This window comes from Synechococcus sp. CS-1329, assembly GCF_025128055.1.
In the GTDB taxonomy this organism is placed as follows: domain Bacteria; phylum Cyanobacteriota; class Cyanobacteriia; order PCC-6307; family Cyanobiaceae; genus Regnicoccus_A.
On record NZ_JAHLYS010000015.1, the window covers coordinates 1 to 55,461 of the forward strand.

Below are 55,461 nucleotides of genomic sequence, written 5' to 3' on the forward strand. Positions count from 1 at the left end.
ATCGCTCTCGCTTGGTGCGCTTTTTGGCCGTCGACTGCTCGTAATCACCAAAACCGAGCTGCTTGCTGCCCATGACCCCAGTCCGCAACTGCGATTACACGGATATTTTCGCGTGGCTGCCCTGGGTTTTCCAGAGTCTCCCTAGATCATATTCGTTGTCTTCAAGGCTATCAATTGTTGTGGTATAGTCATAGGTTTGAGTAATTTCAATAGCTTCCGGAGACATTTTTTCTTCCACTGTAAAAAAAAGAGTTAACAAGTGCTTCCAGTTGTCTGAAGTTGATCGCTGGTCTTCGGCAATCAGAATTCTTAGCATGATGAAGAAGGGTAAACTCTTTTAAATTGAAGTACGATTCTAGTTCCTGAGACCGGTTCAGAAGGACCTGAAAGGTTCGCGACAAAAGGCTTTGCTTCGTTAAGCATAAGATAAGTGCCAACTATATCGCTTCCGTATCCACTCAATTTATTGACTTTAAGATTGGCGGAAGCGCTAGGGGTCCACTTGTATAAAGTATTTATTCTGTTCGCAGGTATTCCAGGGCCGTTGTCTTCAATAATAAGATTTACATATTCATCAGATATTGTCGAATAGATTAAAATTTCTGGATTAAATAAATTGCGCTTTGACCTAGGCAAGCTTGTTTTTTTCATTTTTAATGCACTTAATGAATTATATAAGATATTGCGCAGAATGCCAAATAGTTGCCATTCATTGCCTTTGATATATGCGCTTGTATTGGGGATTTTAATTTCTAATTTAGTTGTCCGATTTGACGTAGTAGCCGGAAGACGCTCTGTTAGTGATTGTAGAATTGAATTCACACTTAAGACTGAAGTTTCCGCAACCGTGCTTGCCAGACGCATATCTCTGACTACAAATCCGATTTGCTCATGAGTGTCTTTCAGTTCATTGATAATGTTCTCAAATTCTTGTGTTTTGGAGTTCTGCGGCAAAGGATTGTGATTAATTAAATTATTGGTGATGCTGCCGGGCTGAATCAGAGGGGCTTTCACAATGTCGTGAAATATCGTGCAAATTTCAGCACGCGTACTTATAGTCAGCTCATTCATAGCATCTAGAACTTTTTGATTTGCAGTTGAAAGATCATGAGAAAAGTTAGCTATATCAGTACTAAGTAAATCCGAAGCATACATGGTCTTAAAAAATGAAATCTTGTCATCATCAAGCTTGCGCTGTTGCGCAAGTTTCGACTGTGATGATCTCAGCTCAACAAGCTCAAAAATCAGAAGCAATAAGACCGGAAGTCCAATATAGGTGAGAAAAACTATGCCTTGGCGTGATGAAAAGAAGCTTGGCAAATTAAGCCATGCACTATTTAAGCGCGGAAAAATATCAATCGTGTCATCAAGAAATGGAGGACCAGGATTTCTAATTAAATAGATATTACCAATTTTTGTGGATTGGTTGGTACTGCTTGGGGTATTGACTTCTGGATCTCGACGGCCAGGATGTTTAAAGCTAAAATATGGTAAATTGGATTTAGCGTAAACACCTTGATTGTAAATTCCTTGGGATTTGAGATAAGAAACTAGTGATGATCTCGTTTTAGCTTGATTTATAAGTTGTTTTGTCCATTCTCTTGAAATTGGAAAGTTAACGGGTTCATTCTTGATTAATTGAATAGTTTTCCCATTGTCATTAATTTGGAAGCCGCTTACTGCAACGAAGCGCTCTGCATTGCAGCCTGTACTGTCAATACATCGTGAAACTAAAATTCCAAAGACATTATAATGGGAATTGAGTAATTGTGAAAGCTGTGCCTGGTTATCAGATTGCAAAGGTTCCTTGATAGCATCTGGGAGGACATTAGCAAGAAGATTAAAATCAATTGTTTGCGTATTGTAAATAGTAGACTTCCAGTATGAACGATAATTGAAGTAGTTGAGTAGCACGCTTACCCCTAGCCCTAGAGAAGCAATAAGCAATTGATTTCTGAGCTTTGTTTGCCGGTGAATGTGATCAGAAGCATTGCCCCGGCTCTTGAGTCTTTGAAGAATTGCTGAGGAGCGAATAAAATCTGGAATTTTCGGCATTAACATGAGGATGTGACTGTACAGAATTCGTCAATATAAAGACAATAGCTGTTTATTGCTTGATCTTATCAGCTCTGAAGCTTGGCCGCCTTGAGCTTGTGGAGCAGGGCCTGCAGTGCCTGGCGGCGGGCTCGCAGGGCACCTTTGCAGCAGCCACGTCCCTTGAGGGACTTACGGGAATGGTGCTGCCAATTGGGGGTGTGGGCCATCGAATCGACTCGGTTCTGGGCTCAGTGTGGGCGGGATTTTTCGCTCCTCCCAATTTTCCGTGCGAAGGACGGATCAAAGCTTGATGGTGTCCTCTGTTCAACGCTTCATCCCTGTTCTAGGGCTGGATTTGGCCGTTGTCGGTCCTTCGCAGCGCCCTTCGGGCTGAAACAGCCCACTGACCCCAGCATGACGTCAGTTGAACCCCTGGCTGATGACCTTCATTCTTCCTCTCCATGTTCTGCATCGCGAAGTGCACCGATTCCGTGGGGTGGTGGATCGCTTCGGCAGTTTCCGCTGTGACGAAGAATCAATTCAGACTCTCTGCATCCGTCAGCTTCACCATGCTCGCAGCAATCGTCCTGTGCTACCTGCCCATTGGTGGTTCCGGCTGAGGGAGGGCTGGACCATGGCGGGAATCCAGACTGGTGATGAGGTGATCTTCACTGCCAAGGTTCAGCGCTGCACCAAGGGACTGGATCAGTACGGCGAGCCCAGTGCCAATGATCCCCGTGGACGCCGCCAGGTGATTGGCCTCGGCAACAGGGTTCGCGATGTGGTGGTTAGCCGCCGAGGGCTGATCCCATCGAGCCGCCCGCAACGGTTGAAGGCCCTGGAGGAGGAGATTGAAGGGTTGCGCCTGCAGCTCAGCCAGGCTCGATCCGCCCGGGCGTTCGGGCTGTTACAAGCTCACGCTGCGATGAATCGCCCCCATCTGCTCAGTCCACCGCTCGATGGCTGGGATCGGTGCCAGCCCTTGGGTCAGCCCGAGGAACTGCGGACCGCACACTGACCCCCCCCCCTTTCGTCCTTCGCAGCACGACAATTGCCGTGGGCCCAGCCCCGCGGGACGCTGAACCCCTGCACACCTCACCATGCCTGAACCGCTCCGCTGCCATCTGCTGATCGGCCCGCCCGCCAGCGGCAAGACCACCCTCGCCGCCGTGATGGCCGAGCGCTTGGCCGCCCGTGGGGAGGTCGTGGAGGTGTTCTCCACTGACCGGATCCGCGAGGAGCTCTACGGCGATGCCACGATCCAGGGCTTCTGGTCGGCGATCGAAGCGCGCCTGCATGGGCGGATCGTTGCGTGCATCGAGCGCGGCGTTGGCGTGATCGTGGATGCCACCCACGCCAGGCGTCCCTGGCGCCTGGCGATCACCCAGCGGCTCCCGCTGCCCCGGCCGGTGCAGTGGATCGGCTGGCAGCTCACCACTCCGCTGGAAACCTGCAAGCAGTGGAATCGCCGGCGGGAGCGGCGGGTGCCCGATGCGGTGATCCATTCCTTCGCCGCCTCCCTGGCTGATGCGATTTTCCAGCCCGCCCGAGCCGAGGGCCTGGCCGTGCTCGTGGACCTCGACCCTTCCGCCCACACCGACGTGGCTGCCGCCGTGGAGCAGGAGCTAAGCCGCCTCGATCGGCGCATCGCCGCGTCGCGCAACCGCGAACTGGGTCACCAGTTGCATGGCTATTCGCGCCTGCTCGATTACGAGCGGCTGCTGCATCTGCTGCAGCTGCTGATGCGCTTCCCCGATCTCGAGGCCCGTGATGGCGCCACCCGCTCCGCCCTCGAGCAGATCTGCAATCCCCTCCCCCAGGGTGAGCTGGCCGAGCGGGCGGCCGCATACCTCGCTGCCCTGCATGGCGATTGCTACGCCGATCCCACAGCCCTGGCCGCCGATCTGGACTGGCTGGAGCGGGAGGGCTTCTTTTCGGTGCTGCCCGCCCAGGCGCCGATCAGCCCGCCGCTGGCCGCTGGCCGGGTGGAGGCCAACGGCGGCGGCTGGCCCCAGGAGGGCGACGCCAAGGTGTTCGTGCGTGTGCTCACGCTGATCCGCCACATCCTTCAGCACCCCTTTGATCGGGCGGACGGCAAGCCGGTGCAACAGCACCTGATGGAGCAGCTGCACGAGCTCGACGCCTCCACCTACACCCCCCAGAGCGGCGCCACCCTGCGGCGTGACATCCAGAAGGTGCTGACCCCCTACGGCTTCCGGCCCCCGGGTGAAACCGTGCGCCAGGGCTATGCGCTCGGCACGGCCCTGCTCTCGGCGTCGCAGTTGCGGGATGCCGTGGCCCTGCTGCGCAGCACGGCAGCGCAGCTGGGTGATCCGGTGCAGCAGCAGTTGCTCGGGGATCTCGAGCGCCGGCTGCAACAGGGGGGGCTGGAGCTGGAGGGTTCCGCCAGCGTGCGCCGCATCGCCAACCGTTCGATCGTCGATCCGGCCCTGGTGCGCAGCACGTCCCTGGCCTGCGCCGACCAGGCCCGGCGCTTGGAGGAGGCGATCCTCAAGGGCAACCGTGTGGTGCTCGGGCGCCTGGCCTCCGCCGCCCGCTTCAACGACAGCGACGTCAGCAAGGGAGAACGGATGTGGCCGCTGCAGCTGGTGTTCCACAACATCGGCTGGTATCTGGCCTATGAACTCGAAAGCGCCGGCCGGCCCGAGGGCCTGATCCGCACCGAACGGGTTGATCGGCTGGAGCTCCGCGAGGTTCACAGCGGCTTCCGCCAGGCGCCGGCCCAACGCCAGCGCAGCCTGCAGCGCCTTGATCGGCTGCTGCGCCACACCAGTGGCATCTACTGCGGCGACGACCTCGACGCCCAGCTGGCGATCGGCGGCACCGACCCGCTGGCCCGCCAGCGAACCCTGCAGACCCTGCGCTTTCGCTGCACCCCCTATGTGTTCTCGTTTCTGCGCGAAGGCCTGCAGCGCTTCCCGCTGGAGTGCATCCGCCTCTCGAAGCCCCGGCCCGGTGAGCAGTGGTGGCGCCACCGCGACGCCCCCCATGAGCTGGAGCCCGGCGACGGCAGCCATCCCTATCCGATCGAGATCGACCTGCCCCCCTGGACCCTCGCCGGCGACATCGACCTGCGCCGCTGGCTGTTCGGCTTCGGCCACGGCGTGATCATCGACGGCCCTGAGATCCTGCGCCGGGATCACCGGCAGCGGGCCGAAGAAGTGGCGGAGCTGTATGCGCAGACTGCTTGAGGAAACCGTCCGTCGTCCGGCGCGCCTCTCACTTCCGCTGGCAGACAGGCTTTTGTTGATCACGGGTGACGCCACTCAGCGCGATCGGCTGTTTCAGCACGGGAATCACTGGGGAATGGCTGGGGCGGGATCAAGCTGAACGGCCAGTTCCACACCCTCTGGCCAGCGACCAGCCGCTTTCGCCGCTGTCAGCATGGCCCCAAGCGTTGGTTGAGGCCTCGAATGCTCAGCAGTTCCTCCAGGGCGCTTGAGATTGTGCGGGTGGTGTCGCAGCACCAGTGGGACTATCTGCTGGGTCTGCTGAGCGCCCAGCTTGGTTCCGTGCCCGCCGCTCAGCCCAGCCTGCCGGCACCGGAGGTGCTCTGCCGCATGCTCACTGAGCTGGGGCCGGTGTTCGTGAAGGTGGGCCAGCTGCTCAGCACCCGCCCCGATCTCCTTCCTGATCGCTACATCCGCGCCCTGGGCACGCTTCAGAGCGCCGTGCCACCAGCCCCGTGGAGCGAGGTGGAGACCCGTCTGCTGGAGCAGTGGCAGCGGCCGGCTGATCAGGTGTTCGCCCGATTTGACACCACGCCGGTGGCCGTGCCGTGGCCGTGAAGGTGCTGCGCCCGGGCATCGAGCGCCAGGTGGAGGAGGACGGCCAGCTGCTGCGCCAGATCGCGGCCCTCGCCGCCCAGACGCCGCTGGGATCCAGCTACGACCTGCCCGGTCTGGCTGAGCAGATGGTGACGTCCCTTGAGGGTGAGATTGACTTCCGCCGCGAGGCCGGCAACACCGAGCGGCTGGCGCAGGTGCTCAAGCGCTCCAGCTTCGTGGGCGATGGCCGCCTGCGGGTGCCGCAGCTGTACCAGGAGCTCAGCGGGCCGGCGGTGCTGGTGCTGGAGTGGCTGGAGGGTGATCCGATCCTCAGTGATGGGGCCAGGGTGGCCCTGGAGCAGCGCTCCGGTGGGGTGGAGGCCGCCACCGATGCCCTGCTCGGTGCCTTCGTGGAGCAGTTCTTCGTGGAGGGCTTCTTCGATGCCGATCCCCATCCCGGCAACCTGATGGTGGCGGCCGACGGCACGATCACGCTGCTGGATCTGGGCATGGTGGGCAGCTTTGATCCCCGCACCCGCACCCTGGTGCTGGATCTGGTGCTGGCCCTCATCAATGAAGATCCCGCCCGCGCGACGGATCTGCTGGTGCAGCTGGCGCCGCCGCAGGCCAGCAGCGTCGATCGCCGTGGGCTGCGCCGGCAGCTCGATCAGCTGATCCGCGCCAACTTCGCCAAGCCACTGCAGCAGCTCAACTTCGCCCTTTTCCTGGGGGATCTGCTCCAGATCGCCAGCCGCACCGGCCTGCAGGTGCCCGGCAATCTCGGCCTGTTCGTCAAGGCGATCACCAACCTGGAGGGGGTGGGCCGGGCCCTGGCGCCGGAGTTCAGCTTCACGGAGGCGATGAAGCCCCTGGTGGGTTGGCTGATGGCCCGCGCCCTGCTGCTGCCCCAGCAGCGGGTGATGCAGTTCGGCCTCGATCTGCGCGCTCTGCTGCTCGACTCCCCGCGCCAGCTCAGTGGGCTGCTGCAGCGCTTCAGTGGTGATGAGCTGGTGTTCTCCTTTCAGCTGCAGGGTCTGGAGCGGCTGCTGGCCAACCTCGATGTGCTCTCGCGCCGCATCGCCCTCTCGATCCTGGTGGCGGCCCTCCTGCTCAGTGCCACGGTGATGGCCACCCAGTCGGAATTGCAGCTGCTGCGCCAGGTGAGCCAGGGCCTGTTCGTGGCCGCCAACGTGCTGGGGGTGTGGCTGGTGGTGTCGCTGATGCGCTCCGGCCGCCGCTGAGGTCCGATGGCTGTGGATGGCCATCGCTGGGATCGCTGGTGTCGCCAGGGCCCATGATCACCCCAGCCGCTCCCCCACCGCCACCCCCAGCTGCTGGATCAGGGCCTCGCCCGCCGCGGCACGCTTGCCCTCCAGCTGGGCCGCGCTGATCAGCACGGGGCAGCCGCCCGTGGCCACCACCAGGCCCACGCCGCGCACCAGCTCCAGCACCTCGCCGGGCTCAGCCGCGTGGGCTGCCGCCAGATCTGCCGACTCAGGCTCGCCCCGGCGCTGCGCCAGCTGGGCGGCGGCGGGCGTGAGCTGATCGCTCAGGCGTTGCACCAGGGGTTCGCTGGCCAGCAGCTTCAGCCGCCGTTGGCCCCAGGTGCTCTGGGCTCCGGGATGCAGACCCATCACGCGGCGGTGAATCGCCAGCGCCGAAGCGCTCCAGTCGATCTGGGCATCCTGCTTCTGCAGCAGCCGGGCGTGGCAGAGGCCGTCTTCGGCCTGGGGTGTGAGGCCCAGCCGCCGCCAGCGCTCGGCCTCGGGGCCCGGCCCTGCGGCGGCAATCCGTGGCATCGCCTCCACCAGCAGCTCGGCGCTGAGCTGGCTCAGACGCGCCCCCAGCTGGCTGGCGTTCTCCAGCAGGCCGATCGCGAGGCGCCGCTCCAGCAGCACCGGCCCCGTGTCGAGGCCCTCCTCCATGGCCATGATCCCCACGCCGGTTTCTGCGTCGCCTTCGATCAGGCACCACTGGATCGGGGCGGCACCACGCCAGCGGGGCAGCAGCGAACCGTGGCCGTTCCAGCAGCCCAGCGGCGGCTGGGCCAGCACCTCCGGCGGCAGCAGCTGCCCGAAGGCCACCACCACCGAGGCCTCCGCCCCCAACGCCGCCAGCTGCGCCTGCAGTTCCGGTTCACGGCGGATGCGGCTGGGGGTGAACACCGGCAGCTCCAGCTCCAGCGCCTTGGCTTTCACCGCTGAGGGCACCAGGGCCGAACCCCGTCCGCGGCGGCGATCGGGTTGGCTCACCACCCCCACCAGCTCATGGCCCGCCGCCACCAGCGCCTCAAGGCTGGGCACCGCGTAGGCCGGGGTGCCCCAGAACAGGATCTTCATCGCCGGCTCCTCGTCTGGCGGGCCTCAGGCGTCGCCGGTGATCGAGAGCCCATCCACCCACACCAGCGGGCAGACGCCATCGGGGGTGACCTTGGCCTCGCCCTCGAAGCCCAGCAGACCCTTGAGCACGGCGCGGATGTCGCCGGCCACGGTGGCGGCTTCGATCGAGCGGGCTTCACCGCCCTGGATCAACCAGCCATCGAAGGGAAGGGAGAAGGATCCCTGGCTGGCCTTCACGCCGGCATGGAGCGCCGAGAGGGAATCGATCCAGACGATCCCCTCCTGGCTGAAGCGATCGAGACCCTGGGCACCGGCCTGCTCGCCGCTGGGGCCGGCGGGGCCGATCTCGAACCAGTGCGGTCCCACCGACACCTTCGCCCCCAGGCCGGCATGGCCGGTGGGCGCCACGCCGAAGGCGCGGGCCGTGGCCTCCGAATGCAGGAAGTGGCGCAGAATGCCGCCCTCCAGCAGCGGCAGCCGCGCCACCGGTGTGCCCTCGCCATCAAAGCTGGCGGCACCGATGTTGCCGGGGTGCAGGCCGTTGTCGTGGATCGAGAGGAAAGGCACCGCCAGCTGGCTGCCCAGCGACTCGCGCTGGCTGAGGCTGACGCCATCGAGCACCGCCCGGGCATTGAACAGGCCGCTGAAGGCGCCGATCAGATCGAGGAACGCCTCGGGGCTGAACACGCAGGTGTAGCGACCGGTGCTGATCGGTGCGTAGTCGAGGTGCTGGATCGTGCGCTCCGCCGCCTCCTCGATGCAGCCGGCCACATCCAGCTGTTCGGCGCCGTAGGCCAGGCGCACGGCACCGCTGCTGCGGGGCTTGCGGCCAGCCTCCTCGGCGCGGGCGTAGAGGTAAAGGCTGGCGGTGCTCAGCTGCTGCTCGCGGCAGGCCCCCTCGCTGTTGAGGTAGAGGCGCTGGCTGTTGCGCTGCGCCAGACCGTTGTAAGGAACGGTGCTGATGGCCGGGTGGCGGCCCAGCAGCTCGGCCTCAGCCAGCTTGAGGGTGTCCAGCAGCTCGAGGATGCCCCTGGGTTCACTGATCGGTTGCTCCAGCTGGGCCAGCGGCGCCGTGGCCAGGGGCGAGAAGCCGGGGGTGTCATCGGGATTGCCGTAGCGGCTGGCCTCACTGGCGCCGGCCAGAGCGCGGGCCAGGCCCGCAGGGGAGAGATCGGAGGTGCTGGTGATGCCCACCAGGCCGTCGCTGTTCCAGGCCCGCACGGTGATCGAGCTGCGCTGGGCGCCCTTGAGCTGCTTGGCCTCACCCCGGTCCACCTGCACGGAGGTGTCGGTGCTGCAGGAGGCGCCCAGGTCCCAGCGGCTGACGCCCAGTTGCGTGGCCAGTGCTTGCAGCTGATCGGCCAGCTCACTGGCGTGCAGGGCGCTGGGGCTGACGCTGCTGGTGCTGGCGGTGATGGTGTCGGTTCCCATGATCAGCGGCCTCCCACGGTGATGCTGTCGACCTTGATGTGGGGCTGGCCCACGGTTACGAAGATGCTGCCGCTCACCGAGCCGCAGAAGCCGGCGGCCAGCTCCAGATCGTTGGCGCACATCGAGATGCGTGGCATCACTTCTTTGGCCTCACCGATCAGCGTGGCCCCCTTCACGGGTTTGCCCAGCTGGCCGTCTTCGATCAGATACCCCTCCTCCACAGCGAAGTTGAACTGACCGGTGGGTCCCACACTGCCTCCCCCCATCGACTTGCAGTAGAGGCCCCGATCCACCGAGCCGATCAGCTGCTCGGGGCTGTGGGGACCGGCGGCGATGAAGGTGTTGCGCATGCGGCTGGCGGCGGCGAAGTTGTGGCTCTGGCGGCGGCCGCTGCCGGTGCGGGCATGGCCGGTGCGCAGTTCGCCGGCGCGGTCGGAGAGGAAGCGCTGCAGCACGCCGTTCTCGATCAGCACCGTGCGCTGGGGCTCCATGCCCTCGTCATCCATCGAGAGGCTGCCGAAGGCCCCGTCACTGAGCCCTTCATCCACGGCGGTGACCGCCTCATGGGCGATGGTCTTGCCCACCTGATCGGCGAAGGGGGTGGTGCCGCGCTCCACCTGGGTGGTTTCCAGCAGGTGGCCGCAGGCTTCATGGAAGATCACGCCCCCGAAGCGATTGGCCAGCACCACCGGGTAATTGCCGGCCTCCACATACTCGGCGTAGAGCATCGAGCGGGCACTGGCGCAGAGATCGATCGCCGAGGCCTCCGCATCCCACTGGCGCAGGTCATCGGGGCGGCCGGAGCTGCCGTAGCGGCGCCCAAGGCTGGCGCGGTGGTCGCCGTCGGCCGCCAGGGCGTTGATCCCCACCGACTGGTGCAGGCGGATGTCGCGGGCGAAGGTGCCATCGCTGGCGGCCACCAGCACCTCCTGCCAGTCGCGGGCGTAGCTGCCGCGGCGGGCCTGGAGATGATCTCCGTGGCGGTTCAGCAGGGCGGTGGCCTCCAGCAGCCGAGCCGTGGATTCATCCAGGCCAGGGCAGTGCTGCAGCCAGCTCTCCTTGCTGGTCCCGTGGTCGCGCAGCGGGGCCAGGCCGGCGAAGGCGTGGCTGCCGAGGCTGCTGCGGCTGAGGCCCAGCATCCCCAGGGCCTGATCCAGGGCCTGCAGCAGGCCCGCTTCACTCAGGTCGTTGGTGGAGACAAAGCCGTCGCGGTCGCCGAGGAACACCCGCAGGCCCGCCCCTCGCCCGAAGGCCGGGCTGACATTGGTGATCCTCTCCTGCTCGGCCAGCAGCCCGATGTGATCGGTGCTCTCAAGGAACACCTCCACCAGGCCGGCACCGGCTGCGGCACCCGCAGCCAGGACGGTTTCAAGCCGCTCACGCCAGCGCAGATCAAGGCTGTCGCCCGCGAGGGCACCCGTGAGTGAAGGAGAGGGAGTGGCTAGCAAGACGGTTCAGAGAGGGCCGCCAGGCTAACCAGACCAGACCTCAACGCACGGCGGGCTGGAACTCCTCGCTGCGGATCGGTGCCATCAGGAACAGCTTGGCCATCTCCAGACCATTGGCCATCCAATGGGGCAGCTTGCGCAGAGCCCTGATCGGAGCCGGGCCACCCTTGGCGTCAGCCTCGCTGAGGGCGGCGTTGTTGGTGACGATCCGCTCCAGGCGCGTGTAGAACTTGGGATGCTCCACATTGAGCACCACGGGGAACACCCGAGCCGACGTTTCGTTGGTTTTGGCGATCACCATCTTGTCGTACTCGCGAGCATCGAGGCCCAGTGCTTCGTAGAACTCCTTGCGGGCCACATCGCGCACATACATGGTGGCGAACACCGCCAGCAGGAAGAAGCGGCACCACAGCCTCGACTGCAGACCGCGAACGGTGTCGGGCTGGGCCTTCATCAGGGCATCGAAGAAGTCGCCGTGGCGGTTCTCGTCTTGGCACCAGTTCTCGAAGAAGTTGAAGATCGGGAAGATCTTGCTCTCGGGATGCTTCTGCAGGTGACGGTAGATGGCGATATAGCGCCAGTAGCCAATCTTCTCGGAGAGGTAGGTGGCGTAGAAGATGAACTTCGGCTTGAAGAACGTGTACGACTTATTGGCCGTCAGGAAGCCCAGATCCAGCTGCAGGCCGAAATCACCCATCGACTTGTTCAGGAAGCCGGCATGGCGGGCCTCATCGCGGGCCATGTGGGCAAAGCACTCGGCCAGCAGCGGGTTCTTGTCCTTGATCCGGCGGCTGAGTTCCTTGTAGAGCAGGAAGCCGGAGAACTCGGAGGTGCAGCTCTGCTCGAGGAATTCCACGAACACCTTGCGGGTTTCGGGATCGAGCTTGTCGGCAGCACCTTCGAATTCCTCGTTGCGCACGAAGTGATGACGGTTGTAGTCCTTGCGGAACTCCTCGCAGATCGCTTCGAGCTCCTGCTCGTTGGGCCGCAGATCCATGGCGGCCATCGCCTCGAAATCCGTGGTGTAAAAGCGCGGGGTGAGGATCGTGTCCTTCACCGGCTGCTTGAAGGCCGTGGACTCAGCGGCGTTGGTGCCACGGGTGGCGGAGGGCGCAGCGACGGGGGGCACCATGCGGGCAGAACAGTGGAGTGTGCCGCCCATCGTAGGCGGGCTTTCCGCTCAGCTGGCCCGGATGTGAAGCGCTCAGTTGGGGCCCAGCCACTTCTGGCTGTTGAGCCGGGACACCACCCGTGAAATCAGCAGGGCCAAGGTGGTTTTCTTCTCGTCGCTCAGGAACGGCTCCAGCAGGCTGGGTTCGCTGCCCGTCTCCGCCAGGGCGATGGTCTTGGAGCAGCTGATGCTGGCCTCGGTGAAGCAGAGCCAGAAGCGCCTCTCGCCGGGAAAGCTGCCCATCACCTGCCAGCAGGGGCTGCCCACCACCGGCATCGCCCCCTGCTCGAAGCTCAGCTGCGGGGCCGCTCCGCCGAAGGCCTCGATTTCCTTGAGCAGGGCCGGCAGGAACAGCTCGGGAATGAATTCCGCGAAGGGCTTGTCTTCCGGAGCCGGTGGCTTGACCTTGGCGGGTGTCGGTGCGGGGCTGGCGGAATCGCTCACGGGCTGGAGCCTCAGCTCAAAACACTCCCACAACTTTAGTCATCCCTGGCGGTCCGATTTGTTGCTGGACGCCGGCTCCCCTGGGCAGCTCCGCTTCACCAGTCGTCGCTGGGGGGCGTGTCCCAGCCCTCGGCGTCGCCATGGCCGGCGCCGGCTGTGGTGGTGGTGGCTGCGGCTGGCGCTGCTGCCGGTTGGGCGCTGACGCCTGGGCCGCTGCCCTTGCGCAGGATGCGGAACGGCACCGAGAGGGTGGGGGGCGGATCCTGCGGGCCTCGCTCGGGGCCGGCGTAGGCGGCGGGCGGGTCTTGCCGCTCCTGCCGCTCCTGTCGCCCTGGCCTGACCCGTGGTTCCGGCTGCTCATCCCAGGGCTCCGGCTGCTGGCGCCGCTCGACCGGTTGCTGCAGGGCCAGGGCCGTGAGGCCGGCGCTGAGGGCGGCGCCGCCGCTGGCTGCCAGGGCCATCCAGACCCCGATCGGCAGGGCCGGGGAGGTCCAGATCAGCAGGCGCAGGCGGTTGGAGGGACTGGGATTCAGGGCCGCCACCAGCAGCACCGCCAGCAGTGGGGCCAGCAGAGGCAGGAGCAGGAGGCGGTAGAGCACGGAGGGAACAGTCCGGAGATCAGACCGGCGGGCAGGACTCAGAGACTGGCGGCGGCGGTCACCGGACCATCCCAGCGGCGCAGGGAGCCGAGGTCGTAGCCCAGGCCATCGAACACCCGGATCACCAGAAAATCGACCATCTCCTCCAGGCTGGTGGGACGGTGATACCAGGCGGGAATCGGTGGGGCGATGCGCGCACCCGCCTCCGCCAGGGTCGTGAGGTTGCGCAGATGCACCAGGCTCCAGGGCATTTCGCGGGGGGCGATCACCAGGGGCCGCCCCTCCTTGAGGTGCACATCGGCCACCCGCTCCACCAGGTCGAGGGCCACGCCGCTGGCGATCCGCCCCACCGTGCCCATGCTCGCCGGCAGGATCACCATGCCGCGCGTGCGGAAACTGCCACTGGCGATCGCCGCCGCCTGATCGTTCCAGCGGTGACAGCGCAACTGGCCCGTGGAGATGCCCGTGCGCTCCCGCCAGAAGCGGGTCTGCAGGTCGGGTTCGGAGGGAATGCGCACCCCCTGCTCCGCCAGCCAGACCCCGATGGCCCCGCGGCTGGCCACCAGTTCCACCGTTTCACCGGCCTCCAGCAGCAACTGCAGACCCCGCTCCGCCAACGGCATGGCGGAGGCACCCGTGACCGCCAGCACCACCGGATCCATGGCTCAGTCCTCCCCGTCGTCGCTGGTTGGATCAGCCTCTGCGCCGCTCTCGTCGTCGCCCTCCGGCAGCAGCACGGCCAGATCGATCTGATGGCGCAGGGCATCCACGTTCTGGATCTGCACCTCCACCTGATCGCCGAGCATGTAAGTGCGGCGGTTCTTGCGGCCCACCAGACGGTTCTGGCGGGAGCGGTATTCGTACCAGTCGTCCTTGAGGGAACTGACGTGCACCAGCCCCTCCACCTGGGAGGGGGGGATTTCGACGAAAAAGCCGTAGCTCTGCACGCCGCTGATCACACCGGTGAGGGTCTGACCCACCAGGGGTTCCGCCGCCCGGGCCTGGGCCATGGCCAGCAGATCGGCCTCCACGTCGGCGGTGAAGCGCCCCCGGCCGTTCAACCGCTGCAGCATCGACTCGCTGCGCCCCTGCTGCAGCTCGCTCAGCTGGGTGGGGGTGAGCAGGGGCCAGTCGATCGTGCCGTGGCAGCTGGCGCTGGCCAGATCCACCCGGGTCTTGTGGCGGACGCTGGGGCGGTCCTTGCCCTCGGTGAGCAACAGCACCAGCAGCTGCTGGTTCCAGAGATCGGCGTAGTGCAGTGCGGGCAGGCACCAGGGGGCGTAGGCCGCCGGTTCAGCGGCGAGGCCATGGGCGCCTGGGCTGGCGCTGAGCTGAATCGGTGGGATCACCTCACTGAGCTGACGCTGCAGCACCCGGCTGCGATCGGTGGCCGCGAAGGTGGCCGCCAGGTCCCGCGGGGCGGGGGCATTGCCGTCTTCGCTGAGTTCCACGGGGATGTCGAGGCCGAGGGCCGCCTTGGCCACCTCGTTGATCTCACTGCCGTCGGCTGGCGGGTTGACCGCATAGAGGGCCGGCAGCCCCAGGGCACAGAGGTGGCTGCCGAGGGCGCGGCTGGCCAGGATCAGCAGTTCCCGCAGCAGGGCGGTGGGCTGGTGCTCGGGCAGCTGCACCATCCAGCCCGAACGGCGCTCCTCAGGCGAGGGAACGCAGAGATCGCCGAGGGATTCGAGGCTGGGGCGGGGCAGACCCAGCTCCAGGGAGCCGCTCTCCAGCCGCCGCTGACGCAGCAGGGCGGTGATCTCCAGCAGCCGCTCGAGCTGCGGCAGCTGCTCCTTGATCGGCTTGAGCGCCGCCGGGATCGTGCGGGCCTTGGGCTTGCGCTCCGCCAGGGCCTGCAGGGCGGTAGCCTCCACCACCGCGTCCACCTGGATGGTGATGAGGGCAAAGCGGTAGTCGCTCAGTTCCCCCTGCTCGTTGCAGCTCAGAGCCACCGAAACGGCGGCATTGGTTTCACCGGGCTTGAACGCAGCGGCCTTGCTCAGGGCCGGGCTGAGCAGCGGCAGCCAGCGACGACCCAGGCAGATCGATTCCCCCTGCTCCCGCAGCCAGAGATCGAGGCTGCCGCCGGGGCTGAAGCGTTCCGCCAGTGCCGGCACGTGGATCCACAGGCGCAGGCCGCCATCGCCCTCCTCCAGGGAGATGGCGGGCAGGATCGGGGCGTCGCTGCCACTCCAGCCATTGAGCACCAGGGTGGGCAGGGCCGTCAGGTCAGCGCGCTCTTTGTCGCTGGGGGCCTTGAGGCTGGAGCGTGGCGCCGCTGGCCGCTGGCGCAGGCCGTGCTTGGTGAGCAGCAGATCCAGATCGGCCTCCTCGCCGCCGTTGATCGGCAGACGCCGCTCCACGTGGCCCAGGGGCGGGAACTGCGCCACCGGATAGCGGTCCAGCAGCACTTCCACCACCGACTGCTTCTCGGCGTCGAGGTAGCTGGCGTCGGAGCCCGGCAGCTCCACCGAGGTCAGCAGCCGGTCGTCGAGGGGCACCGCCAGCAGCCGGTCGTCCTGTTGTTCCACCTGGGCCAGCAGGTGGGTGGTGGCCCGCTCGAGGATGCACTGAACCCCCCCCTCCGGTGAGCGGCGGCGGCCGCCCTCACGGGTGATGCGCACCAGCACCCGATCGCCGTTCCAGGCGTGGTTGAGCTGGTGGTCGCGGATGTAGATGTCCTCACCGCCGTCCTCGCGCAGGGCGAAGCAGAAGCCCTTGCTGGAGCAGCGCAGGCGTGCCTCGATCAGGGTGTCGTCCTGGCGGCGCTGGATGCCGTCTTCTGTTTCCACCAGCACCCCCAGCCGGCTCAGGCCCTCCAGGGCGATGCGCAGCTGAGATTGATCCGGCTTGAGGCTCAGGCCCAGCGCTTTCTCCAGCTTGGCCACCGGCAGGGCGTCGGCGGCGGGGAGCTGCTCGAGCAGGTGGGCGACCGTGAACTTCATCAAAACGACAGGGCGGAGTTGGAGGTGAGGCGCGCGGCATGATGCCGGCAGGGGCGTGCAGCGAAGCCCCGGGGCATCGATGTCTCCGGGCACAACTTTACGGAGCGTCGGTTCCCGAACGCAGGATCAGCCGCAGGCCGATCACCAGGAAGCCCAGGGAGGCCGCCAGCTGCAGGGCATCGGCGGGGATGACGCTCGAGAGTGAGCCGCCCGCCAGGGCCCCCAGCAGGCTGGCGAGCACCAGGGCGCCGGCGCTGCCGAGGAACACCGCCAGGGTGTTGCTGGAGGTGCCGCTGATGGTCACGATCGTGAGCTGGGTCTTGTCGCCCAGCTCGGCCACGAACACGGTCAGGAAGGTGGAGGCCAGGAGGGGGAGCTGCATCGCGGCGCCGGGGGCTCAGGGGTTGGGGAGATCGATGACGGGCCGGAGCAGGCCGAGGCTGGCCTGACCTCCCAGAAAGAGGCCCAGGGACACCATCAGGACGCCGGAGATGCGCTCCAGGCGCTGGGCCGGCAGCACCGCCGCCAGCCAGCGCCCCAGCAGCACGCCCACCAGGCTGGAGCAGATCAGGGCCAGGGCGGCGCCGGCGAAGACCACTCCGGGCCGTCCGGATTCAGCGGAGAGCAGCAGCGCCGCCAGCTGGGTCTTGTCGCCCAGCTCAGCGAGAAACACCGTGGTGAAGGTGGTGGCGGCCACCGATACAAAATCCGATGGGTCGGCGCTGCCGGTGCTGGCGTCAGGGTCAGCGCAGGCCTCAGGGCTGGCGCTGAGATCGGAATCGACGGGCTCGCTCATGGCTGGGTCTGGTGCTTGTTGGGGCCAGGGGACTGAGGGTGGCCACCAGGCTGACGGGTGGCCCGCTCGAAGCGGCGCATCACCACCGAGCGCCCCCCATATTCCTCGCGGATCTGCTGGCGGCAGCAGCCGATCGCAAAGGCTTCCCCCTGATCGTCCGGGACGGCGAACAGCTGGGCAAGGGCACCGACCCGGCAGAACTCGGGGCGATCGGCATAGATGCGGCAGCTTCTGGAGCCCGTGTTGAAGTGACGGCACCAGCCGTCGGCTCCCACCATCGAGAGGTAGAGCTGGCGCTGCTCCTCGCTGAGGGCCTCGAGGGCTTCACTGCGCTGCTCCGGGTCCAGGCGGCAGCAGGCGCCGCAGCCGCTGATGCAGCTCCAGTGGGGTCCGGCGCCCATCCGATCGCCTCCAACGGCTGTGACAAGGCGTCACAGTGGCATGGGAGCACCGGCGCCTGCGAGCCAGGTGAGGCCTACGCTGAGCGCTGGACAGTCTTTATCTGAGCGCCGCATCCATGGGAATCGATTTCCATCTGATCGCCAACTTCATGGCGCTGGCCCTGATCACCCTGGCGGGCCCAGCCGTGATCTTCATCCTCTTCTACAGGCGCGGCGCCCTCTGAACCGGCCTCAGGCCTGAAGGCCCAGGGCCAGGGCCGCCTGGTCGATCAGGCCGAGCAGGTAAGCCGGCTGATCAAGCGCCGGGAGCTCCACATGGAGTTCCCGGCCTTCTTCGTTGCGGATCAGCACTCCATCCCCCTGGCGCCGGCACCAGTAGGAGCGCTGGCGCTGCTTGAGCAGCACCGTGCCGCCGCCACTGCCGCGCAGGCCCAACAGCTCCAGTTGCAGGCGCTCCTCCCCCTGCCAGTTGTCGCTGCGCAGGCGGTAGGCCACATCCACCAGTTCCGGCACCGTGCCCTCCCCCTGCCAGCGCCAGGCGATCGCCCGCAGCCGGCAGTCCCCCTGCTCCAGCTCCAGCTGCAGGTGGCCGCCGCGCAGCAGCCGCTGGCTGATCACCCGGCAGGCCTTGCTCCAGAACACCGGCGCCGGCAGTCCTGCCCCCAGGGGTTCAAGCCGCTGCAGCTCGCGCCAGAAGCCCCGGCCGATGCGCTCCAGCTCCAGGCAGGCCTCCGGCTCCACCGGTGAGCCGCTGCCGCGATCGCCCAGCCAGCTGGCGGCCAGCTCGTTGAGCTGCTGATGCAGCTCCGCCAGCCGCTCCGCCCTCACGCTGAAGCCGCCGGCGGCGGGATGGCCGCCGTAGCGCTCCAGCAGGGCGCCGCAGTGGTTGAGGGCCTGATCCACCGCAAATCCCTTCGGGGCCCGCACCGACGCCCGCAGCCGGCCGCCCCCCTCTCCGGCCAGCAGGGCCACGGGCAGGCCATAGCGCTCCACCAGCCTGGCGGCCACGATGCCGATCACACCGTGATGCCAGTGGGTCTGGGCGAGCAGCACAAAGGGGCTGGGCTCGGGGCCATCGGCCTCCACCAGGGCCACCGCCTCCGCCTCGATCGCCTCACAGAGCTCCCGCCGCTGCCGGTTGAGGGCCTCGCAGTCCTGGGCCAGGGCCATGGCGCGCTCGCGGTCGTCGGTGGTGAGCAGATCCACCACCAGGGCCGGATCGCCCAGCCGCCCCACGGCGTTGATGCGCGGTGCCAGCTTGAAGGCCACCGCCGTGGCATCGAGGGGCTCCTCCCCCAGCCCCGCCAGCCGCTGCAGGGCCTGCAGGCCCGGCAGGGGTGAGGCGTGCAGCCGCTTGAGGCCATCGCGCAACCAGCGCCGGTTCACCCCCAGCAGGGGAGCCATGTCGGCCACGGTGCCGATGCAGAACAGATCCAGGGCCATGGCGGTGGCATCGGCTCGGCCCAGCTGGCTGGCGAGCACCATCGCCAGCAGATAGGCCAGCCCCACCCCCGCCAGACCCCGGTAGGGCGAACCCTCGGGGGTGCAGGCCGGATGGAGCAGGGCCAGATAGGGCGGGTGCTCGGCGGGGAGCGTGTGGTGGTCGGTGAGGATCACCTCCACCCCCAGATCCCGGGCCCGCTCCAGGGCCTCCCGGGCGGAGATGCCGTTGTCGACGGTGACCAGCAGGCGCACCCCCTCGCCCCGGAGCCGCTCCACCATGCCGGCATTGAGGCCGTAGCCCTCCTCCTGACGGCTGGGGATGGCGGCCTGGGGACGGGCCCCCAGCCGCTGCAGCACCCCCACCAGCAGGGCGGTGCTGGTCATGCCGTCGGCGTCGTAATCGCCGCAGATCGCCACCGCCTCCGCCGCGGCGCAGGCCCGCACCAGCCGCTCCACCGCCAGCGCCAGATCGGCGAAGTGCTCGCGCGGGTCGGGAGCGGCGGTGGGCTCCAGCAGTTCCTGGATTGCCTCGGGGCTGTCGAAGCCCCGTCGGCGCAGCACCGCCAGCAACTCCGGCGGCAGACCCAGGGCTTCCATGGCGCTGGCCTGGGCCCCGTCGCGGCTGGGGGGCAGGGGTGCGGGCAGTTGCCAGCGCTGCTCAGGCGGTGTGAAGGGCAGGGGAACCTCAGGGCAGTGGGGCCATTTTGACCGGCTCACCTCCAGCTCCTAGCCTCTATGGATGCAAGCCCGTGCCGTCCAGGGTTCCCTGCGCGCCCTGCTCTGGGACGTGGACGGCACGCTGGCCGAAACCGAACTGGATGGTCACCGGGTGGCCTTCAACCGGGCCTTTGCCCAGCTCGGCCTGCCCTGGCGGTGGGACCCAGCCACCTACATCGAGCTGCTGGCGATCAGCGGCGGCCGGGAGCGGCTGCACTGGTTCCTTCAGCATCAGCAGGGCGGGCAGCCCGAGGAAGAGCTGCTGGAGGCCTTACACCGGGCCAAGCAGCGGCACTACCGCCAGCTGCTGGAGGCCGGTGAGGTTCAGCTGCGAGCCGGTGTGCGGCGATTGATCCAGGCGGCGGCGGCGGCCGGCCTGCAGCAGGCGATCGTGACCACCAGCGGCCGCGAGGCGGTGGCCGCCCTGCTGGAGAACCAGCTCAGGGAGTTGAGCGAGCTGCTGCCGCTGCGGATCTGTGCCGACGACGTGACCGCCAAGAAGCCCGATCCCGAGGCCTACCTCCTGGCCCTGCAGCGCCTGGGGCTGGAGCCGAGTGAAGCGGTGGCCATTGAGGATTCCCCGGCGGGCCTGGCGGCGGCCACGGCGGCCGGTCTGCGCTGCCTGGTGACCCTCAGTGCCGCCACTGGCCAGCATCCAGCCGCACAGTTCAAGGCCGCCTCCAGCCTCACCGACGGCCTGGAGCCCACCAGGGTGCTGCGGGGACCGGCTTGTGCCGGCGGCCTGATCACGCTCTCCTACCTGGAGCAGTTGCCAGCGATGCCATGAGTCCGTTGCCCGTGCAATCCACCCGCCTGGAGCAGGCCCTGGAGAGCGGCGGCCGCACGGCTCTCTCCGGATGGCGCGGCAGTTGGCGCCACCGCAGCCTGGCGCTGCTGGCGCTGCTGGTCGGCCTGTTCGCCGGCAACAACGCCACCTCGTTCGTGCTCTACCAACTGGGGCCGCGCCCGCTGGTGGTGCTGCTGCTGGTGGTGGTGGTGGAGTTTCTGGCTCGGCTGCGCAGCCACTGGGTGCGGGGGGAGCCCTCCCTGGGCTGGGTGCTCTGCGACAACCTGCGCCTTGGAGTGGTCTATGCCGTGGTGCTGGAAGGGTTCAAGCTCGGCTCGTGAGCGCTGTCCCCTCCTCCTCTGCCTGGCCCTGGTCCTTCCCACCGGAGCCGCACCGGCGGCTGCTGGCCCGCTGTGGCGTCAGCGATCCGCTCGCCTGGGCCCAGCTGTGGTCTCAGCGCGTCGGGGCCTGGGAGGGCCCACCCCATCCCAGCCTGCTCTGGGGTCTGGTGTTGCCGCTGCTCAGCGGCTGCCATTCCAGGCTCAGCGGCGAAGGCTCCCCGCTGTTGATCGGGCTGAACGGGCCGGTGGGGGCCGGCAAGACCACCCTGGGCCAAACGCTGGAGCGGCTGGCGCCCAGCTTCGGTCTGCGCCTGGCGGTGGTCTCGATCGATGACGCCTACCTGCCCTACGAGCAGCGACTGCAGCGGCTGGCGGGTAACCCCTTCGGCGTCAGCCGCGTTCCGCCCGGCAGCCACGACCTGCCCCTGCTGTTGGAGTGCCTGCGCCGCTGGCGCTCGGGGGAGCCGTTGCAGCTGCCCCGCTTCGACAAGCGTCTGCGCGCCGGCCTGGGCGATCGGGCCGGCTGGCGCCGTTTCGAGGCCGTGGATGTGCTGGTGCTGGAGGGCTGGCTGGTGGGCTGCCGGGCCCTGGGGGAGAGCGCCCTCTCCAGGGCCATGGCCCAGCCGCTGCAGCCGTGGAGCCGGCCGCTCAGCGCCGCAGAACTGGCCTGGTTACCGCGCTGGGACCGGGAGCTGCAGGCCTATCAGCCGCTCTGGGATCAGCTCGATGGGCTGTGGCTGCTCAGACCGAAGTGCTGGAACCTGCCCCTGCGCTGGCGCCTCCAGGCCGAAGCCCGCCAGCGTCGCTGCTCAGGCCAGGCACTCCAGGCCGTGGAGGTGGCGGCCATGGCACAGGCCACCCTGGCCTCGCTGCCGCCGGAGATTTACCAGGAACCCCTGGCGAAATCGATGCCTGGATGCTCAGACGCCCAGGCTCTGATCAGGCTCGATGGCCAGCGCCGCTGCATCTGGAGCGGCCCAGCCGAAGAGGCAGTGTGATCAGCAATCAGCTGCTGAATCAGCTCTCGCTTTCGTCGGCGGATTCGTCAATCGGATAGACGAAGCCCTGGGCCCGGCCACTCAGCACGGCTTTGCCCAGTGACATCGCCTTGCGGGCCGCCACGGTTGCCTTTGCCTTCCAGTGGGCATGGCGCTGATTGCGCTTGCCCTTGGAGGTTTTCTTCTTGGGAACAGCCATCCCGCCCGACCAGCCAAACAACGATCTTCCGCTGTCGTGAGGCCTTTCGTCAAATCGCTAAGCTCAGCGCAGAAGCAGAACCCTGTGAGCAGCCCGCGTCCGGTGCTCCCTCTCTGGCCGGAGGTTGCCCCTGATCTTCTGGCGGCGGCACCGGCCCAGCCGGAGGTCAGCCCCTCACCAGCTCCATCCCCCACCCCAACGCGGGAGGGCGGCCTGATGGGTCGCCTGGTGCGTCCCTCCGAGCCACCGCCCTCCTACAGCGAGCTGCTCAAGCTGATCGAGGGCGGCACGATCAAGGAGCTGGAGCTGTCGCCACGCCAGCGGGAGGTGCAGGTGCAGTTCAAGGACGGCAGCAGCACCCGGGTGCCGGTCTTCGCCAACGATTCGGTGCTGTTGCGCACGGCCGAACAGAGCCGTGTGCCACTCACGGTGCGCGACGACCGCGAGGATGACGCTGCCGCCGGGCTGCTGGTGAATGTGCTGCTGGTGGTGCTGCTGCTGGGTGGGCTCACCCTGTTGCTGCGTCGCTCCTCCCAGGTGGCCAACAAGGCGATGGGCTTCGGCCGCAGTCAGCCCCGCCTGCAACCGGAGGGCGCGGTCACCGTCCGCTTCGAAGATGTGGCCGGCATCAATGAGGCCAAGGCCGAACTGCAGGAAGTGGTGAGCTTCCTGGGTCAACCGGAGCGCTTCACCGCCCTTGGCGCCAAGATTCCCCGGGGCGTGCTGCTGGTGGGCCCTCCCGGCACCGGCAAGACGCTGCTGGCCAAGGCCATCGCCGGCGAGGCCGGAGTGCCCTTCTTCTCGATGGCGGCCTCGGGCTTTGTCGAGATGTTCGTGGGTGTGGGCGCCAGCCGGGTGCGCGACCTGTTCAAGCGGGCCAAAGAAAAGGCTCCCTGCATCATTTTCATCGATGAGGTGGATGCGGTGGGGCGCCAGCGTGGCGCCGGCATCGGCGGTGGCAACGACGAGCGCGAGCAGACCCTCAACCAGCTGCTCACGGAGATGGATGGCTTCGAGCAGAACTCGGGCGTGATCCTGATCGCGGCCACCAACCGCCCCGATGTGCTCGATGTGGCCCTCACCCGGCCGGGGCGCTTCGACCGCCAGATCCAGGTGGACCTGCCCGACCGCCGTGGCCGTGAGGCGATCCTGTCGGTGCACTCCCGCAGTCGGCCCCTGGATCCCTCCGTGTCGCTGGCCACCTGGGCGGCGCGCACTCCGGGCTTCTCCGGCGCTGATCTGGCCAACCTGCTCAACGAGGCGGCGATCCTCACCGCCCGTCGCCAGCGCAGCAGCATCGACGACCAGGCCCTCAGCGATGCCCTGGAGCGCATCACCATGGGCCTGGCGGTGGCCCCCCTGCAGGACAGCGCCAAGAAACGCCTGATCGCCTACCACGAGATCGGCCACGCCCTGCTCAGCTCGCTGGTGCCCCATGCCGACAAGCTCGACAAGGTGACCCTGCTGCCCCGCTCCGGCGGTGTCGGCGGTTTTGCCCGCACCATGCCCGATGAGGAAATCCTCGATTCAGGGCTGATCAGCAAGGCCTACCTGCAGGCCCGGCTGGTGGTGGTGATGGGCGGCCGGGCCGCCGAGCAGGTGGTCTTCGGTCCGAGCGAGATCACCCAGGGCGCCTCCGGTGACCTGCAGATGGCCACGCGCATCAGCCGCGAGATGGTTACCCGCTACGGCTTCTCGCCGCTGGGCCAGGTGGCGCTGGAGGGCGACGGCCATGAGGTGTTCCTCGGCCGTGATCTGCTGCACACCCGCCCCAGCTACGCCGAATCCACCGGCCGTCAGATCGATCTTCAGGTGCGTCATCTCTCCCAGCAGGCCCTGGAGCAGGCCCTCACCCTGCTGCGCCCCCGACGCGCCCTGATGGATGAACTGGTGGAGCGGCTGATTGAGCAGGAAACCCTCGGTGGCGAGGAGTTCCGGGTCATCGTTGATCGCTTCGAAGCCAGTGGCACCCAGCCCGCCGGCTCCGGGCCCCCGGCGGCACTGCCGGTGGCCGGCCACGCCTGAGCCTGATTCGCTGAGCCGGATCAGGCTCAGCGAATCAGCTGAAGCGGATGTCGAGGCTGCGCAGGTAGGTGTGCAGGGCGGCGTCCTGAATCGGCAGCAGCAGCGCGTCTTCGCCGCTCTCGTTGACGTGACCGTGCCAGTGGCCCGGCGGGGTGACGAAGGCCGCCCCCGGCTCCCACTCCATGCGCAGGGGGTTGCGGATCGTGCCATCGGCATTGAGCTCCGGCCCCGAGAGGGTGGCGCAGCCTGGGGTACAGGCGATCACCAGGTCGAGGGCCACCGACTGGTGGCGGTGGGGGGCCTGGATGGCTCCGGCCGGCACCAGCCCGTACATGGCCCAGAGGGTGTGGGTGACGGTGCGGCTCCTGGGCAGATCGCTGTTGGCCAGCAGCAGGCTGAGACGGTTGCTGCGGGCGCTGCTGGGGTCGGCCGCCAGGGCCGCCAGCTCCCGCCGCAGCCATTCCCCCGGGTAGTGGGTGGCCTCGAAGCGGGGCTGATCGGCGCTCACCCCCAGGTGGTTGAGCAGGGGCTCGTCGTGGACCCAGTAGAGGACGCTCTCCTCCTGGGCTTCCAGCTGGGCCGCCTCTCCGCAGGGCAGCACGAAGAGATCCCCCTGGCTCCAGGGCTGATCCAGCGCTCCACCAAGGGCGCCGGCCGGCCGGCGGCAACGGCCGGCCCCACGCCAGACGTAGAACAGGAAGCTGGTGGCGTTGGCCCCGGCGCTGATTGTTTCACCCGCCAGGATGCGGATGAAGTTGGCGCTCAGGGCCGGGCTGGTGGCCGGGCCCCGGCAGCCCAGCTCGTCGCTGAGATCGAGGGGAAGGATGGCGCTGGGACCGCTGGCGTGCAGCTCAGGTCCCCAGCGTCCTTCCGGGATCGGCTCGGTGAGGCCGCGCCGCACCGGATTGGCGGCCTGGCGGTAATCAAAGAGCTGGGCCTTTCCCGCCGCGGCCATCGACAGGACAGCGCTCTGATCCGGCCGCAGGGCCACGGGGGCTTCAGGAGTTTGGGTCATGGATCCAGCCGCGCGCAACGTGTGCTGAGCCTATGGACGATCTCTGCCCCATTGGGTGCTGGCAGGCACACCTGGGCGGGGAAAGCGATCGGCCGCGCCTGCTGATCAGCCGCCGGCCACGGCCGGCACGATGCTCACCTCATCGCCGTCGGCGAGGGCCGTGGCCTGGTTGTCGAGAAAACGGATGTCTTCGCTGTTGACGTACACGTTGAGGAAGCGCCGCAGCTTGCCGTTCTCATCGGTGAGCCTGGCGAGGATGCCGGGGAAGCGCCCCTCCATGGCCTGCAGCAGCCCATCGACGTTGGTGGCCTCCAGCTCCACGCTGGATTGATCTGAGGTGAATTTCTGCAGGGGGGTGGGGATCAGAACCTGAATCGCCATGGCGGAAGTGGAGAGCGGCGCAGCCGCCGGCAAAGGATGGTGGAAGAACTGAGCTGGAGCTTGGGAGTTGTGGGCCTGGGCCCTGGGCAGCGCAACGAGGAGCCCCAGGGAGCCCCATGGGCACGGCCTCAGACGCCGATCGGCTCCCAGCTGGCGCGGTGCAGCGACTGGGCCCGCTCCCAGGCGGCATTGAAGCTGGCGAGCTGGGGCTCGATCGTGTGCGGTTCACCCACGGAGGAGGCCACGGCCTCAGTGGTTTTCAGGCCGTTGCCGGTGATGTAGGCCACGGTGGTTTCGCCCGGATCGATCTTGCCCTCCTCCACCAGCTTCTTGAGCACGGCGATGGTGGTGCCGCCGGCGGTTTCGGTGAACACGCCCTCGGTTTCAGCCAGCAGCTTGATGCCGTCGATGATCTCCTGGTCGCTGACGGCGGCAATCGTGCCGTTGGTGCGCCGGGCCAGGTCGATGGCGTAGGGGCCGTCGGCGGGGTTGCCGATGGCGATCGATTTGGCGATGGTGTTGGGCTTCACCGGGGTGATGAAGTCGCGGCCTTCGGCGAAGGCCTGGGCGATGGGGGAGCAGCCCTCGGCCTGGGCGCCACTGAAGCGCACCGGCTTCTCATCGACGAGGCCCACCTTGATGAACTCGTCGAAGCCCTTGCGGATCTTGGTGAACAGCGAGCCGGAGGCCAGGGGCGCCACGATGTGATCCGGCAGTTGCCAGCCCAGCTGCTCGATCACCTCGTAGCCGAGGGTTTTGGAGCCCTCGGAGTAGTAGGGGCGCAGGTTGATGTTGACGAAGCCCCAGCCGTAGGTGTTGGCCACTTCGGAGCAGAGGCGGTTCACCTGGTCGTAGTTGCCCTTCACCGCCATCAGGGTGGGGTTGTAGATCAAGGTGCCCAGCACCTTGCCCATCTCCAGATCGCTGGGGATGAACACGCAGCACTCCATGCCGGCGTGGGCGGCGATGGCGGCGGTGGAGTTGGCCAGGTTGCCGGTGGAGGCGCAGCTCACGGTGGTGAAGCCCAGTTCGCGGGCCCTGGTGAGCGCCACCGACACCACCCGGTCCTTGAAGGAGAGCGTCGGCATGTTGACGCCGTCGTTCTTGATGTAGAGGTTCTTCAGCCCCAGGCGGCGGGCCAGGCGGTTGGCCTTGAGCAGGGGTGTGAAGCCGGTGCCCACATCGATCGGATCGCCTTCGATCGGCAGGAACTCGCGGTAGCGCCAGATGGAGGTGGGGCCGGCTTCGATCGAGGCCCGGCTGACCCGGGCGCGGATGGCGTCGTAGTCGTAGACAACCTCCAGTGGTCCGAAGCAGACGTCTTCACAGACGTGGCGCGCACTCGCCTCATAGGGGTGGCCGCATTCCTTGCAGCGCAGGCCCGTGAAGGTGGAGCGGGAAAGGGCTGAGCGGGAAAGGGCGGCCGTCACGATGGAACCCTGCGAGTGACACGGAGGCTAACAGCGCCGTTCCAGGGCTCTGGATAATCCCGATCTCTGGAGTCGGGCTTTGCAGGGAGATCGCCTGCCGGAGCCTTCCTGCCTATGGTCCGCGGGAGATGCTCTGATCGATGCTGCGGCAACTGCGGCGAGTTCCCTGGCCGTTGCTGGTGTCCGTGGTGGTGCTCAGCCTCGCCGCCACCCTTCTGCTCACGGCCCGGACCTGGGTGGAGTGGCAGTGGTTCGCACAGTTCGGCTGGGGCGCCGTGATCGTGCGCCGCTGGTTGCTGCAGGGCGCCGGATGTGTGCTGGGGCTGAGCCTGGGCGTCGGGCTGCAGGGCTGGTTGGGATGGCTGTGGGGCAGGCCCGTGGTTGGACCGGCCGAGAGGCCCCGTTTCGGCCTGGCCCCCTTCCCCTATCTGCTGGCGCTGATCGCCCTGCTGGCCGCCCAGATGCTGCCCTTGCTGCTGCTGCTGCGGCTGGCCCAGCGCCTGCTGCTCAATCCCTTCGACCCGCAGCGGCTCCATGGTCTGGTGGCCCTGGCGGATCTTCCCTGGCCGGCGGTGGCCCTGCTGGCCGCTCCGGTGCTGCTGGCCCTGCTGCGGGCGCCCCTGCTGGCGCCGCGGCTGTTCTCCGCCCTGGCCAGTGCCTTGGCCGCCGTGGCCCTGGCCCGGGGCTGGGGGTTCTGGATCCTGGCCCTGCTGGCGCCCGACGCCGGTGTGAGCGACCCGATGCTCGGGGCGGACGTGAGCTTCGCTCTGGTGCGATTTCCCGCCCTGGCCCTGGGTCTGACCCTGGCGCTGAGTCTGGGCTGCGTCCACATGGCGGCGGCCCTCTGGGGATTGCTGGCGCGGCCCCCCCAGCTCAGCGATGGCCGCTTCGCGGGCTTCAGTGGCGCCCAGCTGCAGGCTCTGCGCCTGCCTTGGGGTCTGTTCTGCCTGGTGGTGGCGGCGGGCTTCTGGCTGGGCCGTCATCAGCTGCTGCTCAGCACCGAGGGCAGCGTGCCAGGGGCGGGCTGGGTGGATGTGCACGTGTCGCTCCCTCTGCGCACAGCGGCGGCGGTGCTGGCTCTGCTCACGGGCCTGCTGCTGGTGTTGCCCCTGCCGCGTCGAGGCTGGCGCAGCCGCACCTTTCTGCTCAGTGGGGTCGCCTTGCTGTTGGTGCTGCTGCTCGAGGCGCTGCTGCTGCCGGTGCTGCAGCTGCTGGTGGTCAACCCGAGGGAGCTGGAGCGGGAAACCCCCTACCTGGCTCGCTCCATCGCCGCTACCCGAGCCGCCTTTCAGCTTGATCGCATTGACACCCGCAATGTCAACCCCAAGGAGCGCCTCACCCGAGCCGACCTCGACCAGAGCCAGGCGACCATCCGCAACATCCGCCTCTGGGACAGCCAACCGCTGCTGGCCACCAACCGACAGCTCCAGCAGCTGCGCGTGTTCTACCGCTTCTCTGAGCCCACGGTCGATCGCTATGCCATCGCCTCCGGCAACGAGCCGCCCCAGCAGCAGCAGGTGGCGATCACCGCCCGGGAGATGGATAGCTCCGGGCTGCAGAGCGCCGCGCGCACCTGGCTGAACCGCCATCTGGTGTTCACCCACGGCCAGGGATTCACGGTCACACCGGTGAACACCAGCACCCCCGACGGGCTGCCGGAGTTCTTCATCAGCGATCTGGGCCCCAACCTCCGCATCAGCGGCGCCGCCGATCTCGGCATCAGCCGCGAGCAGGTGAAGGCGGCGATCCCCGTGACCGATCCCAACCTCTACTTCGGCACCCTGCCGGGGCCCTACGCCCTGGCCCCCACTGAGGTGAGGGAATTCAACTTCCCCGAGGGGGACGAGAACTTCTATACCCATTACAGCGGCAGGGCGGGTGTGCCCCTGCGCAGCATGGCGGCGCGGCTGGCCGCAGCCTTGTATCTCGGCGAGCCCCGCCTGATGGTGAAAGGCGCGATCACTCCCGAGACCCGGCTGTTGCTGCGGCGCGAGGTGAGGGAGCGGGTGCGGCGACTGGTGCCCTTCGTGACCTTCGAAGCCGAGCCCTACCTGGCCACGGTGCGCCTGGGAGACGATGCCGCTCCCTTCCAGCCGGAGCAGAACCAGTTCTGGATCGTTGACGGATTCACCCTCAGCCGCACCTACCCCTACAGCGCTCCTGTGCCGGACCGCCGGGATGTGCGCTACGTGCGGAATTCAGTGAAGGCGGTGGTGGATGCCTACGAGGGTCGCGTGGCGCTTTATGTGTCGGAACCCGACGATCCCCTGATCTCAGGCTGGAAGCGGCTGTTCCCCGAGCTGTTCCAGCCCCTGGAGGCGATGCCGAAGGTGCTGCAGGCCCACATCCGCTACCCGATTCCCCAGTTCGAGCTGCAGACCACCCAGCTGCTTCGGTACCACGTGAAGGATCCGGCCGTGTTCTACAGCGGTGACGACGTCTGGCAGATCCCCAAGGAGATCTACGGCTCGGAGCTGATTCCGATGGACCCTTATCACATCAGTGGCCAGCTGTCGCCCGAACTTCCGCCGGAATTCCTGCTGCTGCAACCGCTCACCCCCCTGGCCAGGCCCAACCTGACGGCCTGGCTGGCGGCCCGGAGCGACGCCCCCAACTACGGCAAGGTGGAACTGCTGCGCTTCCCCAGCCAGACGCCGATCCTGGGGCCCGAGCAGATCACGGCGCTGATCAACCAGAACCCGCAGATCAGCCAGCAGTTCGGGCTCTGGAGCCGGTCAGGGGCCGAAGTGGTGCAGGGCAATCTGCTGGTGATGCCAGTGGGCGAGGCCCTGCTCTATGTGGAGCCGGTGTATCTCAAGGCCCGCCAGGGTGGCTTGCCCACCCTGACCCGGGTGGTGGTGAGCGACGGCACGCGCATCGCCATGGAGCCCACCTTGGCGGAGGCGATCGAGGCCCTGCTCGATCCTCGGCGCTCCAGCCCTGCCACCGAAGCCCTGGTGGCTCCCGGCCAGGAGCCGAACGCCCTGAGCCCTCCAGGCCCCGCCGCCCTCCCCTGACCCTTGAGGGGACGGCCACTGCTTGGCGGCACCTGGCAGCAACTGGCGGCAGCGCACAAAAAAGGGGGCCCAAGGGCCCCCGGAAGCCAAGATGGCGTGAAGAAGACCAGCCAGCTCAGACGGCGACGGCGGTTTTCGGGTCGAGCGCGCCCTTGGCGTAGAGGGCGGCGTAGTAGTTGATGTTCTGCTGCTTGATCTTGCTGGCCTGGCCGGCGCACCAGAACTGCTGGTAGCGATCGAGGCACACCTTCTTCATGTAGGCCCGGGCCGGCTTGTTGAAGTGGCGGGGGTCGAAGTTGGCGGGATCCTTGAAGGCGGCTTCGCGCACGGCGGCGGTGAAGGCCAGGCGGTTGTCGGTGTCGATGTTGATCTTGCGCACGCCGTTCTTGATGCCGTTCTGGATCTCTTCCACAGGCACGCCATAGGTTTCGGGGATGGAGCCACCGAACTTGTTGATCATGTCGAGCCACTCCTGGGGCACCGAGCTGGAGCCATGCATCACCAGGTGGGTGTTGGGGATGGCCTTGTGGATCTCAGCGATGCGCGAGATGGCCAGCACCTCACCGGTGGGCTTGCGGGTGAACTTGTAGGCACCGTGGCTGGTGCCGATGGCGATCGCCAGGGCATCCACCTTGGTTTTGGCCACGAAATCAGCGGCTTCGGCGGGATCGGTCAGCAGCTGGTCGCGGGAGAGAGCACCCTCGAAGCCGTGGCCGTCCTCGGCTTCACCCTTGCCGGTTTCCAGGGAGCCCAGGCAACCCAGCTCACCTTCCACGCTGACGCCGATGGCGTGGGCCACATCCACCACTTCCTTGGTGACGGCCACGTTGTAGTCGTAGCTGGCGGGGGTCTTGGCGTCCGCTTCCAGGGAGCCGTCCATCATCACCGAGGTGAAGCCGTTGGCAGCGGCGCCGAAGCAGGTGGCGGGGCTGTTGCCGTGGTCCTGGTGCATCACCACCGGGATGTTCGGATAGGTTTCGGTGGCGGCGATGATCAGGTGACGCAGGAAGATCTCACCGGCGTACTGACGGGCGCCGCGGGAGGCCTGCAGGATCACGGGGCTGTCGGTTTCGTGCGCCGCCTCCATGATCGACTGGACCTGCTCCAGGTTGTTGACGTTGAAGGCCGGGATGCCATAGCCGTTCTCAGCGGCGTGGTCGAGGAGCAGCCGAAGCGGAACGAGGGCCATGGGAAAAACCTCTGAAGGTTGAGTGGGTGATGCGTCAGGGTCGGCCCCGGGGGGCCGGATCACCGGCGTCGGGACCTTGACGCAGGCTGGCTGCGAGTTTAGTTCATCTCCCGGGATTCGGGCCCCAGCGCCCAGCGCCAGAGCCCTGCTCTCAGCGGCTGAGGCTCTGGCGCAGGCCGCTGGCCGATGATTCGAGCGCCAGGTCGCAGCAGAGCTGACTGCGTTCCCCCTCGGCCAGGCCCGGCAGCATGGGCCGCCCCTCGCGCACGCTGTCGCTCCACCAGCCCTGCAGCCGCGCCACCGGGGCGATGCGGCCGTCGGCCCAGGTGCGGCCGAAGGCCAGGGCGGGATCGGGCGGCAGCAGTTGGGGCGGCTCCCCCGGCTGGGCCAGCCAGAGGTGAAAGCCGTGCACGTAGTCGGTCTGGTTGTCGCTGCCCAGGATCAGGCTGGCCTCGCTGCCGTGGAACTCCAGCCAGCAGCCGCGGCCGGCGCGGGTCACCGAAGAGAGGCTGAGCTGGGCCGGCACCGCCGCCCCTGAGGGGGCCTCCAGTTGCAGCTGCAGCAGGGCCACATCGTCGGCATCGACAGCCGCCCAGCGATCGGGGCTGCCGGCCAGGGGGCGCTGGGGAATGGCGGTGGAGAGGCTGGCGCTCAGCTGGCGCACCGGACCCAGCAGCCACTCCAGGCTGTCGAAGGCATGGGTGCCGAGGGAGCCGAGCACGCCGCCCCCCTGGGAGCGCTGCGACGCCCAGCTGAACGGCCTGCTGGGATCGGCACGGCTGCTCATCAACCAGTCAAAGCGCACCAGCCAGGTCTCCCCCAGCACTCCCCGGCTGAGCAGCTGCTTGAGCTGCTGGAACACCGGCACCGCCCGGTACTCGAAATCCACCGCCACGCTCAGGCCCCGCTCGATCGCCAGTCGCCTCAGCTCCTGCACCTGGGCCACCTCCAGGGCCACGGGCTTCTCCAGCAACAGATGTTTGCCGGCCTCGAGGGCCGCGCGCGCCAGCTCGAAGCGGGGGGCTGGCGGGGTGGCGATCACCACCGCCTCCACCGCCGGATCCGCCAGCAGCGCCGTGAAATCACTGTGGCCCGGCAACTGTGCGGCGCGGCAGGCCGCCTCCAGGCGCTCGGCTCTGGGGTGCCAGAGGGCCACCGGCTCGGTGCCCGGGCAGGCCCGCAGGGCGTTGAGGTGCACCTTTTCACCGAAACCGAGGCCCGCCACGGCGACCTGGAGGGGTTGAGTCATGGCCGTTGGGAGTTCAGGGGATCAGCGGGACGCCAGCAGTTCGGAGCCGGCCGCGCAGGCCTCCTCCAGCACAGCGCTGATCAGGTCATCTCCGCCGCTGGGTTGCCACTCGGGCTTGAAGCGGGGCAGACCGTTGACGGAGGTGTCGCGGAAGAGCCCCTGGCCGCAGTCGATCTCCATCACATAGAGCTGGCTGCGATCCTCCTCTGAGGCCGGCTGGAAGCGGGTGAGCACCGAGAGATCACCGCCCCGGCTGAGGCGCAGGCTGCCCGTGTCCCACCACTGGCGGCCGGCCGGGTTCTCGGGCACTTCCTGCCAGTTCACCGGGCCGGCGTTGGCTGGACCGGGTCCGGCGGCCAGGGCGATCAGCAGCAGCGCGGCTGCCAGCACGGCGGTCTGCAGAATCCGCTGCAGGGAACTCATGCCGCCACCTGGGTCGTGGCGGCGCTGACGCCATGCAGCCGCAGCAGGCTGGCGAGGGTGCCGCGCAGGCGGGTGCGCGGCACGATCAGGTCCACAAAGCCATGCTCCTGCAGGTATTCGGCGGTCTGGAAGCCTTCGGGCAGCTTCTCGCGCAGGGTCTGCTCGATCACCCGCCGGCCGGCAAAGCCGATCAGGGCCTTGGGTTCGGCCAGGATCAGATCGCCCAGCATGGCGAAACTGGCCGTCACTCCACCGGTGGTGGGATGGGTGAGCAGCGGCATGTAGAGGAGTTCCTGCCGGCGGTGGCGCTGCAGGGCCCCGGAGATCTTGGCCATCTGCATCAGGCTGAGCATCCCCTCCTGCATGCGGGCGCCGCCGGAGGCGCAGACGATCAGCAGCGGCTGGCGCCGCTCCGTGGCCTGCTCGATCAGGCGGGTGAGCTTCTCGCCCACCACCGAGCCCATCGAGCCGCCCATGAAGCGGAAATCCATCACCCCCAGGGAGAGGGGCAGACCCTCGAGGCGGCAGTGGCCGGTGACCACCGCATCGCGCAGGCCGGTGGCCTGCTGGGTGTCACGCAGGCGGTCGGCGTAGCTGCGGCGGTCCTTGAAGGCCAGGGGATCGGTGGGGGCCAGCTCGGTGTCGATGGCGCTGAAGCTGCCCTCATCGGCGATCACCCGGATGCGGGTGTCACTGTCGATGCGGTGGTGGTAGGAGCAGCCGCTGCAGACGCTGGCGTTGGCAATCAGATCCTTGCGATACACCACCAGCCCGCATTCGGGGCATTTGCTCCAGAGCCCGTCCCCGTCTTCGATCTCCTGGGTGGCGCGCACAACCGGACTGGCCTTGCGGCGATCGGCGAACCAGTCGAACAGGGACACGGGATGGGACCTGGCAACAGGGCGGTGCGTCCATTAAAGGCTGACGCCCCACCAACTCCACGGCTGCAGCCACCAGCCCTCCCCCGCCAGCCAGACCGCCACGCCACCAAGGGCGAGAAAGGGGCCGAAGGGAAAGGGCTGGGATGGCCCCAGCCGTCCGCTCAGCCGCCCCGCACTGCCCACAGCCGCTCCGCTGAACACCGCCAGGGCCACCGCCACCCCCAGGCCCGTCAGCCCCAGCCAGGCCCCCAGCAGGGCGGTGAGTTTGGCGTCGCCCAATCCCAGGGCCGGCCGGCCCAGCAGCCGCTCGGCCAGGGCACTGAGCCCTTCGAAGGCCAGCAGCCCCAGGCAGGCGGCGAGCAGATGGTTGAAGACCAGGGACCGGGCCACCTGCCCCGACTGGCTGAGGCCTGCGGCCAGGCACACCGCCAGGCCCAGCAGCAGACCCCAGCGGCAGAGCGGCTCGGGCAGCCAGAGGTGGTCGCAGTCGATCAGCACCAGTGGAATCAGCCAGCTCACCAGCAGCCAGCCGGCGCCGATCTGCAGCCAGGTGGGCGCGCCGGCCATGGCGCTGGGGCTGGCCTGAAGCACGGCCACCCACAGCCCGGCGCAGAGCAGCTCCACCAGGGGATAGCGGGGGGAGATCGGGCCGCGACAGTTGCCGCAACGACCCCGCAGCAGCAGCCAGCCCAGCACCGGCAGATTCTGCTGAAAGGCCAGGGGCACTCCGCAGCGGGGGCAGTGGCTGGCGGGAAACAGCAGCGATTCCCGCCGCGGCAGCCGCCAGGCCACCACGTTGATGAAGCTGCCGGCGCAGGCCCCCAGCAGGGCTGCCAGCAGAGGCATCAGAAGCATGGTGGCGGTGCCGGGCTCCACAGTCAGCTCCACAGGGATGGCGTCAGGGGACGGCCAGGGGGGATTCAGCCGCGCTGGGGACCGCGGACCGATCGGGGCCTGCCGCCGCCGCGGCCACGGATCAGCTCCAGGGGCACGAACTGCTCATCGGGCAGGAGCACCGGCGCCTCGAACACCACCCGCCCCTGGCCGCCGCCACCACTTTCGAGCACGATCCCGATCGGCTCTGCCCCCCCGGGGCATTGCTCCACGTAGTGGAAATAAACGCGGCGCGCCTGCTTGATGACCACGCCACTGTTGATCTGATCCCAGCGCACCGGCGGGTTGCCCGGGCTGGAGGCGCCGCGGATCTCGAACGAGGGCATGGGCGCCCTTCCAGAACCGGTGGAGGCCGCCGGCGGTGTGGGGTCGAATGATGGAGGTGTGGCGAAGGAAATCGGCCTCACCCTTTTCGATCGGCCCCTGCAGCCTAATCGTTCAGGACAGGGTCTTCTTGTCCTCGATCATGCGGTGAATGATCGGGGTGAGGATCAGCTCCATGGCGAAGCCCATCTTGCCGCCGTTGACGACGATGCTGGTGGGGCTCGACATGAAGGAGCCGTTGATCATCCGCAGCAGATAGGAGAAATCGATGCCCCATTTCTCCCGGGCTCCCTTGCGGAAGTGGATGATCACGAAGCTTTCGTCCGGGCTGGGGATGTTGCGGCAGATGAACGGGTTGGAGGTGTCTACCGTGGGCACCCGCTGGAAGTTGATGTCGGTGCGGCTGAACTGCGGGCAGATGTGGTTGATGTAGTCGGGCATGCGGCGCAAGATCGTGTCCACGATCGTCTCGGCCGAATAGCCCCGCTCGGCATTGTCGCGGCTGATCTTCTGGATCCACTCCAGGTTGGCGATCGGCACCACACCGATCAGCAGATCCACCATGGAGGCCACGTCGTAGCCGTCGCCCACCACACCGCCGTGCAGGCCTTCGTAGAAGAGCAGGTCGGTCTCGGAGGGAATCGGCTCCCAGGGGGTGAACTGACCGGGGTCCAGCTGGGTGCCGAGGCGGGCATTGTGCTCAGCGGCCTCCTCCACCGAATGGAGGTAGTAGCGCTTCTGGCCACCGCCGGTTTCGCCGTAGGAGCGGAACTGCTCGGCCAGCTTGTCGAACAGGTTGGCCTCGGGGCCGAAGTGGGAGAAGTTGATCCCGGCCGACTGGGCCTGGGCCATCTGCTCCTTCATCGGACCGCGCTCGAAGCGGTGGAAGCTGTCTCCTTCGACCACCGCCGGCATGATTCCCTCCCGCTGGAAGATGTGCTCGAAGGCACGTTTGACGGTGCTGGTCCCTGCGCCAGAGGAACCGGTGACCGCTACAACCGGGTGACGCTTGGACATCAGCGCAGGGGGAGAAAAGGCGAAATCGAGTTTGGCAGGTCACCGGTCCAGGGGCCTCGCCCCCCAGGGTTGCAGCCGCTCCGCTCAGAGTTCCGCCAGCAGTTTCTCGCCCATGGCCGCGCAGCCCAGCAGGCTGCAGCCCTCCGCCATCAGATCGCCTGTGCGGTAGCCCGCCGTGAGCACCCGGTCCACGGCCGCCTCCAGATCGCTGGCGGCGGCCTCCTGCTTCAGCCCCACCCGCAGCATCATGGCGGCCGAGAGCACCATCGCCATCGGATTGGCCAGGTCGGCCCCGGCGATGTCGGGGGCGGAGCCGTGCACCGGCTCGAACAGCCCAGGGCCAGCGGAGCCCAGCGAAGCGGAGGGCAGCATGCCGATCGAGCCGGTGAGCATCGCCGCCTCGTCGCTGAGGATGTCCCCGAAGAGGTTGCCGGTGAGCAGCACATCGAACTGGCGGGGGGCGCGCACCAGCTGCATCGCCGCGTTGTCGACGTAGAGGTGGCTGAGCTCCACCTGGGGGAAGTCCCCGGCGATCAGCTCCACCCGGTCGCGCCAGAGCTGGCTGACATCGAGCACGTTGGCCTTGTCGACACTGCAGAGCCTGCCGCCCCGCTCGCTGGCCAGCTGGAAGGCCACCCGGGCGATGCGGTCGATCTCGTCGTCGGCGTAGACCATCGTGTTGAAGGCCCGCACGCGGCCTTCCGCCTCCACCCGCCCCTTGGGGGTGCCGAAGTAGATGCCGCCGGTGAGTTCACGCACCACCAGCAGATCCACGCCGGTGATCACCTCGGGCCGCAGGGTGCTGGCCCCGATCAGCGCCGGAATGATCTTCACCGGCCGCAGGTTGGCGAACAGGCCCAGGCCCGAGCGCAGGCCCAGCAGGCCGGTTTCGGGCCGCTGCTCCCGCGGCAGGGCATCGAAGCGGGGGCTGCCGATCGCCGCCAGCAGCACGGCGTCGGCGCTGCGGCAGGCCGCCAGGGTGCTCTCCGGCAGGGGCTCGCCGCTGCGGTCGATGGCGGCGCCACCGATGGGCTGCTCGTCGTAGATGAGGCTGAAGCTGTGGCGCGCGCTCACCGCATCGAGCAGGTGCCGCGCCACGGCCGTGATCTCCGGTCCGATGCCGTCGCCGGGGAGCAGGGTGATGCGGTAGCTGGTCATGGGTGCAGGCCCGCGGAGGTGGAGAAAGCGCTGGGCGCGAGGCTACTTCTGCAGCTGGCGCAGGGCCTTGGCCATCTCCGGCAGCTTGTTGAACGCGGCGGAGCAGCGCAGCCACAGGCGGTTGGGGATGGCCGGGTAGCCGCTCACCACCTCGCCGGCGGCCACCTCGCCGTGGATCCCCGACTTGGAGGAGGCGATGGCGCGATCGCCGATCCTGGCCCGGTTGGCCACGCCCACCTGCCCCGCCAGGATGACGCCATCGCCGAGGGTGGCGCCGCCGGCGATGCCCACCTGGGAGGCCAGGGCGCAGCCGCGGCCGGTGACCACCCCATGGCCGATCTGAACCAGGTTGTCGATCTTGGTGCCGGCGCCGATGCGGGTTTCCCCCACCGAGGGGCGATCGATGGTGGTGCCGCAGCCCACTTCCACCCCCTCCTCCAGCACCACCAGGCCGGTCTGGGGCATTTTTCTCCAGCCGCTGGCGGTGGGCACGAAGCCGAAGCCCTCCGAGCCCACCACCGCCGTGGAGTGGACCACGCAGCCGCGGGCCAGGCGGCTGCCGGGGTGCAGCACCGCATTGGCATGGATCTCGCAGCCCTCGGCCAGCTGCACATCGCTGTAGAGGACGGCACCGGCGTGGAGGGTGCAGCCCGCGCCGATCACACAACCTTCCCCCACCACCACATGGGGGCCGATGTGCACGTCTTCGCCCAGGCTGACGCCCGGATCGATCACGGCGCTGGGGTGAAGGCCCGGTGGCAGACGGCGGGGGGGATGGAGGGCTTCGAGGGCTTCGGCGAAGGCCAGCCGTGGGTTCTTGAGGGCCACCCAGGCGATGCCCCGGCTGCTGGCGATCTCCTGCAGGGCGGCATCGGCGGGCAGCAGCAGCGCGCCGGCCGAACAGGTGCTCAGGGCCGCCGCGAGGCTGTGACCGGGCTCGAGAAAGGCCAGCTCCGCCGCTCCGGCCTGGTCGACGGCCGCCGCTGTGCTCAGCTCTGGGTCCGTGGCCAGGTCCCTGGGGCTGGCCTCGCTCAGCTCGCTCAGGTGGGTGAGCAAGGTGCTGAAGCGCATTCCAGGGGTGGCAGCTGGCGGCCGGATCGTAGGCCGGCCCCTCAGCCCTGGGCCACCGCGGCGGTGAGCACCAGGTGGTCGCGGTGGACCACCGCATCGCCGGCGCCGTGCTCCAGGGTGGTTTCGGCCGCCTGGCTGCTGAGCCCCAGCACCTGGGCCACCTCGGCGCTGCTGAGGGCGCAGAGGCCGCGGCCGATCTCCCGCCCCTCCAGCGAGAGCAGCCGCACGGCATCCCGCCGCTCGAAGGCGCCGTTGACCGCGAGGATGCCCACCGCCAGCAGGGAGGCGCCCCGCTCGATCAGGGCCCGCTCGGCGCCGGAGTCGATCAGCAGCTCGCCCTTGGGCAGCAGGGCATGGGCCAGCCAGCCCTTGCGATCGGGCAGGGGGCTGGGGCTGGGACGGAAGAGGGTGCCAAGGCTTTCGCCGGCCAGCAGGGCTTCGAGCACCGCTGGATCGCGGCCATCGGCCAGGCGCACGGCAATGCCACTGGAGGTGGCGATGCGGGCGGCGGCCAGCTTGGTGGTCATGCCGCCGGTGCCCCAGCGGCCGCCGCCTTCGGCCACACCGCTGAGGCTCTCCAGCTCCAGCAGATCGCGCACCACCTCGATCGGCCGGGCACTGGCATCGCTGCGGGGATCGCCCGAGTAGAGCCGATCCACATCGGTGAGCAGCACCAGCTCATCGGCGCCGATCGCCACCGCCACCAGGGCTGAGAGGGTGTCGTTGTCGCCGAAGCGCAGCTCATCGGTGGCGAGGGTGTCGTTCTCATTGACCACGGGCACCACACCCCAGCTCAGCAGCTGCTCGAGCGTGCGGCAGGCGTTCTGGTAGCGGCGGCGGGAGGCCAGGTCGCCGCGGGTGAGCAGCACCTGGGCCACGGGGGTGTTGTGCTGGGCGAAGGCGGTTTCATAGAGGCGCATCAGCCGGCCCTGGCCCACGGCGGCGGCGGCCTGGAGGGCCACCACCTCCTCGGGCCGCTGCTGGAAGCCAAGGGCATGGCAGCCCAGACCCACCGCACCGCTGGTGACCAGGGCGATGGTTTCCCCCAGCTGCCGTCGCCGGCTGAGGCTGGCGGCCAGGCCGGCGATCACCGTTTCGGTGTCGCGCTGACCCGTGCCACGCAGCAGGCTGGTGCCCACCTTGACCACGCGGCGTTTCGGAGCGGCCGCTGTGGTCATCGGCTCCACTCGGTGCCCACCAGCCGGGCCAGGCGCACCTCCAGACGCTGCAGGCGATCCTGCGGGCAGGGCCGACCCTCCGGGCCCAGGGGTTTCACCAGCACGGTGAACAGGCCGAGGCGGTTGCCCACCAGCACATCGGTGAACAGCCGATCACCGGCCAAGGCCACCTGCTCCGGAGGGAGATCGAGGTCGGCCAGCACCCGGCGCAGGGCGCTGCGGCGGGGCTTGGCCGCCGAGGTGGTGAAGGGCAGATCCAGGCGCTGGGCCACCGCGCCGATGCGCCGCCTGGAGGGATTGTTGCTGAACAGATGCAGCCGCAGCCGTTCTTTGGCCTGGCGCAGCCAGGCCTCCATCAGCGGGGGCATCTCGCTCTGGCGCAGCGGCAGCAGGGTGCGGTCCACATCCAGCACCAGGGCACAGATGCCGCGATCCAGGAGCGGCTCCAGGGGCATCTGGGCCAGGGTGGTGCTCAGGACCCAGTCAGGGCGCAACAACTGCTGGACGTTCACCCAGCGCTCTCCCGGTCCTCGAGCTCCGCCTCGATGCGCGGCTGAACCCGCTCGAATTCCTCCCCTTCCACCAGCACCGCTTCGCTGTTCTCCATGCGGGCCACCACGAAGAAGGGATCGAGGGGGATGTAGAGGCCGTATTCCTGGTCTTCGGCGCGGAACTGGATCAACATCTCGTAGAGGTCGGTCTCATCGTCGCCATCACCGTCGCCCTGGAGGTCGTCGTCGAGGTCGTCGGGGTCCGGTTCCTCCAGTTCCCCGCTCACGGTCAGGGTCACCGCCGAGCGCACCAGGGTGAGGTCGTGCTCCTGCAGCACCACATCGGCCACGGTCAGGATTGATTCGGCGGCATCCACCTCCTCGACCACCTCGTCCTCCTCGTCGTCGCCCTCGGCGATGCGCACCAAGCACACCGGGGTGTCCACCGGGGTGAGCAGGGCGTAGTCGTGGCCATCCAGCGGAATCAGTTGTTCGAGAAAGCAGAGCAGCTGTCTGTTCTGGCCATCACGAACGAGCACCGTGGGCACGTCACCGGATCCACTGATCGACGGTCCTTCGGCACTCATGGGGAATCAGCAGGTCCCATCAGAATGTCTCAGCACCTGCCGGCTGGTCGAGCTTCGGTGTCGCTGGGCTGACCGGAAGAGCTTCGGGGCCTTCGCGCAGCCACTGCTCCAGCAGCAGGGCCGCGGCGGCGCTGTCGAGCTGGCCGCTGCGATCCCCGTGCAGCCCGCGGCGCTCGCCCGCTTCCCAGCTGCTGCCGTGTTCATCCACCCAGGCCAGGGGCAGCGCCAGGGCCAGGGCCAGGCGCTGGCCATAGCGGCGGCAGTGCCTGGCCTGGGCCGTGGGCTGCTGGCTGGCATCGAGGGGCAACCCCACCACCAGGGCCTGCACGCGCCGCTGGGCCACCAGGGGCCGCAGCCGATCGAGATCGGCGGGAAAGGCGCCGCGGGCCAGGGGGGCGAGGGGGGTGACGGTCAGACCGAGCGGATCACAGCCCGCCAGCCCGATCCTGCGGCGCCCCACATCGAGGGCCAGCACCGAGCGGGGCGGCGGCGGCTGGCGCTTCAACGGCCGCTGCCCAGGGCATGGGGACAGCCGAGGGGCTGGGAGCCGTGGTGGCTGCCCACACCGCGCTGCAGTGGGGTGGGCACGGGTCGGCGGCGGGGCTTGAAGGGGTCCAGCACGGTGTCCAGTCTCCAGGACTGGCGGCTGAGCTGACGCGAATCCTGGCGCCGCCAGACACTGCGGGCCATCAGCAGCTCCTCCCCCTCCGCCACCGCACCGAGATCACTCAGCCACTGCTCGCGTTCGTGGTCGCCGCTGTCACTGCGCAGCCGCAGGGGTGAGAGTCCGCCCGCCTGCTGGCGCACCAGGCGCGTCAGCGCGGGGCCATGCAGGTGGGACCAACCGGGGTGCAGGCTCACCTCCAGCTCCGCTGGACCGAGGCGATGGTTTCGCAGCCGCCGCACCGCCGCCACGGCCTGCTGGCGGCTGGTGTCCACCCAGAGCAGGCCTCGGCCTTCACTCTGATCAAGCACATCCTCGATGCGGCGATCCAGCAACTGGCGCAGCTGGGCCGGACAGGTGGCCTGCTCCAGATGCCAGAGGAGGGAGGCACTGCGGTGGTTGAGCGGCCGCAACTGCAGGTCGTCGCCGGGAGGCACGGCCGCCGGCAGGCCGGCGCCGGCCGGATCCGGTTCCCAGTACCAGAGGGTTTCCTGGAGCAGGGGCTGGAACCCCTGTTCCCGCAGCAGGGCCAGGCGGTCCTGGTGGCCTGTGGCCACCCTGGTGATCCAGCTGGAGGCCCCCGGACAGCGGTGCAGGGCCTCGCGCATCAGGGCCCCTTCCACCTGCCTGGCGCTGGGGGATCCAGGCTCGCTCAGGGCACCGCGGCAGAGCCTGAGCTCCTCCACTGCCCAGCAACTGCCGCTGCGGTTGAGCCGCCGCACCACGCTCAGACCCAGCAGTCGGTCGCTGCCGCGGTGGGCCACCAGCACTTCAGGCGCCAGGGGCGGACGCCGCACCAGCGTGCTCAGCAGCCGCTCCGGGGTCTGCAGCAACAGAGCTTTCTGCAGCAGGGGCTGCAGATCGAGGACAGCGGCGTCCTGCAGGTGCGGCAGCATCCAGCCCTGCAGGGGATCAACCTGCACGTCCCCAGGACCGGTGAGTGAATCACCTCCCGGGGAACGGGTTGGAGTGGGGTGACGCACGGAAGAACCGCTGATGATGAACTGTATCGGGGCGAGACAGTGGTTCCGGGGCCTCAGGCGGGGCGCACCAGCACCAGGGGGGTGCGTTCATTGGCGTTGCCGGCCGGATTGGGCCGCAGGGCGCGCTTCAGCAGGTCTTCGTCGCAGCCGGCGCTGGAGGCCAGCACCTTGACCCGCCCGAGATCGTTGACATCCACCACCGCCACCGGCACCCCCAGGGCCTGGGCCAGCTCCTGGCAGGTGCGTTCGGGCTGGTCCGGGCCGAGCACGATCGTCTGGTCGTAGGGAGGTGTGGTGCCGGTGATGTCGTCGATCAGGCGGGCCTGGGCCCCGGCGAGGCGGTAGAAGCCGCCCTTGCTGCCCACCAGTTTCATCAGGCTGCCGGCCAGCCAGGCGCAGAGCACGCGCGCCGGCCCCACGTTGTCGATCAGGGTCTGGAGGCCGCAGGCCGTGGCCAGGCTGCTGGTGGGATGAAACACGCGGCAGAGCAGCCGGGCCAGGCAGGAGGGCTGCACCATCGAGGGGTGCTGGTAGCGGCCCTGGATCACCGCCAGGGGCGTTTCACCGATGGTGAGGATGTCGCCGGGACGCAGCACCGGCCCGGCATAGCGCCTGAGCACCTCGGCGGGATCATCCAGCACCCCCAGCAGGTGGGTGGGCACCGGCAGCACCTGGCAGCCCTCGCCGTCGCGCCAGGCTGCGGTGGCTGGATCCAGCGGTGCGGGATGACGCACCGGCACCAGGAACCCCTCGCGGCGCTCCAGCCGTCCGAAGGGTCCGTAGTTGACCCAGATCACCTCCAGCCAGAGGGTGTCGAGCAGGTTCTGCAGCTGGCTGTGACGCTCCTCAGGGCTCGGACCATTGGCTCCGCCCGGCAGGTTGATGCGCACCGTGACCTTGAACTGGGTGCTCTTGTGACCTTTGACGATGTAGGCCGCCCAGTAGCCGTCGGGCCTGGTGGGTTCGTCGGGATGGTCGGCCACCAGCGTGGTGCTCACCCGCAGGCGCGAGAGATCCTGGCGGCCGAGCACGGTGGGGCGCAGCTGCAGCTCGGGCACCATCACCTCCATGCGGCCGTGGGGGTTGGCGATGCGAAAGCAACCCTCGAGCGCGACGGCGCCTCTGTTGTTCCAACGGGTGCTCCAGGGCCCGGAGCTCAGGCGCAGGGGCGAGGCCGGCCGCAGGCGATGGCGCGACTCCAGCCAGAGCAGGGTGAGGCCGAAGAGCAGCGCCAGCAGCAGCAGCGCGCAGAGCAATGGAGGCAAGGACGGCAAGGGGCAGGGAGCCGGATCAGCCGGGAGCGTAGATCGTGTCTGCTGCCCCGTGCTGGCGGGGTGGACACCACAACAGCCTTAGGTTCAGGCTGTGGCCATTGCGGCGCGGGTGATGAAGAAGACCTTCGTTCTCGATACGAACGTGCTGCTGCACGATCCCCAGGCGATCACCCGTTTTGAAGACAACACGGTGGTGATCCCGATCGAAGTGGTTGAGGAGATCGACCGCTTCAAGCGTGATTCCTCCGAGAAGGGCCGCAATGCCCGCCAGGCTTCACGCCTGCTCGATGAGCTGCGGGTCAGGGGCAACCTCTCGGAGGGAGTAGAGATCAACGCCGAGCACCACGGCCTGCTCAAGGTGGTGTTCTGCCGCAGCGAAACCCTCGCCCAGCTGCCGCCGGAACTGAAATCCGGCAATGGCGACAACAACATCCTGGCGGTGGCACTGGAGCAGCGCCTCCACGACGTGATGGGCAACCAGCCCCCCGTGGTGCTGGTCACCAAGGACACGAACCTGCGCATCAAGGCCGATGCGGTGGGTCTGATCGCCCAGGACTACAGCACCGACAAGGTGGCGATCGCCGACCTCTATCCGGGTTTCAGCGAGTGGATGGTGCCGACGGCGCAGATCGATCAGCTGCACCACGAGGGAACCCTCGACCTCGATGAGCTGCCGCCGCGGCTGCCGCCCCAGCCGTTGCTGCTGCCCAATGAAGGGGTGACCCTGGTGGATTCCAGCCACCCCCAGCACACCCTGCTGGCGCGGACGGATGGGGCCGCCAGGGGGCTGCGGCCTCTGCAGAAGGCGAGCCGGATCAAGCTGGGCCGCGTCAGCCCCCGCAACCGTGAGCAGACCTTCGCCCTGGATCTGCTGCTGGATCCGGCCATCAGCCTGGTGACTTTGGTGGGCAAGGCCGGCACCGGCAAGACCCTGCTGGCCCTGGCCGCGGGGCTGCATCAGGTGGCCGACGATCACCTCTACGACCGCCTGCTGGTGACCCGACCGGTGATCCCCCTGGGCAAGGACATCGGCTTTCTGCCCGGTGATCTGGGCGAGAAGATGGGCCCCTGGATGCAGCCGATCATCGACAACCTCGACTATCTGCTTGCCGCTGAGGAGGGGTCGACGGGCAGCCTGCGCTCCAGCCGCGGTCCGCGCAGCAACTGGTCGGATCTCAAGGGCATGGGCCTGCTGGAGGTGGAGGCGATCACCTACATCCGCGGCCGCTCGATCCCCCGCCAGTACATGGTGGTGGATGAGGCCCAGAACCTCACGCCCCATGAGGTGAAAACGATCGTGACCCGGGTGGGAGAGGGCACCAAGATCGTCTTCACCGGTGATCCCTATCAGATCGATAATCCCTATGTGGATGCCGACAGCAACGGCCTCACCTGGCTGGTGGAGCGCTTCAAGGGGCAGCGGCTGGCGGGCCACGTCACCCTGCTCAAGGGTGAGCGCTCCCCCCTGGCGGAGCTGGCGGCGAATCTGCTCTGAGTGCTGCAACCATTGTCCGGGCGCGATCGCCGCTCCGCAGGAATGGGCGTCATCAGTGCCCAGCCGAATCGATGGCGTCCTGGGCTACATCCAGCCAGAGCTGAGTGATCATGGGCACCTGGGCGTTGTCGGCATCAATCAGGACGGCGATGAAGCAGCTCATGAACGAGGATGTAGTGCTGAAAGTGCTCATCCTGATCCAATAAGTCCGTGGCAAGGGTCATATTCCCACCGGTGAACAGGAGCTCTACTTTCTGGCCATCTCCTGCACCTGAGCAACCCTGCGATTGACCTTGAGCTTCACCTCCCCCCACTCCATCTTGTACCGTCGCAAGTCCTGAGCTCGGTATTGCGTGGATTTCATTCACTGCTACCCGCAGCGACCCCTTGCTGAACGCCCCCGAAGCGAAAAACAGCACATGGCGGCCGAGGCAACTGTGGAGTTGCCCTGCAGGGCGAAGCGCACCAGCCGGTCCTCGCCCTCTCAGTCGTATCCGGTCAGTGCTTGCGGCCCCAGCAGATCAGCATCAGAACGCCTGCATAGGCCTCACCCTGGCGGTAGGCCTCGAGCCAGGTGAGGGCCTCGGGGAGTTCGGCGGAGAGATCCCTGGCGTTGGCGTCGATTTCGAACAGGAGATCCGACTCGGCGAACCCGTGGGTGGGCAGCCAGAATGCTTCCCGGTGGATGTCGCCCACCCCAGCTTCAACGAGGAGGCTCGACAACTCCCGCCCGATCCACGGATTCTGGAATGTCCGAATCCAGTCGTGCTGGATCCGCTCGCTTACCACGGAGTGGCGCCCGCCAATCAGGAACGTGCCCCAGTCTGGCTCGGCGCAGAGCACCACCGAGCCCCGGCGGGCGACGCGGGCCATCTCCAAGACGATCCGGCCCGGGTCGGCGATGTGCTGGAGGGAGCGGTCGATCCGCACCGCCTCGAAGCTGCCGTCAGCGAAGGGGAGGTCTGCGGCGTCGGCCACGCCGAACTCGCAGCCTCTCCCAGCATGGCGCGACTGCGCCGCAGCGATGAGAGTCCGGCTGCGGTCGACGCCCACGGCCCGCACGCCTCGCGCCTTCATCCTCACCACATCGTCGCCCATTCCGCAGGCCACGTCGAGGGCGGAGGCTCCCGGTTCGAGCCCCAGAAGGTCGAGTGCGCGCGCCTTGTACGCCTGCCCCGCTGGCATCGACTGAAGAGAGTCGAGACAGCGGATGATCTTGTCGGGAGCGGTAGCATCGACATCACGGAATCCGACGGGCAGTGGGTCTGGGGTGGTGTCATTCATGGGAATGGAGCGTGGTGATCTGATCTTCCGCTTTGAGTGGTAACGGGAGTAGCCTCTTCGAGGGCATACTTCTTAGTTGGGCGATGCAGATCATCCGAACTTGGTATTAATAATAGGGGGAGATGGAATTCTCTGACGCCCTGCAGGGTGGAGCAGACGCTTAGCGGCCACCAATCAACAATGGCATGGCACTGCAAACAAAAAAATTCATGGGGATGGATCCGGAGGACAGCGAACGCTGCCCTTGAGTGGCAGGCAGGGAGCCAGGGAGTTCAACAAAGATCTTCAGGGGGCGGCCCAGGTGAATGGCATTTTTAGCCGATTTCCCGCCTGCTTCACAGATCACCTGGTTCAAGGGCAGTGTGCTTGGCGATTCGAGACAACATCCTGGGGCCAATCTCTTCGCCTTCATGGAATGCAAAGTCATCGTCCGGATGGTCTGCATGCTCGAGCGTCTTGTGAGATCCTGACTGACGCTTAACTCTCCACCCAATGGACTCCAAGGCAGCCAATACTTTCTTGGCTTTGGCTGAAGGCCAATTACTCATGCAGAGAGTGGAAGGGAAAACCGGATGCTGACTGGCTCGGATTCGCCATTCTCAAGCCGATCAGCGATAACACGAAGGGCTAAGACTTCAGCTTTTGACATTGCACCAGAAGAGGTACTCCCATAGGCAAGGACTCCAGGTAGCTCCGGCACCTCAGCGATCCAACGACCGTCGACTTCTTGTTCGCACTCCAACGTGAAATTCATGCTTACCTCTTAGCTGATATCACTGTAGCTGAATCCCAGACTAGAGCGCTTCCATTCCTTCCGCCCCTTGCGGTGCCCTTCCCAGAGATTCGGCTAACGCTGCCCCTGAGTGACAGGCAAGAAGAATGAAGATGAAGCTGATTCCTTTTGGTGGCCTGTCCACTCGAGAGGCTGGTTAGACAGCCATTTTTGCGTTGTCAGTAGCGCTGACATGTAGTTGCAAGCCCAGTGCCGAGATAACCTTCAGTACGGTGGCCAGTTCTGGATTTCCTGAAGAGGACAGGGACTTGTACAGACTTTCCCTGCCTAACCCCGCTTCACGTGCAATTTGGCTCATCCCCTTGGCCTTGGCAATATCACCAAGCGCAGCGGCTATAAGCTGAGGATCTCCATCTTGAAGCGCAGCTTCCAAATAAGCTACGACATCATCGGAAGTGGTTAAGTGTGTGGCCGGGTCCCAGATAGTCGTGGTTGTTTTGGTCATTGAAATCTCCTAGAGGTTGCGAGCAAGATGCTTGGCGAGACAAATATCCTGATCTTGAGAGCTCTTGTCCCCGCCTGCAAGAAGGATGACGATGGCCTCACCTTGCTTTGTCAGGTAGATCCGATAGCCGGGACCGTAATGGATTCGCAGCTCTGATACGCCCTCTCCTATAGGCCGAACATCGCCCGGGTTTCCCAAGGAGAGACGCCTGATCCGAATGTCGATACGAGCTTTGGCTGCCCGGTCACGCACGGTAGAAAACCACGCGGCATAGGCAAGCGTCTCCCGGATTTCGAGCATGCTTCTACTGTATCCCAGGAGATACGCGTAGGCAACCGCCTACTTGGCCTGTCTAACGCTTGCCATCACCAGGCCGCAAACAGCTTTGGCGGATGAAGTGAGATTATTGGATGCGGCTCTGGTGTATGGCAATGTTAGATTGCCACAGATGAACACTGGAGCTTAGTCACAGAATCCGTACCCCCATCCATTTGAGGACGGGTTGCTCATGCATACCTTGCGACGAATACTTCCATCTGAAAAGCGGAACCACTCAATCCAATAACCAGTCTTCGCAATGCCAATACCCACTATTGACACATCGTCACAGCTTTTCATAAGAGACTTTGCATAGGAGTCTGTGAGCTTTGGGCTCGAGAGGATGTTTGATGCAATTGCTTGCGCTCTTTTGGGGTCTCTAGCCGATTCGGCATTTCCATCCAAGCCTATTCGAATCCTCTTTGACCTAGGAAAAGGATTGTCATCATAGCCCTCAATTACATTCTCGTCCACAAACGCAATAAGTGCGCCTTTATTGCTGTCTATATCTGTAAGGATGCTGCTGAGTGCCGCCTTGCAGTCTCTAGTCGCTGCCATAGCGGCACCAGTAGCTGAGTATAGTATAAATACAATGATTCCTGCCGACCAGTAGGTTAAGCACTGTATGCCTCGCTCGGGTTTTGTGTGGCTCATAGAGATTGCTGGATGAGAAATTAGATTCAGTAATGATAGAACTCTGGCCTATCATGGCAATTCCCTTGGCCAATCTAACTTGTTATTGGATGGTTTCCGTGAACCACACCCCGAAGCGTCTCCGTTCTGCGAACTACGGCGGTCACTCCACCGCTTGAGCTTCAAAAGCCTACGCCAGCTTCGGGTCTGCACTGCTGTCCCGTAAGCTCGGGAGTGGTTCACGGACCCGTGAACCACTTGTTCGAATGGCTACACAAGGTCTGCTGGGCTGAGTACCCCGAGAGGCCCTCGGTTGAGCACATGGGTATAGATCATGGTGGTGCTTACATCCTGATGACCCATCAGTTCCTGGATCGTGCGGATGTCCTGGCCACGCTCCAGCAGGTGGGTAGCAAAGGAGTGCCGAAACGTATGGCAGCTGGCTGCTTTGGTCACCCCAGACTCGGTAACCGCCCTCTTCACCGCCTTCTGCACCACGCTCGGATCGATGTGGTGGCGGCCCTGTGCTCCAGATGCTCGGTCGTGCCAACGGTTCTGCTGGGGAAACACCCATTGCCAGGCCCATTCCCGCTCTGCATTCGGGTACTTCCTCGCCAACGCATAGGGCATCAGCACTCGACCCCAGCCTGCCGCCAGGTCAGCTTGATGCAGCCGGCGCACCTTCAGCAGATGCTCCTGCAGCTCAGCTGCCAGGCTCTGGGGCAGCAGTGTCCGCCGATCCTTGCCGCCCTTGCCATCGCGCACCGTCAGCTCCCGCCGCTCGAAGTCCAACTCCTTGACCCGCAGGCGCAGCGCTTCCATCAGCCGCAACCCACTGCCGTAGAGCAGCCCCACCACCAGAGCCGGCTCCCCAGCAAGCTTTGCCCGCACCGCTCGCACCTCTGCCTCACTGAGCACCACCGGCAACCGCCGCCGCGTCCGCGCCCGCACCACACCCTCCAGCTCCAGATCCCTTTCCAGCAGCTCCCGGTAGAGAAACAACAGCGCCGCCAGTGCCTGGTTCTGGGTTGAGGCGCTCACCTGCAGCTCCACCGCCAGGTGGGTCAGGAAAGCCTTCACCTCCGTGCTTCCCATCTCCCGCGGGTGGCGCATCGCGTGGAAGCGCAGGAAACGCCGCAGCCACTGCTCGTAGGTGTTCACGGTACGGCGGGCGTAGTGGCGCACCTGTAACTCCTCCCTGTACCGCTGGATCAGGCCCGGGGGGCGCGAAGAGCTGGTCATGGGTCGGGGGAGTTCGCCGCTCTTTGAGGATTCCCACCGCTAACGCTTTTGCAATCAAACTGCCGGATCGCTCACACCATGGCGTCCGGTTTCACCCACCGATCGAACTCCTCGGCGCTGATCTCCCCGAGCCAGAGGGCTGCTTCCCTGAGACTCAGCCGCTGCTCGTGGGCATGTTTGGCGATGGCGCAGGCACGGTCGTAGCCGATCGCCGGTGTGAGGGCGGTGACCAGCATCAGGCTCTGATTCAGCAGTTCACTGATGCGGCTTTCGTTGGCCAGCAATCCATCGATGCAGAGCTCGCGGAAGCCGGTGCAGGCGCCCGCGAGCAAATCGATGCTCTCGAGCACATTGTCAGCGATCAAGGGCTTGAACACGTTGAGCTCGAAATTGCCCTGGCTGGCCGCCATCTGCACGGCCGTGTTGTTGCCCATCACCTGGACCGCCACCATTGTCAGGCTCTCGCACTGGGTGGGATTCACCTTGCCCGGCATGATCGAGGAGCCCGGTTCGTTCTCCGGCAGGATCAGCTCCCCCAGTCCGCAGCGGGGGCCGCTGCCGAGCCAGCGGATGTCGTTGGCGATCTTCAGCAGGCTGCCGGCCAGCACCGTGAGCGCGCCATGGGCGGCGGCCAGGGGTTCATGGCCTGCCAGGGCCTGGAACTTATTCGGCGCAGAGGTGAACGGCAGGCCGGTCCGTTCGCACAGCCGCTTCGCCACCTTCTCGCCGAAGCCCGAGGGCGCATTCAGGCCGGTCCCCACCGCGGTACCGCCGATCGCCAACTGGTGGACCTGGGGCTGGGCGTGGCGCAGGCTCTCGAGCCCCAGCTCCAGCTGGGCCACGTAGCCACTGAATTCCTGCCCCAGGCTCAACGGCACAGCATCCTGCAGATGGGTGCGGCCGATCTTGATGATCCCCGCGAAGGCCTCCGCCTTGGAGCGCAGGGCTTCGATCAGCGCCTCCACAGCTGGAACCAGCCGTTGCTTCAGCTCGATCGCCACCGCCACATGCAGCGCTGCCGGGAAGGTGTCGTTGCTCGACTGGCTCAGGTTCACATGGTCGTTCGGGTGGATCGGCCGCTTGCTGCCCAGCACACCGCCCGCCGCCTCGATCGCCCGGTTGGCGATCACCTCGTTCACATTCATGTTCGTCTGGGTGCCAGACCCCGTCTGCCAGACCTTGAGGGGAAACTCCTCATCCAGCGCCCCGCTCGCCACCTCCTCGGCGGCGGCCACGATCAAAGCTGTCAGCTCCGGCGCGAGCCTCGCTTCGGCCTGGTTCACCTCGGCGCAGGCGGCCTTGAGCTGGCCGAAGGCATGCACAACCGCCAGCGGCATCGCCGCGCCGAAGGAGAAGTTGCTGATCGAGCGCTGAGTCTGGGCGCCCCAGTAGTGAGCCGCCGGCACCTCGACGGCACCGAGGCTGTCCGTTTCGCGGCGCGTGGCTCCTCCCGGCTGGTTGCTCATCAGCCTGCGGGCACCACTTCGCTGTTCAGCTCATTGAAGCTGCGGGTGGCGCTGGTGTTGGCGCTGCCGGCGGGAGTGAGGCCGGTGGCCTTGCTCAGGGTGGCGCTGATGGATTCAGTGCTCACCTGCCCCTTGCCGTCGAACACCACCCGGCCGGCGGGATCGAGCACCACCACCTGGGGGATCAGGCCCTTCCAGTAGTGGGCAGGGTCGCTGCTGCCCTCATCGGGCCGGTTCTGGAGCTGATCGGTGGTGAGCGGAATGATCTCGACCCTCGATCCCCACAGCCGCTGCAGCTCCGAAACCACGGGGGCGAACTGTTTGCTGTCGGCGCTGTCATCGAGATAGAAGATCAGCACCACGGGCCGGTGGTCAGCCAGGGCCTGGGCCAGGCTGCTGCGGGGCGGCACCAGCGAGCCGTTGCCGGCGTAGAGCGAGTAGATGTTGCCGTCGTAGCTGTTGGTGGTGAGGGCCGCCGCCGCTGGAGACGCCGGGGCCAGCAGCAGCCAGGCGCCCAGGATCAGACTGAGCAGACCGGCTCTGAGGGCCGAGAGGGGAGCGGCTTGGAAGCCGAAGCGGGCAGCTTGGAAGCCGAGGCGGGCAGGGAGGCGCAACCGAACACCAGATGGGCTGGGGCCATTGTGACCCTCAGGGTCTGCTGATGCCTCGTCCGAGCCCCTGGAGGATCCCGCGACCCACCAGGCCGATGGCACGACCGATCACCTGGGTGAGCACCACCACGATCAGATCACCGGCCCGCTGCAGCAGGGCCCGCAGCTGCGGTGCCAGCGCGTCGCGGGCCTCCAGCGCCAGGGTGACGCCCTGCTGCAGCCAGCCCAGCTGGCGCAGTTCCTGATCGCGGGGTTCGGTGAGCAGCAGCGGGCAGATCATTCCTCCCTCCTCAAGCCGGTAGAGCCGCCGCTGGCTCTCGTAGAGCCGGATCGGCTTCTCGAACCACTCGCTCCAGCGCTGCTGAGCATTGAGCTGGTTGCGCAGGCGCTCCAGGCTGCGGGTGGCGATCAACTCCTTCACCAGCAGGTAGCGGCGCAGCTCCGGCCAGTCGCCGCAGCTGGCGAGCACATCGGCGCTGATGCTCTCGGCGCTGCGGATCACCCAGTTGCTCACCAGGGCCTCGAGGTAGAGCAGAGCCTGGGGTTCGTCGGGGGCCAGCAGGCGACCGTCCACCAGCAGCGGCTGGGCCGTGAGCAGGGCCGCCAGCATCGGCTGGCTGGAGGGCATCTCCGGATCGTCGAGATCGAAGCTGCCCTGGCTGGTGAGGGTGTCGGCCACAGGCAGCAGCGCCCCCTGCTGGGGCAATTGCACGTAGGGCCCGGCCATCTGACGCAGGGCCTGGCGGCGCAGTTCCGGCTGCAGGCCCTGCCAGCGGCCCTGGAGGTCGTCGCCGCGCAGGCGCTCCTGGCGCAGCTGCCGCAGCAGCTGATCCAGCTGACTGAGCAGGGCCAGAAACAGATCGCGCCGCCGCTCCTGGCTGAGGCCCTCAAGGGCGAACAGCTCGGCGCTGTCCTGGCGCAGCAGCGGCCCCTGGCTGGCCTGGCTCAGGCGTTGGTGGATCGCCTCCCACACCGCCACGGCGGTGCGCTGCCGCAGGGTGATGGCGGTGCTGCCGCCGCTGGGGGGACGGGGTTCATGGGCAGGGGTCTTGGGCTCCGGGGGCCGTGCTGCGGCGCCCCAGGCCATGGACAGCGGTCCCCACAGCCAGATCAGCAGGGCACGGGCCGTGCCCAGTTCCCGCTGCCGTCCCTCCAGGATCAGTTGCAGCAGCAGGTTGGCGGGGGGAGGGTCCAGCAGGCGACGGCCGAGCTCCAGTTCCAGATCGATCTGCTGCAGCCCGCTGATCAGCAGCCACTGGCCGAGGCCCATCGTTTCCGCTGCCCAGCTGCCGCCCGGCTGGGCAGCGGCGCTGGAGAGGCTGTCCCCATCGAGGGCCACCACTCTTCCACCCTGCAGCAGGGTGCCCACGGCCTGCAGCAGCACTTCCGGCTCCGGCTGCTGCAGCAGCCCGGCGACCGGCAACTGCAGCAGCCAGTCGTTGCTGCAGCCGCTCTCGGCGGGGAGCAGCAGCAGCAGCGGCGCCGGCAGCCAGCGCTGTTCCAACCGCTCCAGCTCCAGCAGCAGGTTGCCGGGATGGATCGGGGCCTCCAGGCTCCAGATCAACAGTTGCGGAGCGCCTTCGAGCTCGGAAGGGTCGGCCGCCACGCGGCAGGGGGGGCTCGCTTCCGCCAGCAAGCGGCGCAGGCCCTGACACAGCAGCGGCTGGGCCAGCAGCAGCACCTGGACACTTGCGGTCTCAGCAGCCCCAGGGTCGGCCGCAGGCTCAGTCACGCGCCGGTCAGGTTCATCGGCTCAGGCTACCGACCGCTAGCGCGAAACTCCAGGGGCTGAGCCGATCAGGCGCGGCGGCGGCCGTAGAGCTGGAGGGTGTACGACTCGATGCTGTAGCCGGTGATGTCTTCGATCTGCTGCACCAGCTCCTCGGGCAGCACCACATCGAGATCTTCGATCTCGCCGCTCTGCAGGCAGGTGAGGTGGCTGTGGGGATCGCTGCGGTAGCCGTAGAGCCGGCCGCTGGCACGATCGAGGCACTCGATCACACCGGCGGATTGCAGGGCTTCAAGGTTCTGATAAACGGAGGTGTGGCCGATGTTGCGGCCCTGGGCGTTGAGGCGCTCAAAGATGTCGCGGGCGCTGAGATGACGCCGATCGCTCCAGAGCAGTTCCAGCACCATCCGCCGCTGACGGCTCAGGCGCATGCCCAGATCCCGGCAGCGCCGGAAGGCCTGGGCCACGGCCCCTTCGGCTGCGGGTGTCGCTCCGGAGCTCACCGGCACGGCTGTGGTGGTGAGGGAGACAGACACAGAGAGGACAGCACTGCAGGGCTTATTTCTATGTTAATGGGCTCCATCGATGGGCTGGCCCCACGGCGGGCTGAGTCTGCTGCCGGCAGTCTCTCGGCTGTGCTCCCGCGTCGATCAGCAGAGCGAGGAACCGGAGGGGTCCTGCAGCCGCGCGGGCCCCACGGCCTGCAGCGCTTCGCCCAGATCGACGCTGCCGTCGTAGAGGGCGCGGCCCACGATCACCCCCTCCACCCCCAGGGGGGCCAGGCTGAGCAGGGCCAGCAGGTCGGTGATCGAGCCCACACCGCCGGAGGCGATCAGCGGCAGGGAACTGGCGCCGGCCATGGCCCGCAGGGCCTCCAGGTTGGGGCCGGCCAGGGTGCCGTCGGTGGCGATGTCGGTGCTGATGATCGCCGCCACGCCGCTGCCCTCGAAGCTGGCGGCCAGTTCGGTGGCCACGGTGCGGCTCTCCTCGATCCAGCCCCGGGTGGCCACCAGGCCGTTGCGGGCGTCGATGCCCACGACGATGCGGCCGGGGTGGCGGGCCGCCAGCTGCCGCACCAGCTGCGGCTGCTCGATCGCCACGGTGCCGAGGATGACGCGATCGAGACCGCAGGCCAGCAGGTCATCGGCCCGCTGGGCCGTGCGCACGCCTCCCCCCAGCTGCACCGGGATCGTCAGGGCGGCGGTGATGGCACGCACCACGGCATCGTTGACGGGCAGGCCACTGCGGGCGCCGTCGAGGTCGACGAGGTGCAGCCGCTCGGCCCCCTGCTCCTGCCAGGCGAGGGCCTGGGCCACCGGATCGTCACTGAAGCGCGTGACCTGGTCGTAGTCGCCCTGGTGCAGGCGCACGCACTGCCCGTCGAGCAGGTCGATGGCGGGGATGATCTGCATGGCGGCGGCGGGCTGGTGCTGGGGCAGCTCCCATCCTCCCTGGCCGCCGCCTGGATCGCTGTCCAGCTCAGGCCCGGCCTGGGGCAGCTGCTGCCAGCCCGGACGCCAGTGGCGGCGGTCGCGCAGCTGCCGCTGGGGCACCACCAGCCGGAAGCCTGGATCCAGCAGGGCCGCGAGCTCGAAGGCCCGCTCCTGGCCTCGCCCCCGCTGCCCGAGCAGGCGGAAATGGCGATGGCCGCCGCTCTCGCCCAGGGCCGCCGCCTGGGCGGTCCAGTGGGGCGGCAGCCGCGGCTCGTTTCCGCTCACTGTGCCGACGAGAGCGTCAGCCCATAGGGGGCGTCATCGGCCGACTCACGCAGTCCCAGTTGCTCACGCCAGCTCTGGATCGGCCGCTCCCAGCCCTCCTCCCAGCGCACCGCCGCCAGGCAGGAGGCGGTGCGCGCGATGGCCATCGCCTGGGCCAGGGCGGCGCTGAGCTGCTCGAAGTCGAGCTGAGCGGCCTGTGGCTGACCTTGCTGACGGAAGCTGTTCAGCTGGGCGGCGGTGTTGAGCAGCACGTAGGCCGGGAAGCCGATCTGGTTGGCGGTGATCATCAGCACGCCGTTCTCCCCCACGGGCCCTGTGCCGAAACCCGTCACCACGTGGTGAATGTCGTGGGTGGTGGCGATCCGCTGGGTCAGCCAGCGCGCCTCGGTGTCAATCGGGCGGGGCCGGAAGAATGCGGGGTCGTAGTTGAGCCCGCGGATCAGCTGGGCGTATCGGCGGCCGAGGCTGCCGTCCGGCATCTGGATCATCCGCTCGATGTCCGGCTGCAGGGGCGGGTAGCGCTGGTCCATCATCTCCGCGCCGCCGGGCACGGCGCGGAAGCGGCGGACGCAGGCCTCCATCTGGGCGCTCT

The 55,461-nt window shown here is 67.0% G+C and carries 55 protein-coding genes and 1 pseudogene (1 of these 56 only partly in view); 11 read left to right on the plus strand and 45 right to left on the minus strand.

The features are described from left to right. Window positions 1–309: 309 nt before the first annotated feature. Both KQ304_RS02360 and KQ304_RS02365 read right to left on the minus strand, forming a co-directional pair. Window positions 310–2,061: a hypothetical protein gene (locus tag KQ304_RS02360; RefSeq protein ID WP_259735519.1), complete on the minus strand. Its 1,752-nt coding sequence runs from the start codon at window positions 2,059–2,061 to the stop codon at window positions 310–312. Window positions 2,062–2,123: 62 nt separating this feature from the next. Continuing rightward, entirely contained in the window at window positions 2,124–2,264 is a 141-nt protein-coding gene (locus KQ304_RS02365) for a hypothetical protein (protein WP_259735520.1), read from the minus strand. Between the two features lie 407 nt (window positions 2,265–2,671). On the opposite strand from KQ304_RS02365, the gene KQ304_RS02370 reads away from it, so the two are divergent. From KQ304_RS02370 to KQ304_RS02385, 4 genes are all read left to right on the plus strand, one after another. After that, on the plus strand, window positions 2,672–3,055 hold the full coding sequence (locus KQ304_RS02370) for a hypothetical protein (RefSeq protein ID WP_259735521.1): 384 nt from the start codon (window positions 2,672–2,674) through the stop codon (window positions 3,053–3,055). A gap of 82 nt (window positions 3,056–3,137) precedes the next feature. Continuing rightward, window positions 3,138–5,249 (plus strand): WYL domain-containing protein, encoded by a 2,112-nt coding sequence (locus tag KQ304_RS02375; RefSeq protein WP_259735522.1) that lies wholly within the window; start codon window positions 3,138–3,140, stop codon window positions 5,247–5,249. A gap of 222 nt (window positions 5,250–5,471) precedes the next feature. Next, on the plus strand, window positions 5,472–5,846 hold the full coding sequence (locus tag KQ304_RS02380) for a hypothetical protein (RefSeq protein ID WP_259735523.1): 375 nt from the start codon (window positions 5,472–5,474) through the stop codon (window positions 5,844–5,846). Beyond that, window positions 5,843–7,066 carry an AarF/ABC1/UbiB kinase family protein gene (locus tag KQ304_RS02385; protein ID WP_259735524.1) on the plus strand — a complete coding sequence of 408 codons (1,224 nt, stop codon included), beginning with the start codon at window positions 5,843–5,845 and terminating at the stop codon, window positions 7,064–7,066. Before KQ304_RS02380 ends, KQ304_RS02385 begins: the two co-directional genes overlap by 4 nt. Before the next feature lie 57 nt (window positions 7,067–7,123). Here KQ304_RS02385 and fmt read toward each other — a convergent pair whose 3' ends face one another. From fmt to KQ304_RS02440, 11 genes are all read right to left on the minus strand, one after another. Further along, entirely contained in the window at window positions 7,124–8,164 is a 1,041-nt protein-coding gene (fmt, locus tag KQ304_RS02390; RefSeq protein ID WP_259735525.1) for a methionyl-tRNA formyltransferase, read from the minus strand. A 24-nt stretch (window positions 8,165–8,188) separates the two neighbouring features. After that, window positions 8,189–9,595, minus strand: coding sequence for a TldD/PmbA family protein (locus KQ304_RS02395; RefSeq protein ID WP_259735526.1), 1,407 nt, complete (start codon window positions 9,593–9,595; stop codon window positions 8,189–8,191). Window positions 9,596–9,597: 2 nt separating this feature from the next. Further along, window positions 9,598–10,986 carry a TldD/PmbA family protein gene (locus KQ304_RS02400; RefSeq protein WP_259735573.1) on the minus strand — a complete coding sequence of 463 codons (1,389 nt, stop codon included), beginning with the start codon at window positions 10,984–10,986 and terminating at the stop codon, window positions 9,598–9,600. A gap of 97 nt (window positions 10,987–11,083) precedes the next feature. Then, window positions 11,084–12,175: a magnesium-protoporphyrin IX monomethyl ester (oxidative) cyclase gene (gene acsF / locus KQ304_RS02405; RefSeq protein ID WP_259735527.1), complete on the minus strand. Its 1,092-nt coding sequence runs from the start codon at window positions 12,173–12,175 to the stop codon at window positions 11,084–11,086. Between the two features lie 72 nt (window positions 12,176–12,247). Next, window positions 12,248–12,658 (minus strand): DUF2996 domain-containing protein, encoded by a 411-nt coding sequence (locus tag KQ304_RS02410; RefSeq protein ID WP_259735528.1) that lies wholly within the window; start codon window positions 12,656–12,658, stop codon window positions 12,248–12,250. Between the two features lie 95 nt (window positions 12,659–12,753). Further along, the gene (locus KQ304_RS02415) at window positions 12,754–13,257 is read right to left on the minus strand and encodes a hypothetical protein (RefSeq protein WP_259735529.1); all 504 of its coding nucleotides are present in this window, start codon (window positions 13,255–13,257) and stop codon (window positions 12,754–12,756) included. Between the two features lie 38 nt (window positions 13,258–13,295). Beyond that, window positions 13,296–13,919 carry a flavin prenyltransferase UbiX gene (locus KQ304_RS02420; protein ID WP_259735530.1) on the minus strand — a complete coding sequence of 208 codons (624 nt, stop codon included), beginning with the start codon at window positions 13,917–13,919 and terminating at the stop codon, window positions 13,296–13,298. 3 nt (window positions 13,920–13,922) lie between these two features. Continuing rightward, on the minus strand, window positions 13,923–16,202 hold the full coding sequence (locus KQ304_RS02425) for a ribonuclease R family protein (RefSeq protein ID WP_259735531.1): 2,280 nt from the start codon (window positions 16,200–16,202) through the stop codon (window positions 13,923–13,925). 97 nt (window positions 16,203–16,299) lie between these two features. Beyond that, complete coding sequence (locus KQ304_RS02430) at window positions 16,300–16,584, minus strand: TMEM165/GDT1 family protein (protein WP_259735532.1); 285 nt, start codon at window positions 16,582–16,584, stop codon at window positions 16,300–16,302. A gap of 15 nt (window positions 16,585–16,599) precedes the next feature. Next, window positions 16,600–16,998, minus strand: coding sequence for a TMEM165/GDT1 family protein (locus KQ304_RS02435; protein WP_259735533.1), 399 nt, complete (start codon window positions 16,996–16,998; stop codon window positions 16,600–16,602). Further along, a complete protein-coding gene (locus tag KQ304_RS02440) occupies window positions 16,995–17,399 on the minus strand; it encodes a YkgJ family cysteine cluster protein (RefSeq protein ID WP_259735534.1) in 405 nt (134 codons plus the stop codon). Before KQ304_RS02440 ends, KQ304_RS02435 begins: the two co-directional genes overlap by 4 nt. A gap of 116 nt (window positions 17,400–17,515) precedes the next feature. Between KQ304_RS02440 and psb30 the strand changes: the two genes are divergently transcribed. Continuing rightward, window positions 17,516–17,623, plus strand: coding sequence for a photosystem II reaction center protein Ycf12/Psb30 (psb30, locus tag KQ304_RS02445; RefSeq protein ID WP_255109051.1), 108 nt, complete (start codon window positions 17,516–17,518; stop codon window positions 17,621–17,623). 7 nt (window positions 17,624–17,630) lie between these two features. Here the strand turns inward: psb30 and recJ are convergent, their stop codons facing one another. After that, window positions 17,631–19,559, minus strand: coding sequence for a single-stranded-DNA-specific exonuclease RecJ (gene recJ, locus KQ304_RS02450; protein ID WP_259735535.1), 1,929 nt, complete (start codon window positions 19,557–19,559; stop codon window positions 17,631–17,633). 22 nt (window positions 19,560–19,581) lie between these two features. Here recJ and KQ304_RS02455 point away from each other — a divergent pair, with 22 nt between their 5' ends. Genes KQ304_RS02455 through KQ304_RS02465 form a run of 3 tightly spaced genes read left to right on the plus strand, consistent with a single transcriptional unit; the run spans window position 19,582 to window position 21,685 of the window. After that, a complete protein-coding gene (locus KQ304_RS02455; RefSeq protein WP_259735536.1) occupies window positions 19,582–20,346 on the plus strand; it encodes an HAD-IA family hydrolase in 765 nt (254 codons plus the stop codon). Then, on the plus strand, window positions 20,343–20,687 hold the full coding sequence (locus KQ304_RS02460) for a DUF565 domain-containing protein (RefSeq protein ID WP_259735537.1): 345 nt from the start codon (window positions 20,343–20,345) through the stop codon (window positions 20,685–20,687). The genes KQ304_RS02455 and KQ304_RS02460 overlap by 4 nt, the downstream gene beginning before the upstream one ends. Beyond that, window positions 20,684–21,685: a phosphoribulokinase gene (locus KQ304_RS02465; protein ID WP_259735538.1), complete on the plus strand. Its 1,002-nt coding sequence runs from the start codon at window positions 20,684–20,686 to the stop codon at window positions 21,683–21,685. The genes KQ304_RS02460 and KQ304_RS02465 overlap by 4 nt, the downstream gene beginning before the upstream one ends. A gap of 19 nt (window positions 21,686–21,704) precedes the next feature. On the opposite strand, the gene rpmF is transcribed toward KQ304_RS02465, so the two are convergent. Further along, window positions 21,705–21,884: a 50S ribosomal protein L32 gene (gene rpmF / locus KQ304_RS02470; RefSeq protein WP_259735539.1), complete on the minus strand. Its 180-nt coding sequence runs from the start codon at window positions 21,882–21,884 to the stop codon at window positions 21,705–21,707. A gap of 216 nt (window positions 21,885–22,100) precedes the next feature. Here rpmF and ftsH point away from each other — a divergent pair, with 216 nt between their 5' ends. Then, window positions 22,101–23,909 (plus strand): ATP-dependent zinc metalloprotease FtsH, encoded by a 1,809-nt coding sequence (gene ftsH, locus KQ304_RS02475; RefSeq protein ID WP_259735574.1) that lies wholly within the window; start codon window positions 22,101–22,103, stop codon window positions 23,907–23,909. Window positions 23,910–23,943: 34 nt separating this feature from the next. On the opposite strand, the gene KQ304_RS02480 is transcribed toward ftsH, so the two are convergent. From KQ304_RS02480 to thrC, 3 genes are all read right to left on the minus strand, one after another. Continuing rightward, on the minus strand, window positions 23,944–24,924 hold the full coding sequence (locus KQ304_RS02480; protein WP_259735540.1) for a cupin: 981 nt from the start codon (window positions 24,922–24,924) through the stop codon (window positions 23,944–23,946). A gap of 105 nt (window positions 24,925–25,029) precedes the next feature. After that, a complete protein-coding gene (locus KQ304_RS02485; protein WP_255109042.1) occupies window positions 25,030–25,305 on the minus strand; it encodes a MoaD/ThiS family protein in 276 nt (91 codons plus the stop codon). 128 nt (window positions 25,306–25,433) lie between these two features. After that, a complete protein-coding gene (gene thrC, locus KQ304_RS02490; RefSeq protein ID WP_259735541.1) occupies window positions 25,434–26,735 on the minus strand; it encodes a threonine synthase in 1,302 nt (433 codons plus the stop codon). A gap of 140 nt (window positions 26,736–26,875) precedes the next feature. On the opposite strand from thrC, the gene KQ304_RS02495 reads away from it, so the two are divergent. Continuing rightward, complete coding sequence (locus tag KQ304_RS02495) at window positions 26,876–29,752, plus strand: UPF0182 family protein (protein ID WP_259735542.1); 2,877 nt, start codon at window positions 26,876–26,878, stop codon at window positions 29,750–29,752. A gap of 115 nt (window positions 29,753–29,867) precedes the next feature. Here the strand turns inward: KQ304_RS02495 and fba are convergent, their stop codons facing one another. The 15 genes from fba to KQ304_RS02570 all read right to left on the minus strand — a co-directional run bounded on the left by fba (window position 29,868) and on the right by KQ304_RS02570 (window position 43,135). Next, window positions 29,868–30,941, minus strand: a complete 1,074-nt coding sequence (gene fba / locus KQ304_RS02500; protein ID WP_259735543.1) for a class II fructose-bisphosphate aldolase — start codon at window positions 30,939–30,941, stop codon at window positions 29,868–29,870. A gap of 151 nt (window positions 30,942–31,092) precedes the next feature. Then, window positions 31,093–32,190: a Gfo/Idh/MocA family protein gene (locus KQ304_RS02505; protein ID WP_259735544.1), complete on the minus strand. Its 1,098-nt coding sequence runs from the start codon at window positions 32,188–32,190 to the stop codon at window positions 31,093–31,095. A 21-nt stretch (window positions 32,191–32,211) separates the two neighbouring features. Beyond that, on the minus strand, window positions 32,212–32,613 hold the full coding sequence (locus KQ304_RS02510; protein WP_259735545.1) for a hypothetical protein: 402 nt from the start codon (window positions 32,611–32,613) through the stop codon (window positions 32,212–32,214). Further along, complete coding sequence (accD, locus tag KQ304_RS02515) at window positions 32,610–33,494, minus strand: acetyl-CoA carboxylase, carboxyltransferase subunit beta (RefSeq protein ID WP_259735546.1); 885 nt, start codon at window positions 33,492–33,494, stop codon at window positions 32,610–32,612. Before accD ends, KQ304_RS02510 begins: the two co-directional genes overlap by 4 nt. Window positions 33,495–33,527: 33 nt before the next feature. Next, window positions 33,528–34,349 carry an A24 family peptidase gene (locus KQ304_RS02520; RefSeq protein WP_259735575.1) on the minus strand — a complete coding sequence of 274 codons (822 nt, stop codon included), beginning with the start codon at window positions 34,347–34,349 and terminating at the stop codon, window positions 33,528–33,530. 65 nt (window positions 34,350–34,414) lie between these two features. Next, a complete protein-coding gene (locus KQ304_RS02525) occupies window positions 34,415–34,714 on the minus strand; it encodes a hypothetical protein (protein WP_259735547.1) in 300 nt (99 codons plus the stop codon). Window positions 34,715–34,826: 112 nt separating this feature from the next. Continuing rightward, window positions 34,827–35,729: a phosphoribulokinase gene (locus tag KQ304_RS02530; protein ID WP_259735548.1), complete on the minus strand. Its 903-nt coding sequence runs from the start codon at window positions 35,727–35,729 to the stop codon at window positions 34,827–34,829. 84 nt (window positions 35,730–35,813) lie between these two features. Continuing rightward, a complete protein-coding gene (gene leuB / locus KQ304_RS02535) occupies window positions 35,814–36,887 on the minus strand; it encodes a 3-isopropylmalate dehydrogenase (protein WP_259735549.1) in 1,074 nt (357 codons plus the stop codon). Window positions 36,888–36,929: 42 nt separating this feature from the next. After that, entirely contained in the window at window positions 36,930–37,958 is a 1,029-nt protein-coding gene (gene lpxD / locus KQ304_RS02540; protein ID WP_259735550.1) for a UDP-3-O-(3-hydroxymyristoyl)glucosamine N-acyltransferase, read from the minus strand. A 41-nt stretch (window positions 37,959–37,999) separates the two neighbouring features. Further along, the gene (gene proB, locus KQ304_RS02545; protein WP_259735551.1) at window positions 38,000–39,136 is read right to left on the minus strand and encodes a glutamate 5-kinase; all 1,137 of its coding nucleotides are present in this window, start codon (window positions 39,134–39,136) and stop codon (window positions 38,000–38,002) included. Further along, window positions 39,133–39,591, minus strand: coding sequence for a YqeG family HAD IIIA-type phosphatase (locus KQ304_RS02550; protein WP_399228190.1), 459 nt, complete (start codon window positions 39,589–39,591; stop codon window positions 39,133–39,135). The genes proB and KQ304_RS02550 overlap by 4 nt, the downstream gene beginning before the upstream one ends. Window positions 39,592–39,644: 53 nt before the next feature. Continuing rightward, on the minus strand, window positions 39,645–40,214 hold the full coding sequence (locus tag KQ304_RS02555) for a DUF3727 domain-containing protein (RefSeq protein ID WP_259735553.1): 570 nt from the start codon (window positions 40,212–40,214) through the stop codon (window positions 39,645–39,647). Between the two features lie 19 nt (window positions 40,215–40,233). Further along, a complete protein-coding gene (gene ruvX, locus KQ304_RS02560; RefSeq protein WP_259735554.1) occupies window positions 40,234–40,719 on the minus strand; it encodes a Holliday junction resolvase RuvX in 486 nt (161 codons plus the stop codon). Then, window positions 40,716–41,801, minus strand: a complete 1,086-nt coding sequence (locus KQ304_RS02565) for a hypothetical protein (protein WP_259735555.1) — start codon at window positions 41,799–41,801, stop codon at window positions 40,716–40,718. Before KQ304_RS02565 ends, ruvX begins: the two co-directional genes overlap by 4 nt. Window positions 41,802–41,914: 113 nt before the next feature. Continuing rightward, window positions 41,915–43,135, minus strand: a complete 1,221-nt coding sequence (locus KQ304_RS02570; RefSeq protein WP_259735556.1) for a F420-0:Gamma-glutamyl ligase — start codon at window positions 43,133–43,135, stop codon at window positions 41,915–41,917. Between the two features lie 112 nt (window positions 43,136–43,247). Between KQ304_RS02570 and KQ304_RS02575 the strand changes: the two genes are divergently transcribed. Beyond that, window positions 43,248–44,630, plus strand: a complete 1,383-nt coding sequence (locus KQ304_RS02575) for a PhoH family protein (protein WP_259735576.1) — start codon at window positions 43,248–43,250, stop codon at window positions 44,628–44,630. Window positions 44,631–45,128: 498 nt separating this feature from the next. On the opposite strand, the gene KQ304_RS02580 is transcribed toward KQ304_RS02575, so the two are convergent. From KQ304_RS02580 to KQ304_RS02635, 12 genes and pseudogenes are all read right to left on the minus strand, one after another. Further along, window positions 45,129–45,914 (minus strand): methyltransferase domain-containing protein, encoded by a 786-nt coding sequence (locus KQ304_RS02580; protein ID WP_259735557.1) that lies wholly within the window; start codon window positions 45,912–45,914, stop codon window positions 45,129–45,131. A gap of 335 nt (window positions 45,915–46,249) precedes the next feature. Then, entirely contained in the window at window positions 46,250–46,462 is a 213-nt protein-coding gene (locus KQ304_RS02585) for a type II toxin-antitoxin system HicA family toxin (protein WP_259735558.1), read from the minus strand. A 381-nt stretch (window positions 46,463–46,843) separates the two neighbouring features. Next, window positions 46,844–47,152, minus strand: a complete 309-nt coding sequence (locus KQ304_RS02590; protein WP_259735559.1) for an addiction module antidote protein — start codon at window positions 47,150–47,152, stop codon at window positions 46,844–46,846. A gap of 9 nt (window positions 47,153–47,161) precedes the next feature. After that, window positions 47,162–47,452: a type II toxin-antitoxin system RelE/ParE family toxin gene (locus tag KQ304_RS02595; RefSeq protein WP_259735560.1), complete on the minus strand. Its 291-nt coding sequence runs from the start codon at window positions 47,450–47,452 to the stop codon at window positions 47,162–47,164. 921 nt (window positions 47,453–48,373) lie between these two features. Then, on the minus strand, window positions 48,374–49,345 hold the full coding sequence (locus KQ304_RS02600) for an integron integrase (protein WP_259735561.1): 972 nt from the start codon (window positions 49,343–49,345) through the stop codon (window positions 48,374–48,376). Between the two features lie 71 nt (window positions 49,346–49,416). Next, a complete protein-coding gene (gene fumC / locus KQ304_RS02605; protein WP_259735562.1) occupies window positions 49,417–50,811 on the minus strand; it encodes a class II fumarate hydratase in 1,395 nt (464 codons plus the stop codon). Beyond that, window positions 50,811–51,425, minus strand: coding sequence for a thylakoid membrane photosystem I accumulation factor (locus KQ304_RS02610; protein ID WP_259735563.1), 615 nt, complete (start codon window positions 51,423–51,425; stop codon window positions 50,811–50,813). Before KQ304_RS02610 ends, fumC begins: the two co-directional genes overlap by 1 nt. A gap of 34 nt (window positions 51,426–51,459) precedes the next feature. After that, a complete protein-coding gene (locus KQ304_RS02615; RefSeq protein WP_259735564.1) occupies window positions 51,460–53,154 on the minus strand; it encodes a DUF3685 domain-containing protein in 1,695 nt (564 codons plus the stop codon). A gap of 65 nt (window positions 53,155–53,219) precedes the next feature. After that, window positions 53,220–53,582, minus strand: a complete 363-nt coding sequence (locus tag KQ304_RS02620; RefSeq protein ID WP_259735577.1) for a Fur family transcriptional regulator — start codon at window positions 53,580–53,582, stop codon at window positions 53,220–53,222. Window positions 53,583–53,801: 219 nt separating this feature from the next. Further along, the gene (gene hisA, locus KQ304_RS02625) at window positions 53,802–54,563 is read right to left on the minus strand and encodes a 1-(5-phosphoribosyl)-5-[(5-phosphoribosylamino)methylideneamino]imidazole-4-carboxamide isomerase (RefSeq protein ID WP_259735578.1); all 762 of its coding nucleotides are present in this window, start codon (window positions 54,561–54,563) and stop codon (window positions 53,802–53,804) included. Window positions 54,564–54,713: 150 nt separating this feature from the next. Next, window positions 54,714–54,869 (minus strand): annotated as a pseudogene (locus KQ304_RS02630) (hypothetical protein); the annotation flags it as partial. After that, window positions 54,866–55,461 carry the 3' portion of a Coq4 family protein gene (locus KQ304_RS02635; RefSeq protein WP_259735565.1) on the minus strand. Its footprint extends 115 nt past the window's final position, so only the last 596 of its 711 coding nucleotides appear in the window; the start codon falls outside the window, past its right edge; it ends in the stop codon at window positions 54,866–54,868. The pseudogene KQ304_RS02630 and the gene KQ304_RS02635, both read right to left, overlap by 4 nt.

Coding starts and splice junctions, on each gene's coding strand:
- acsF (WP_259735527.1), bottom strand. CDS start 12,175: ATGGTGCCCCCCGTCGCTGCGCCCTCCGCCACCCGTGGCACCAACGCC.
- ftsH (WP_259735574.1), top strand. CDS start 22,101: ATGGGTCGCCTGGTGCGTCCCTCCGAGCCACCGCCCTCCTACAGCGAG.
- KQ304_RS02435 (WP_259735533.1), bottom strand. CDS start 16,998: ATGAGCGAGCCCGTCGATTCCGATCTCAGCGCCAGCCCTGAGGCCTGC.
- KQ304_RS02360 (WP_259735519.1), bottom strand. CDS start 2,061: ATGTTAATGCCGAAAATTCCAGATTTTATTCGCTCCTCAGCAATTCTT.
- lpxD (WP_259735550.1), bottom strand. CDS start 37,958: ATGCGCTTCAGCACCTTGCTCACCCACCTGAGCGAGCTGAGCGAGGCC.
- KQ304_RS02620 (WP_259735577.1), bottom strand. CDS start 53,582: ATGCGCCTGAGCCGTCAGCGGCGGATGGTGCTGGAACTGCTCTGGAGC.
- KQ304_RS02510 (WP_259735545.1), bottom strand. CDS start 32,613: ATGAGTTCCCTGCAGCGGATTCTGCAGACCGCCGTGCTGGCAGCCGCG.
- psb30 (WP_255109051.1), top strand. CDS start 17,516: ATGGGAATCGATTTCCATCTGATCGCCAACTTCATGGCGCTGGCCCTG.
- KQ304_RS02525 (WP_259735547.1), bottom strand. CDS start 34,714: ATGCCCTCGTTCGAGATCCGCGGCGCCTCCAGCCCGGGCAACCCGCCG.
- fba (WP_259735543.1), bottom strand. CDS start 30,941: ATGGCCCTCGTTCCGCTTCGGCTGCTCCTCGACCACGCCGCTGAGAAC.
- KQ304_RS02460 (WP_259735537.1), top strand. CDS start 20,343: ATGAGTCCGTTGCCCGTGCAATCCACCCGCCTGGAGCAGGCCCTGGAG.
- KQ304_RS02440 (WP_259735534.1), bottom strand. CDS start 17,399: ATGGGCGCCGGACCCCACTGGAGCTGCATCAGCGGCTGCGGCGCCTGC.
- KQ304_RS02585 (WP_259735558.1), bottom strand. CDS start 46,462: ATGAGTAATTGGCCTTCAGCCAAAGCCAAGAAAGTATTGGCTGCCTTG.
- KQ304_RS02380 (WP_259735523.1), top strand. CDS start 5,472: ATGCTCAGCAGTTCCTCCAGGGCGCTTGAGATTGTGCGGGTGGTGTCG.
- KQ304_RS02480 (WP_259735540.1), bottom strand. CDS start 24,924: ATGACCCAAACTCCTGAAGCCCCCGTGGCCCTGCGGCCGGATCAGAGC.
- rpmF (WP_259735539.1), bottom strand. CDS start 21,884: ATGGCTGTTCCCAAGAAGAAAACCTCCAAGGGCAAGCGCAATCAGCGC.
- KQ304_RS02485 (WP_255109042.1), bottom strand. CDS start 25,305: ATGGCGATTCAGGTTCTGATCCCCACCCCCCTGCAGAAATTCACCTCA.
- KQ304_RS02555 (WP_259735553.1), bottom strand. CDS start 40,214: ATGAGTGCCGAAGGACCGTCGATCAGTGGATCCGGTGACGTGCCCACG.
- KQ304_RS02595 (WP_259735560.1), bottom strand. CDS start 47,452: ATGCTCGAAATCCGGGAGACGCTTGCCTATGCCGCGTGGTTTTCTACC.
- fumC (WP_259735562.1), bottom strand. CDS start 50,811: ATGAGCAACCAGCCGGGAGGAGCCACGCGCCGCGAAACGGACAGCCTC.
- hisA (WP_259735578.1), bottom strand. CDS start 54,563: ATGCAGATCATCCCCGCCATCGACCTGCTCGACGGGCAGTGCGTGCGC.
- KQ304_RS02375 (WP_259735522.1), top strand. CDS start 3,138: ATGCCTGAACCGCTCCGCTGCCATCTGCTGATCGGCCCGCCCGCCAGC.
- KQ304_RS02520 (WP_259735575.1), bottom strand. CDS start 34,349: ATGCTTCTGATGCCTCTGCTGGCAGCCCTGCTGGGGGCCTGCGCCGGC.
- KQ304_RS02600 (WP_259735561.1), bottom strand. CDS start 49,345: ATGACCAGCTCTTCGCGCCCCCCGGGCCTGATCCAGCGGTACAGGGAG.
- KQ304_RS02495 (WP_259735542.1), top strand. CDS start 26,876: ATGCTGCGGCAACTGCGGCGAGTTCCCTGGCCGTTGCTGGTGTCCGTG.
- KQ304_RS02425 (WP_259735531.1), bottom strand. CDS start 16,202: ATGAAGTTCACGGTCGCCCACCTGCTCGAGCAGCTCCCCGCCGCCGAC.
- KQ304_RS02505 (WP_259735544.1), bottom strand. CDS start 32,190: ATGACTCAACCCCTCCAGGTCGCCGTGGCGGGCCTCGGTTTCGGTGAA.
- KQ304_RS02365 (WP_259735520.1), bottom strand. CDS start 2,264: ATGGCCCACACCCCCAATTGGCAGCACCATTCCCGTAAGTCCCTCAAG.
- KQ304_RS02420 (WP_259735530.1), bottom strand. CDS start 13,919: ATGGATCCGGTGGTGCTGGCGGTCACGGGTGCCTCCGCCATGCCGTTG.
- fmt (WP_259735525.1), bottom strand. CDS start 8,164: ATGAAGATCCTGTTCTGGGGCACCCCGGCCTACGCGGTGCCCAGCCTT.
- KQ304_RS02395 (WP_259735526.1), bottom strand. CDS start 9,595: ATGGGAACCGACACCATCACCGCCAGCACCAGCAGCGTCAGCCCCAGC.
- KQ304_RS02580 (WP_259735557.1), bottom strand. CDS start 45,914: ATGAATGACACCACCCCAGACCCACTGCCCGTCGGATTCCGTGATGTC.
- KQ304_RS02590 (WP_259735559.1), bottom strand. CDS start 47,152: ATGACCAAAACAACCACGACTATCTGGGACCCGGCCACACACTTAACC.
- KQ304_RS02430 (WP_259735532.1), bottom strand. CDS start 16,584: ATGCAGCTCCCCCTCCTGGCCTCCACCTTCCTGACCGTGTTCGTGGCC.
- KQ304_RS02550 (WP_399228190.1), bottom strand. CDS start 39,591: ATGCCCCTGGAGCCGCTCCTGGATCGCGGCATCTGTGCCCTGGTGCTG.
- KQ304_RS02575 (WP_259735576.1), top strand. CDS start 43,248: ATGAAGAAGACCTTCGTTCTCGATACGAACGTGCTGCTGCACGATCCC.
- KQ304_RS02530 (WP_259735548.1), bottom strand. CDS start 35,729: ATGTCCAAGCGTCACCCGGTTGTAGCGGTCACCGGTTCCTCTGGCGCA.
- KQ304_RS02455 (WP_259735536.1), top strand. CDS start 19,582: ATGCAAGCCCGTGCCGTCCAGGGTTCCCTGCGCGCCCTGCTCTGGGAC.
- leuB (WP_259735549.1), bottom strand. CDS start 36,887: ATGACCAGCTACCGCATCACCCTGCTCCCCGGCGACGGCATCGGACCG.
- KQ304_RS02370 (WP_259735521.1), top strand. CDS start 2,672: ATGGCGGGAATCCAGACTGGTGATGAGGTGATCTTCACTGCCAAGGTT.
- proB (WP_259735551.1), bottom strand. CDS start 39,136: ATGACCACAGCGGCCGCTCCGAAACGCCGCGTGGTCAAGGTGGGCACC.